The sequence below is a fragment of the Dietzia sp. KRD202 genome (genome assembly GCF_017168155.1).
In the GTDB taxonomy this organism is placed as follows: Bacteria; Actinomycetota; Actinomycetes; order Mycobacteriales; family Mycobacteriaceae; genus Dietzia; species Dietzia kunjamensis.
Genome location: NZ_JABFAN010000016.1, coordinates 368,862 through 418,624 on the forward strand (window position 1 = coordinate 368,862; position 49,763 = coordinate 418,624).

The 49,763-nt window shown below is 71.3% G+C and carries 41 protein-coding genes and 4 pseudogenes; 29 read left to right on the forward strand and 16 right to left on the reverse strand.

Features of this window, described 5'->3' with window-relative positions; all coding sequences use genetic code 11:
- The 13 genes and pseudogenes from J1M64_RS12365 to J1M64_RS12425 form a co-directional block, all read left to right on the forward strand.
- A pseudogene (locus J1M64_RS12365) lies at positions 1 to 245 on the forward strand (putative lipid II flippase FtsW); the annotation flags it as partial.
- Positions 242 to 1,384: an undecaprenyldiphospho-muramoylpentapeptide beta-N-acetylglucosaminyltransferase gene (murG, locus tag J1M64_RS12370; protein ID WP_206474307.1), complete on the forward strand. Its 1,143-nt coding sequence runs from the start codon at positions 242 to 244 to the stop codon at positions 1,382 to 1,384. The pseudogene J1M64_RS12365 and the gene murG, both read left to right, overlap by 4 nt.
- A gap of 111 nt (positions 1,385 to 1,495) precedes the next feature.
- Positions 1,496 to 2,947 carry a UDP-N-acetylmuramate--L-alanine ligase gene (gene murC / locus J1M64_RS12375; protein WP_206474308.1) on the forward strand — a complete coding sequence of 484 codons (1,452 nt, stop codon included), beginning with the start codon at positions 1,496 to 1,498 and terminating at the stop codon, positions 2,945 to 2,947.
- 13 nt (positions 2,948 to 2,960) lie between these two features.
- The gene (locus tag J1M64_RS12380; RefSeq protein WP_307872430.1) at positions 2,961 to 3,875 is read left to right on the forward strand and encodes an FtsQ-type POTRA domain-containing protein; all 915 of its coding nucleotides are present in this window, start codon (positions 2,961 to 2,963) and stop codon (positions 3,873 to 3,875) included.
- 206 nt (positions 3,876 to 4,081) lie between these two features.
- The gene (gene ftsZ / locus J1M64_RS12385) at positions 4,082 to 5,290 is read left to right on the forward strand and encodes a cell division protein FtsZ (RefSeq protein ID WP_067713786.1); all 1,209 of its coding nucleotides are present in this window, start codon (positions 4,082 to 4,084) and stop codon (positions 5,288 to 5,290) included.
- An 11-nt stretch (positions 5,291 to 5,301) separates the two neighbouring features.
- Positions 5,302 to 6,024 (forward strand): peptidoglycan editing factor PgeF, encoded by a 723-nt coding sequence (gene pgeF / locus J1M64_RS12390; protein ID WP_206474309.1) that lies wholly within the window; start codon positions 5,302 to 5,304, stop codon positions 6,022 to 6,024.
- A 47-nt stretch (positions 6,025 to 6,071) separates the two neighbouring features.
- Positions 6,072 to 6,800, forward strand: a complete 729-nt coding sequence (locus tag J1M64_RS12395) for a YggS family pyridoxal phosphate-dependent enzyme (RefSeq protein ID WP_206474310.1) — start codon at positions 6,072 to 6,074, stop codon at positions 6,798 to 6,800.
- A gap of 77 nt (positions 6,801 to 6,877) precedes the next feature.
- Positions 6,878 to 7,573: a cell division protein SepF gene (locus tag J1M64_RS12400; protein WP_067713794.1), complete on the forward strand. Its 696-nt coding sequence runs from the start codon at positions 6,878 to 6,880 to the stop codon at positions 7,571 to 7,573.
- A 75-nt stretch (positions 7,574 to 7,648) separates the two neighbouring features.
- The gene (locus J1M64_RS12405; protein WP_082923774.1) at positions 7,649 to 7,948 is read left to right on the forward strand and encodes a YggT family protein; all 300 of its coding nucleotides are present in this window, start codon (positions 7,649 to 7,651) and stop codon (positions 7,946 to 7,948) included.
- 132 nt (positions 7,949 to 8,080) lie between these two features.
- The gene (locus J1M64_RS12410; protein WP_206474311.1) at positions 8,081 to 9,112 is read left to right on the forward strand and encodes a DivIVA domain-containing protein; all 1,032 of its coding nucleotides are present in this window, start codon (positions 8,081 to 8,083) and stop codon (positions 9,110 to 9,112) included.
- Positions 9,113 to 9,274: 162 nt separating this feature from the next.
- Positions 9,275 to 9,487: a hypothetical protein gene (locus J1M64_RS12415; RefSeq protein WP_120285822.1), complete on the forward strand. Its 213-nt coding sequence runs from the start codon at positions 9,275 to 9,277 to the stop codon at positions 9,485 to 9,487.
- Between the two features lie 284 nt (positions 9,488 to 9,771).
- On the forward strand, positions 9,772 to 12,981 hold the full coding sequence (ileS, locus tag J1M64_RS12420; protein WP_206474312.1) for an isoleucine--tRNA ligase: 3,210 nt from the start codon (positions 9,772 to 9,774) through the stop codon (positions 12,979 to 12,981).
- A 13-nt stretch (positions 12,982 to 12,994) separates the two neighbouring features.
- On the forward strand, positions 12,995 to 14,449 hold the full coding sequence (locus tag J1M64_RS12425; protein WP_120285823.1) for a DNA polymerase IV: 1,455 nt from the start codon (positions 12,995 to 12,997) through the stop codon (positions 14,447 to 14,449).
- A gap of 283 nt (positions 14,450 to 14,732) precedes the next feature.
- On the opposite strand, the pseudogene J1M64_RS12430 reads toward J1M64_RS12425, so the two are convergent.
- Positions 14,733 to 15,338 (reverse strand): annotated as a pseudogene (locus J1M64_RS12430) (asparaginase domain-containing protein); the annotation flags it as partial.
- A gap of 54 nt (positions 15,339 to 15,392) precedes the next feature.
- Between J1M64_RS12430 and J1M64_RS12435 the strand changes: the two are divergent.
- Entirely contained in the window at positions 15,393 to 15,893 is a 501-nt protein-coding gene (locus J1M64_RS12435) for a hypothetical protein (protein ID WP_069389284.1), read from the forward strand.
- A 51-nt stretch (positions 15,894 to 15,944) separates the two neighbouring features.
- Here the strand turns inward: J1M64_RS12435 and J1M64_RS12440 are convergent, their stop codons facing one another.
- Entirely contained in the window at positions 15,945 to 16,955 is a 1,011-nt protein-coding gene (locus J1M64_RS12440) for a hypothetical protein (protein ID WP_307872431.1), read from the reverse strand.
- 70 nt (positions 16,956 to 17,025) lie between these two features.
- On the opposite strand from J1M64_RS12440, the gene lspA reads away from it, so the two are divergent.
- The 6 genes from lspA to ilvA all read left to right on the forward strand — a co-directional run bounded on the left by lspA (position 17,026) and on the right by ilvA (position 25,346).
- Positions 17,026 to 17,712, forward strand: a complete 687-nt coding sequence (gene lspA / locus J1M64_RS12445; RefSeq protein ID WP_206474314.1) for a signal peptidase II — start codon at positions 17,026 to 17,028, stop codon at positions 17,710 to 17,712.
- Positions 17,705 to 18,631 (forward strand): RluA family pseudouridine synthase, encoded by a 927-nt coding sequence (locus J1M64_RS12450; RefSeq protein ID WP_096905633.1) that lies wholly within the window; start codon positions 17,705 to 17,707, stop codon positions 18,629 to 18,631. Before lspA ends, J1M64_RS12450 begins: the two co-directional genes overlap by 8 nt.
- On the forward strand, positions 18,628 to 19,416 hold the full coding sequence (locus tag J1M64_RS12455; protein WP_241261452.1) for a hypothetical protein: 789 nt from the start codon (positions 18,628 to 18,630) through the stop codon (positions 19,414 to 19,416). Before J1M64_RS12450 ends, J1M64_RS12455 begins: the two co-directional genes overlap by 4 nt.
- A 145-nt stretch (positions 19,417 to 19,561) precedes the next feature.
- Complete coding sequence (gene rarD, locus J1M64_RS12460) at positions 19,562 to 20,467, forward strand: EamA family transporter RarD (RefSeq protein WP_120285928.1); 906 nt, start codon at positions 19,562 to 19,564, stop codon at positions 20,465 to 20,467.
- Between the two features lie 12 nt (positions 20,468 to 20,479).
- Entirely contained in the window at positions 20,480 to 24,028 is a 3,549-nt protein-coding gene (gene dnaE, locus J1M64_RS12465) for a DNA polymerase III subunit alpha (RefSeq protein WP_119192934.1), read from the forward strand.
- A 43-nt stretch (positions 24,029 to 24,071) separates the two neighbouring features.
- On the forward strand, positions 24,072 to 25,346 hold the full coding sequence (gene ilvA, locus J1M64_RS12470; RefSeq protein ID WP_082923776.1) for a threonine ammonia-lyase IlvA: 1,275 nt from the start codon (positions 24,072 to 24,074) through the stop codon (positions 25,344 to 25,346).
- Positions 25,347 to 25,386: 40 nt separating this feature from the next.
- On the opposite strand, the gene treZ is transcribed toward ilvA, so the two are convergent.
- On the reverse strand, positions 25,387 to 27,132 hold the full coding sequence (gene treZ / locus J1M64_RS12475) for a malto-oligosyltrehalose trehalohydrolase (RefSeq protein WP_241261501.1): 1,746 nt from the start codon (positions 27,130 to 27,132) through the stop codon (positions 25,387 to 25,389).
- A 179-nt stretch (positions 27,133 to 27,311) separates the two neighbouring features.
- On the opposite strand from treZ, the gene J1M64_RS12480 reads away from it, so the two are divergent.
- Entirely contained in the window at positions 27,312 to 27,989 is a 678-nt protein-coding gene (locus tag J1M64_RS12480) for a YigZ family protein (protein ID WP_206474316.1), read from the forward strand.
- Positions 27,990 to 27,993: 4 nt separating this feature from the next.
- Positions 27,994 to 28,233: a hypothetical protein gene (locus tag J1M64_RS12485; protein ID WP_067713823.1), complete on the forward strand. Its 240-nt coding sequence runs from the start codon at positions 27,994 to 27,996 to the stop codon at positions 28,231 to 28,233.
- Between the two features lie 114 nt (positions 28,234 to 28,347).
- On the opposite strand, the gene J1M64_RS12490 is transcribed toward J1M64_RS12485, so the two are convergent.
- On the reverse strand, positions 28,348 to 29,073 hold the full coding sequence (locus J1M64_RS12490; RefSeq protein ID WP_206474317.1) for a nitroreductase: 726 nt from the start codon (positions 29,071 to 29,073) through the stop codon (positions 28,348 to 28,350).
- Positions 29,074 to 29,393: 320 nt separating this feature from the next.
- On the opposite strand from J1M64_RS12490, the gene J1M64_RS12495 reads away from it, so the two are divergent.
- Together J1M64_RS12495 and J1M64_RS12500 are read left to right on the forward strand one after the other, a co-directional pair.
- Positions 29,394 to 30,356 (forward strand): type IV toxin-antitoxin system AbiEi family antitoxin domain-containing protein, encoded by a 963-nt coding sequence (locus tag J1M64_RS12495; protein WP_082923781.1) that lies wholly within the window; start codon positions 29,394 to 29,396, stop codon positions 30,354 to 30,356.
- A 227-nt stretch (positions 30,357 to 30,583) separates the two neighbouring features.
- Positions 30,584 to 30,949, forward strand: coding sequence for an RNA-binding S4 domain-containing protein (locus tag J1M64_RS12500; RefSeq protein ID WP_067713829.1), 366 nt, complete (start codon positions 30,584 to 30,586; stop codon positions 30,947 to 30,949).
- A 67-nt stretch (positions 30,950 to 31,016) separates the two neighbouring features.
- On the opposite strand, the pseudogene treY reads toward J1M64_RS12500, so the two are convergent.
- The 3 genes and pseudogenes from treY to J1M64_RS12515 form a co-directional block, all read right to left on the reverse strand.
- Positions 31,017 to 33,497, reverse strand: a pseudogene (gene treY / locus J1M64_RS12505) (malto-oligosyltrehalose synthase).
- A gap of 2 nt (positions 33,498 to 33,499) precedes the next feature.
- Positions 33,500 to 35,644 carry a glycogen debranching protein GlgX gene (glgX, locus tag J1M64_RS12510; RefSeq protein WP_206474318.1) on the reverse strand — a complete coding sequence of 715 codons (2,145 nt, stop codon included), beginning with the start codon at positions 35,642 to 35,644 and terminating at the stop codon, positions 33,500 to 33,502.
- A 116-nt stretch (positions 35,645 to 35,760) separates the two neighbouring features.
- Positions 35,761 to 37,920 (reverse strand): acyltransferase family protein, encoded by a 2,160-nt coding sequence (locus J1M64_RS12515; RefSeq protein WP_206474319.1) that lies wholly within the window; start codon positions 37,918 to 37,920, stop codon positions 35,761 to 35,763.
- Positions 37,921 to 38,062: 142 nt separating this feature from the next.
- Here J1M64_RS12515 and J1M64_RS12520 point away from each other — a divergent pair, with 142 nt between their 5' ends.
- Positions 38,063 to 38,698, forward strand: a complete 636-nt coding sequence (locus J1M64_RS12520) for a hypothetical protein (RefSeq protein ID WP_206474320.1) — start codon at positions 38,063 to 38,065, stop codon at positions 38,696 to 38,698.
- Here the strand turns inward: J1M64_RS12520 and J1M64_RS12525 are convergent.
- Complete coding sequence (locus tag J1M64_RS12525; protein ID WP_069389992.1) at positions 38,667 to 39,371, reverse strand: NUDIX domain-containing protein; 705 nt, start codon at positions 39,369 to 39,371, stop codon at positions 38,667 to 38,669. The two genes, J1M64_RS12520 and J1M64_RS12525, sit on opposite strands and share 32 nt — an antisense overlap.
- A gap of 72 nt (positions 39,372 to 39,443) precedes the next feature.
- Between J1M64_RS12525 and nadA the strand changes: the two genes are divergently transcribed.
- From nadA to J1M64_RS12540, 3 genes are all read left to right on the forward strand, one after another.
- The gene (gene nadA, locus J1M64_RS12530; protein ID WP_163376500.1) at positions 39,444 to 40,529 is read left to right on the forward strand and encodes a quinolinate synthase NadA; all 1,086 of its coding nucleotides are present in this window, start codon (positions 39,444 to 39,446) and stop codon (positions 40,527 to 40,529) included.
- A complete protein-coding gene (nadC, locus tag J1M64_RS12535) occupies positions 40,526 to 41,431 on the forward strand; it encodes a carboxylating nicotinate-nucleotide diphosphorylase (protein WP_374220849.1) in 906 nt (301 codons plus the stop codon). Before nadA ends, nadC begins: the two co-directional genes overlap by 4 nt.
- A gap of 64 nt (positions 41,432 to 41,495) precedes the next feature.
- On the forward strand, positions 41,496 to 42,020 hold the full coding sequence (locus J1M64_RS12540) for a hypothetical protein (protein WP_163376499.1): 525 nt from the start codon (positions 41,496 to 41,498) through the stop codon (positions 42,018 to 42,020).
- Positions 42,021 to 42,056: 36 nt separating this feature from the next.
- On the opposite strand, the gene J1M64_RS12545 is transcribed toward J1M64_RS12540, so the two are convergent.
- Genes J1M64_RS12545 through J1M64_RS12570 form a run of 6 tightly spaced genes read right to left on the reverse strand, consistent with a single transcriptional unit; the run spans position 42,057 to position 47,087 of the window.
- Complete coding sequence (locus tag J1M64_RS12545; RefSeq protein ID WP_206474321.1) at positions 42,057 to 42,581, reverse strand: hypothetical protein; 525 nt, start codon at positions 42,579 to 42,581, stop codon at positions 42,057 to 42,059.
- Between the two features lie 39 nt (positions 42,582 to 42,620).
- Complete coding sequence (locus tag J1M64_RS12550) at positions 42,621 to 43,637, reverse strand: cation diffusion facilitator family transporter (RefSeq protein ID WP_307872432.1); 1,017 nt, start codon at positions 43,635 to 43,637, stop codon at positions 42,621 to 42,623.
- Complete coding sequence (locus J1M64_RS12555; protein ID WP_244294385.1) at positions 43,634 to 44,173, reverse strand: transporter substrate-binding domain-containing protein; 540 nt, start codon at positions 44,171 to 44,173, stop codon at positions 43,634 to 43,636. Before J1M64_RS12555 ends, J1M64_RS12550 begins: the two co-directional genes overlap by 4 nt.
- Positions 44,174 to 44,197: 24 nt before the next feature.
- Positions 44,198 to 45,088, reverse strand: a complete 891-nt coding sequence (locus J1M64_RS12560; protein WP_154830791.1) for an NAD(P)H-hydrate dehydratase — start codon at positions 45,086 to 45,088, stop codon at positions 44,198 to 44,200.
- On the reverse strand, positions 45,085 to 45,909 hold the full coding sequence (locus tag J1M64_RS12565) for a histidine phosphatase family protein (RefSeq protein WP_206474322.1): 825 nt from the start codon (positions 45,907 to 45,909) through the stop codon (positions 45,085 to 45,087). The genes J1M64_RS12560 and J1M64_RS12565 overlap by 4 nt, the downstream gene beginning before the upstream one ends.
- Positions 45,906 to 47,087 (reverse strand): zinc-dependent alcohol dehydrogenase, encoded by a 1,182-nt coding sequence (locus J1M64_RS12570; RefSeq protein WP_206474323.1) that lies wholly within the window; start codon positions 47,085 to 47,087, stop codon positions 45,906 to 45,908. The genes J1M64_RS12565 and J1M64_RS12570 overlap by 4 nt, the downstream gene beginning before the upstream one ends.
- A 196-nt stretch (positions 47,088 to 47,283) precedes the next feature.
- Here J1M64_RS12570 and J1M64_RS19945 point away from each other — a divergent pair, with 196 nt between their 5' ends.
- Positions 47,284 to 48,243, forward strand: a complete 960-nt coding sequence (locus tag J1M64_RS19945) for a hypothetical protein (protein ID WP_254050468.1) — start codon at positions 47,284 to 47,286, stop codon at positions 48,241 to 48,243.
- A gap of 29 nt (positions 48,244 to 48,272) precedes the next feature.
- Here the strand turns inward: J1M64_RS19945 and J1M64_RS12580 are convergent, their stop codons facing one another.
- Both J1M64_RS12580 and J1M64_RS12585 read right to left on the reverse strand, forming a co-directional pair.
- Positions 48,273 to 49,418 carry an alkaline phosphatase family protein gene (locus tag J1M64_RS12580; protein ID WP_206474324.1) on the reverse strand — a complete coding sequence of 382 codons (1,146 nt, stop codon included), beginning with the start codon at positions 49,416 to 49,418 and terminating at the stop codon, positions 48,273 to 48,275.
- Positions 49,419 to 49,503: 85 nt separating this feature from the next.
- Positions 49,504 to 49,763: pseudogene (locus tag J1M64_RS12585) on the reverse strand (hypothetical protein); the annotation flags it as partial.

The window sequence follows — 49,763 nt, forward strand, 5'->3', positions numbered from 1 at the left end:
GTCTCGTACGCCGGCCGCCCCGGGGGACCCCGAGGCCGCCGGCGTACGAGACGATGCCCATCCCCGCCGAGGCCGCGCGGGACCGTCGTCGCGGCGCCACCGCGATGACCGGCCGCACCGCCCGGCCCGTGCGCGGACGGGAGGCCGAGCGTCGCCAGCCGCGTCGCCCGGCCCCTGACGCCGGCTCCCGACAGAGCCCCGGCGCGGGTCGCCCGAGCCCGATCCACCGGGGACGGGAGCGATGAGCGCCCCACGCTCCGGCGGGCCCTCGGTTCTGGTGGTCGGCGGCGGCACCGCCGGTCACATCGAGCCGGCGCTCGCCGTCGGCGAGGCCGTCACCGCCCTCGATCCCACCGCGCGGGTCACCGCGGTGGGCACGCCGCGCGGGCTCGAGACCGAGCTGGTCCCGCGCCGGGGCGTCCCACTCGAACTCGTGGACCCCGTCCCGCTGCCGCGCAGCATCGGCGGCGACCTGTTCCGACTGCCCACCCGACTGTTCCGGGCGGTACGGGGCGCGCGGGCCGTCCTGCGTCGCACCGAGGCGGACGTCGTCGTCGGGTTCGGCGGCTACGCGTGCGTGCCGGTCTACCTCGCGGCGGCGGCCCCCCTGGGCCGGACGGGCGCCGGCGGGCGACGTCGGATCCCGATCATCGTCCACGAGGCCAACTCCCGCGCCGGCATCGCCAACAAGCTCGGCGCCCGGTTCGCCGTCGCCACGCTGGCCGCCGTCACCGGCTCGGGCCTCGACGCCCGCGTCGTGGGCAATCCCGTCCGGCGTTCGGTGGCCACGCTCGACCGCGCGGCACTCCGCGCGGAGGCACGCGCCGCCTTCGGTCTCGACCCCGACGCCCCCACCCTGCTCGTGGTCGGCGGCTCGCAGGGCGCGCGCTCGCTCAACACCGCGATGGCGGGCGTCGCCGAGGAGTTCTCCCGCGCCGGCGTCGGCGTCCTCCACGCCGTGGGCCCCAAGAACGTCGCGGACGCCCCCCGGGTGCCCGCCGACGCCACCCCGTACGTGACCGTGCCCTACCTCGACCGGATGGACCTGGCCTACGCGGCCGCGGACCTCATACTGTGTCGGTCCGGAGCCATCACCGTCGCCGAGGTCTCCGCCGTCGGACTGCCCGCGGTGTTCGTCCCGCTCCCGCACGGCAACGGTGAGCAGGCCCTCAACGCCCGCGACCTGGTCGCCGGCGGGGCCGCACTCCTCGTGGAGGACGGGGCACTCACCACCGACTACCTGCGGACCGAGGTCCTGCCGCTGCTGCTGGACCGCGGCCGCCTGGACTCGATGTCCGACGCCGCAGTCAGCGGCGGCTCCCGAGACGCGGCGGAGGTCGTGGCGCGGATCGCGCTCGACGCCGCCGGAAAGGCCCCTCGTTGACCGACCAGACCCCGCAGACCGACCAGACCCCGCCGACCGACCAGACCCCCGCCGGCCCCGCCGACCACGGCGTCCGTCGATGACGTCCCCGCCACCCTCACCCGCGTCCACATGATCGGGATCGGCGGCGCCGGCATGTCCGGGGTGGCCCGGATCCTGCTCGATCACGGCGTCGCGGTCTCGGGCAGCGATGCCCGCGACTCGGCCGACCTGCGGGCCCTGGCCGACCGGGGCGCGATCGTGCGGGTGGGGCACAGTGCCGAGGCGCTCGGAGCCCACGGCGCACCGCCGGAGATCGTCGTGATCTCCAAGGCCGCGATCCCCGCCGACAACCCCGAGCTCGCGGCCGCGAGGGCCGCGGGGATCCCCGTCGTCACGCGGTCACAGGTGCTGGGACACCTGGCACGGTCGGGCCGCTCGATCATGGTCTGTGGCACGCACGGCAAGACCTCGACGACGTCGATGCTCATCGCCGGCATGCTCGCCGCCGGCTCGGACCCGTCCTTCGCGGTGGGCGGCACCGTCCTGCAGTTCGGGACCAACGCCCGCGGCGGCAGCGACCCGGTGTTCGTCGCCGAGGCCGACGAGTCCGACGGCTCGCTCGTGCACTACGACCCCGACGTGGTCATCCTCACCAACGCCGAGCCCGACCACCTCGACCACTTCGGCACCGCCGAGGCCTACTACGAGGTGTTCGACACCTTCCTCGCCCGTATCCCCGCCACCGGCGCGCTGGTGGTGTGCCTGGACGACGAGGGCGCCGCCGAGCGCGCCCGGCGGGCCGCGGCGGCGGGCGTCCGCGTGCTGGGATACCGGACCTCCGACGGGCCGGTCTCCGATCTGCCGGTGTCGGGTGAACTCTCGGCGATCGTCGTCGACTCCGCCGGCACCCGCGCCGACCTCATGCTCGACGGCGTCCCCCACGGCGAACTGCACGTCGGGACCCCCGGCGAACACATGGCGCTCAACGCCCTCGCCGCCCTGCTCGCGGCGCGCGAGGTGACCGCCGCCGACGGGATCGCCGCCAGCGGCATCGGCGCCTTCGGGTTCGAGACCGACGGGTTCCTCGCCGGCCTGTCCGGGTTCGGGGGAGTGGGACGACGATTCGAACCCAAGGGGGAGGCCGTCGTCGGAGGCGGGCGCGCGCGTGTCTACGACGACTATGCGCACCACCCGACCGAGGTCGCGGCGGTCCTCGGCGCGGCGAGGGAGATCGTCGAGACGGACGGCGGTCGACTGGTCGCCGTCTTCCAGCCGCACCTGTATTCGCGGACCCGCATCTTCGCCGAGGAGTTCGGCCGGGCGCTCTCGCTCGCCGACCGGGTCGTGGTGCTCGACGTCTACGGCGCCCGCGAGCAGCCCGAACCCGGCATCGACGGCGGTTCCGTCGCGCGGCACGTGACGGTCCCCGTGCAGCACGTGCCCGACCTGGACTCCGCGCTCGCGGCCGTGCTCGGGCTGCTCGAGGCCGATGACGTGGTGTTCACCCTCGGCGCGGGGGACATCACCACGCTCGGTCCGCGGATCGTCGCCGGCCGGGGTCCGTCGGGCCAGGGTTCGTGAGGAGGGCCGCGCGGTGACCGACGTACCCGGGGACCGTCCGATCGACGAGCCCGTCGACGAGCCGGACGGCACGCCGGATGACGGGCCGGACCACCCGACCGCCGACGGGGGAGCGGGGGACCGGGCGTCCGAGGGCGGCCCGGAGGCCACGTCCACGGATGACCCGGACCGCCGGCTCGCCGCGGCCACCGTCCGCAGCTCCGACGAGCGGGTCCGGCACTCCGACCCGGCCGTCCGCGCGCGGCTGCGGCGGCGCCGCCGACGCACCAACCGCATCTACGCCGGACTCGGGGTGGCACTGGTGGTGCTGCTCCTCGGCTACATCGCCCTGTACTTCCTGCCGGTGTTCTCGGTCCGCGAGGTCAGCGTCGAGGGCACCCGGACGATCCCGTCCGAGGTGGTGACCGAGCGCGCCGCCGTGGTCCCCGGGACCCCGCTCCTCCAGGTGGACACGCACGCCGTCGCGCGGCGGGTGGCCGGACTCCCGCGGGTCGACCAGGTGACCGTCAAGCGCGACTATCCCTCGGGGCTGCGGATCGAGTTGATCGAGCGCACCGCCCTGGTGGTCGTGGAGGTCGACGGGACCCAGCACCTCGTGGACGCCCAGGGCATCGACTTCGGCCCCGGTGAGCCCCCGCCCGGCACGCCCCTGCTCACTGTCGGGGACGCGGCCGGCGCTGACCTGCCGTCGATCGTCCGCGATCTGGCGACCGTGTTCGCCGAGGTGCGCGGCACGGCGGGTCAGGAGATCGCCTCGGTCGAGGTGGAGACCCCCGCGTCCATCGTCCTCACACTCGCCGACGGGCGGATCGCGGAATGGGGCGCGGCGGGGCGGGATCACGAGAAGGCCGTCGCCCTGCAGATGGTGCTCGAGCAACCGGGCCAGATCTGGAACGTGTCGAACCCCGCCCTGCCGGCCTCGCGGTAGCCCGGTCGGGAGCCGGTGGACACGACACGCCCGCGAGCCTCGTGGACGCGCGGGGCTGCTGGACCTACCGTGTGTGCAGACGGCGGAAAAGGCCTCTGACCAGCAAGTTTAACCCTCAACTAGAGGGTGAGACTTTAGGCTCGCGGAACTTTCGTCGAGACAGCATGCAACCGAGCACGACACCCCCATAGGAAGGCCGGGCCTCGATGAGCTCACCGCACAACTACCTCGCAGTCATCAAGGTCGTCGGGATCGGCGGCGGCGGCGTCAACGCGGTCAACCGGATGATCGACGAGGGGCTCAAGGGCGTCGAGTTCATCGCCGTGAACACCGACGCACAGGCCCTCCTCATGTCGGACGCCGACGTCAAGCTGGACGTCGGCCGCGAGCTCACCCGCGGGCTGGGCGCCGGCGCGGACCCCGAGGTCGGTCGCAAGGCCGCCGAGGACCACAAGGACGAGATCGAGGAGGTCCTCAAGGGGGCCGACATGGTCTTCGTCACCGCCGGCGAGGGTGGCGGGACCGGCACCGGCGGCGCGCCCGTCGTGGCCGCGATCGCCCGCAAGCTCGGCGCCCTGACGGTCGGTGTGGTCACCCGCCCGTTCTCGTTCGAGGGCAAGCGTCGCGGAGGCCAGGCCGACACCGGCATCGACCAGCTCCGCGAGGCCTGCGACACGCTCATCGTGATCCCCAACGACCGCCTGCTCCAGCTCGGCGACGCGGGTGTGTCGATGATGGAGGCCTTCAAGACCGCGGACGAGGTCCTGCTCAACGGCGTCCAGGGCATCACCGACCTCATCACCACGCCCGGCGTGATCAACGTCGACTTCGCCGACGTCAAGGGCGTCATGTCCGGGGCGGGCAGCGCCCTCATGGGCATCGGCTCCTCCCGCGGGGAGGGACGCGCGTTCAAGGCCGCCGAGGCCGCCATCAACTCCCCGCTGCTCGAGACCACGATGGAGGGCGCCAAGGGCGTCCTCATGTCCATCGCCGGCGGCAGCGACCTGGGGCTGTTCGAGATCAACGAGGCCGCCACGCTCGTGCAGGAGGAGGCGCACCCGGACGCAAACATCATCTTCGGCACCGTCGTGGACGACTCGCTCGGCGACGAGGTCCGTGTGACCGTCATCGCCGCCGGGTTCGACGGCGGGTCCCGTCCGGTCACCGCGGGCGCGGGACAGTCGCGTCGCGGACGCCACCACCTCGACGACGACGAGTCGGTCCCCGGCGCCTCCGGCGACACCGGCGGTGCCTCCGAACTCGGCTCGACCCCCCTCGACAGCCGCCGCCGCGAGGAGTCGGCCTACCCGGGTCCCGCCGCCTCGGCCGGCAACCCGGCTCCGGCGGGAGGGTCCTCCTCCCGCCGCCGCGACGAGGACGACGATATCGACGTGCCGCCGTTCATGCGGCACTGACGGTCCGATCCATGGCACCCGACGGCACGGGGCGCGTACGCCGGGTGGTCACCGACCGCCGCGGCGGCGCGTCGACCGGAGATTTCGACTCGTTCAACCTCGGTGACCACGTCGGGGACGCCCCGGCCGCGGTGGCCGCCAACCGGGCGCGGCTCGCCCGTCGACTCGGCCTGCCCGCGACCGACGTCGTGTGGATGGACCAGGTCCACGGCACCCGCATCGCCCGCGTCACCCGTCCGACGGGCGGCCCGGTCCCGGCCACCGACGGACTGGTGACCGACCGGCCGGGCCTGGCGCTGGCGGTACTCACCGCCGACTGCGTCCCGGTCCTGGCCGCGGACTCCGAGGCCGGGGTGATCGGGGCCGTGCACGCGGGCCGGGTCGGCGCCGTCGGCGGGATCGTCCCGTCGCTCATCGGGGCCATGACCACCCTGGGCGCCCGGCCCGAGCGCATCACCGTGCTCCTCGGACCCGCCGCGGCGGGGGAGCACTACGAGCTGCCCCCCGAGATGGTGGACGAGGTCGAGGCCGCCCTGCCCGGCAGCCGCGCCCGGACCGTCGCGGGGACCCCCGGGGTGGACCTCCGTCGGGGCCTCACGCGCCAACTCGCCGGGCTCGGCGTCACCCGCGTCGACTCCGACCCGCGCTGCACGATCGCCGAGGAGTCACTGTTCTCCTATCGTCGACAGGGGCGGACCGGGCGCCAGGCCAGCGTGATCTGGCGGCAGCGGTAGAGACCCGGGGCCGGCGCACCCGCCGGCCGGGAGGAGGAAGAGCGGACATGACCGATCCCAGGGCGGAGGAACTCGCCACCAGACTGGCCGAGACCCGGCGACGTCTGGACGCGGCCCGGGCGGCCGCGGGGCGGACCGATGAGGTCGACCTCGTCGTCGTCACCAAATTCCACCCCGTCACCGACGTCGTCCGGCTCGCCCGCCTCGGGGTGCGCGATGTCGGGGAGAACCGCGTCCAGGAGGCCGCGGCGAAGGTCTCCGATCTGGCCGCCGCCGACGCCGAGCTGGCCGCGGCGGTGCGCTGGAACATGGTGGGTCACATCCAGTCCAACAAGGCCGCTGCGGTGGCCGGGTGGGCCGACCGCGTCCACTCCGTAGACTCGGCCAAGGTCGCCGACGGCCTCGAGAAGGGCCGCGCCCGCGCCGCCGGGGAGCGCGACGACGTCACCCCGCTGCCCGTCCTGCTCCAGCTGAGCCTGGACGGTGACACCTCGCGCGGCGGAATCGCTCGGGAGGACCTGTCCGGCCTCGCCGACCACGTGGCCCGTCTCGGCCACCTGCGCCTGGCCGGGCTCATGGTCGTCCCCCCGCTCGAGGGCGAGGCGAGCGCCCACTTCGCCGACGCCGCCGAGGTCGCGGCCGCGCTGCGCCGCGAGCACCCCGACGCGGTGGAGTTCTCCGCCGGGATGTCCGGGGACATCGAGGAGGCGGTCGCCGCGGGTTCGACCTGCGTGCGTGTCGGAACGGCCATCCTCGGCCCCCGACCAGTAGTTTGAGAGCCAGCCTCGCGGGGACACCCGCCCGCGAAGAACACACGCCCGCGACGACCCCGTTACCAGGAAGGTCCCGGAAGATGAGCGCAATCGCCCGGTTCAAGGAGTACTTCGGAATGGCGCCCGTCGCGGCGTACGACGACGAGTACCTCGACGACTACGACCGGCCCGTCCACCACGACGTGCGTGCCCCCCGCGGCATCCACGAGACGGACGACCTCGGCCCGGTCGCCCGCGACCGTCGGGACGACTACGGCTACGCCGCCGACCGGTACCTGGAGGAGCCCGCCCCCCGAGCCCGGATCGCCGACCTCGACCCGGTCGACGAGCGCCCGGTCGCCCCGCGTCGCGGTGACATCGACGAGCCGGCTCCCCGCCCGCGCCGCTACCACGCCGCCGAGGCCGGGGCCCGCGCCACCCTGCGCGGCGTTCCCGCCACCCGCGGCGCCGTCGCGCTCGCGCCCGAGGAGGACTTCGTGGAGGACGGACTGGTGACAGTGCCCGAGACCGTTGTGGAGCGCCCCCGCGGCTTCGGCGACGGCAAGAGCCTCGGCGAGCACTTCCGCGCCGGCCGCGCCGTCGTGCTGGACCTCTCGACGATGGCCTCCGGGGATGCGCGCCGCATGGTGGACTTCGCCGCCGGACTCGTCTTCGGCCTCGACGGCCGCATGGAGAAGGTCGCCGACCGCGAGCGGACCTTCCTCCTGCAGCCCGCCGGCATGGACCTCACCGAGGCCGAGGTCCGCGACGCCGTCAACGGCGCCTTCCGGCGCTGACGCAGCCGACCCCGTTGACCACGGCCGACAGGACGCCGGTGACGGCGCGACGTCGCGGGCCAGTAGGGTTACACCGTGCGTGAAATCCTGCTGGTCCTCTACATCATCACCCAGATCTTCTGGTACATGCTCCTCGCCAGGATCGTGGTCGAGATGATCGCCTCGTTCTCCCGTGGGTGGAGCCCCCGTGGCGTCCTCGCCGTGGTACTGGAGTGGCTGTTCACCGTCACGGACCCGCCGGTCAAGGCGCTGCGGAAGGTAATCAAGCCCGTGCGCTTGGGACAGATCTCGCTGGACCTGTCGGTGCTGGTGCTCTTCGTCATCATCATCGTCATCCAGGTGATCCTGCGTGGCCTCATGATGAGCGTGGCGTGAGGCCCCGTTGCGGCCGCTGGTGACGCGCGGGCCGATTGTGACTAGATTGGCCACCGTTAAGGTAGTAATGAAGTCGCGGGTCCGGTGCGACAACGCCGGGCCGGCACCCGAGACGACCACGAGGGGTATCCCATGCCGTTGACTCCAGCCGATGTGCACAACGTCGCGTTTTCCAAGCCGCCGATCGGCAAGCGGGGCTACAACGAGGACGAGGTCGACCAGTTCCTCGACCTGGTCGAGACGGAGCTCGCGGAACTCGTCTCGGACAACGAGGACCTCCGCCAGCGGGTGGAGGAGCTCACCAAGGATCTCGAGAAGGCGCGCAAGGCCGCCGACGAGTCCGGCAAGTCCTCCGGCGCCGCCACCGGCGGCTCGGGTGCGGCACAGCAGCCGGCCGCCCCGGCGCCCGCGCCGACCCCCGCGCCCGCACCTGCTGCGGCCGCCGCGCCGACCACCCCGACTCCCGCCGCCGCGACCCCGTCGCTGGGCAAGAGCGAGGACGACGGCGCCGCCAACAACGAGACCCACCTGCGCGCCGCCCGCGTCCTGGCCATGGCCCAGGAGATGGCCGACCGGCTCACCGGCGAGGCCAAGAAGGAGTCCGACGGACTCATGGCCAAGGCCCGCAGCGAGTCCGACCGGCTGGTGGGCGACGCCAAGTCCCAGTCCGATCGCCTGGTCGGCGACGCCAAGTCCCAGTCCGAGAAGATGGTCGGCGACGCCCGCAAGGAAGCCGACAAGATCCTCACCGAGGCCAAGAGCAAGTCGGACGGCATCGTGAAGGACGCCCAGGCCCGGTCCGAGCAGCAGGTCAAGGAGGCGCAGGCCAAGGCCGACGCCCTGCAGGCCGACGCCGAGCGCAAGCACACCGAGATCATGGCCACCATCAACCAGCAGCGTGGCGTGCTCGAGAGCCGGATCGACCAGCTGCGGACGTTCGAGAAGGACTACCGCAGCCGCCTCACCAGCTACCTGGAGAACCAGCTCTCGGAGCTCGGCAAGACCGGATCGGCCGCCCCGGCCGCCCCGGCGGCCACTGCGGCCTCGTCCACCCCGGGCGGCCCGGCGGCCTCGTCCGCGGCTGGCGAGGGTACCGGCAGTGCCGGCGCTCCCGGCTCGTCCGACCAGTCGGCAAAGAAGGACGGCGGTCACCGCGCCGAGTGATCCACTCCGCGTGACCGCTGCGGTCCCCGCCCCTGCCCAAGGGTGCGGGGACCGACGTATATTCGGGGTGGGGACGGGGCCACCGACGGTGCGACCCTCTTTCCCCATCGCCCAGCTCCCAGAATTCGCCCAACACCAGGATTCGCCCACCAGGAGGCACGGATGCTCGTCGCCGCGCTCGGACTGACGGTCCTCGGTTTTGCCTTCCTCGTGGCGGCCGTCGCGACGGGCCAGATCGGGTGGGCGTGGGCATGCATCGTCGTGGGAGCCCTGGGTCTGGTCCTGCTGCTGGTGGACCTTGTCCGGGGGCGCGCCGAGCGCGACCGCGAGCCGCGGATGACCTCGGAAGGGGCGGACGCCCGCACCGACGGGTAATATCGGATGCTGTCCGGCCGTGAGCCGGACGCGCGGAGATCCGGCCATCACCGGGGAGTGCTCGGAAGAACGGTGGGACCCCGCACGGCGGGGACCGCTCAGTAGAACCGAACGGGGGAGCCCGTCACAGCCCGACCCACGAGTGGGCGTCGCACGTCGTCGCCAAACGGGGTGGTACCGCGGACGGAACGCGCCAGACGCGATCCGGTTCGTCCCCGAGCGCAGGCCTGACGGCCCCACGGATGCGAACTCGTGCGGGCCCCGTACGCGAGGAGTCCGCCTACATGAGCACCGAACCCGTAGCGATCGAACCCGCCGACGGCGAGCCCGCTGCCACCGGCAGCGCGTACCCCGTGCTCGACCTCGCCGGGGGCGCCACGTCCCAGACGCCGTCGTTCCCCGCCCTCGAGGAGACGGTCCTGCAGCGGTGGGACGAGCGCGACACGTTCCGCGAGTCCATCCGTAACCGTGCGGACGCGCAGGAGTACGTCTTCTACGACGGGCCCCCGTTCGCCAACGGCCTGCCCCACTACGGTCACCTGCTCACCGGGTACGTCAAGGACGTCGTCCCGCGCTACCGCACCATGCGTGGGTACAGGGTCGAGCGCCGGTTCGGCTGGGACTGCCACGGCCTGCCCGCCGAGCTCGAGGCCGAGAAGCAGCTCGGCATCACCGAGAAGTCCCAGATCCTCGACATGGGCCTGGCCGAGTTCAACAACGCCTGCGAGATGTCGGTGCTGCAGTACACCGACGAGTGGGAGAAGTACGTCCACCGCCAGGCCCGCTGGGTGGACTTCGACAACGACTACAAGACCCTCGACATCGACTTCACCGAGTCCGTGCTGTGGGCCTTCAAGCGGCTCTACGACAAGGGGCTGATCTACAAGGGTTTCCGCGTGCTGCCGTACTCCTGGTACGAGCAGACGCCACTGTCCAACCAGGAGACCCGCCTGGACGACGCCTACAAGATGCGTCAGGACCCGGCCGTCACCGTCGGGCTGCCACTGGAGGCCCCTCAGGACAGCCCGTTCCACGGCGCCGAGGCACTGGTGTGGACCACCACGCCGTGGACCCTGCCCTCCAACCTCGCCGCCGCCGTCCACCCCGAGATCGACTACTCGGTGGTCCGGGTCGACTCCGGTGAGTTCGCCGGGCGGAGCTTCGTCATCGCCGAGGCCCGTCGCGGCGTCTACGCCGCCGAGTTCGGTGAGGACGCGGAGGTCGTGACGACCGTCAAGGGCTCCGAGTTGGTGGGCCTGCGGTACACCCCGCCGTTCGACTTCTTCGCCGGTCACGCGGGTGCGCACGTCGTGCTCTCGGCCGACTATGTCACCACCGAGTCCGGTACCGGCGTCGTCCACCTCGCGCCCGCCTTCGGTGAGGAGGACAAGGACGCCTGCGACGCCGCCGGGATCGAGCTCGTCATCCCGGTGGGCCCGGACGGCAAGTTCACCGCCGAGGTGCCGCCGTACGCCGGCCAGCTCGTCTTCGACGCCAACGCGCCCATCTCCCGCGATCTGCGGGCCGATGGCCGGTTGATCCGCCACGAGACCATCGAGCACTCCTACCCACACTCCTGGCGCTCCGGCCAGCCGCTCATCTACATGGCGCTGCCCGCGTGGTTCGTCAAGGTCACCGCGTTCCGGGACCGCATGGTGGAGCTCAACCGCGAGCACATCACCTGGATGCCGGAGCACGTGCGCGACGGCCAGTTCGGCAAGTGGCTTGAGGGCGCCCGCGACTGGAACATCAACCGCAACCGGTACTGGGGCGCCCCGATCCCGGTGTGGGAGTCCGACGACCCCGCCTACCCGCGGGTCGACGTCTACGGGTCCCTCGACGAGTTGGAGGCCGACTTCGGCGTCCGGCCCACCGACCTGCACCGCCCGTACATCGACGAGCTGACCCGGCCCAACCCGGACGACCCGACCGGCAAGTCCACCATGCGCCGCATCCCGGACGTGTTCGACTGCTGGTTCGAGTCCGGGTCGATGCCGTTCGCCCAGGTCCACTACCCCTTCGAGAACAAGGAGTGGTTCGAGACCCACAACCCGGGTGACTTCATCGTCGAGTACAACGGGCAGACCCGCGGCTGGTTCTACACCCTGCACGTGCTGGCCACCGCGCTGTTCGACCGTCCCGCGTTCACCCATGTCGCCGCCCACGGGATCGTCCTGGGCAACGACGGTCTCAAGATGAGCAAGTCCAAGGGCAACTACCCGGACGTCAACGAGGTGTTCTCCCGCGACGGCTCGGACGCCATGCGCTGGTTCCTCATGAGCTCGCCGATCCTGCGGGGCGGCAACCTCGTGGTGACCGAGCAGGGCATCCGCGAGGGCGTCCGCCAGGCCATGCTGCCGCTGTGGAACTCCTACAGCTTCTTCCAGTTGTACGCCTCCCGCCGGGCCACCTGGCGTACGGACTCGGAGCACGTGCTGGACCGCTACATCCTGTCCCGCCTGGCGTCCACGCGCGACGCCATGACCGAGGCGCTGGACGCCACCGACATCGCCGCGGCCTGCGACGAGCTGCGCCTGTTCGCCGACGCCCTGACCAACTGGTACGTCCGCCGGTCGCGCTCCCGGTTCTGGGCCGGCGAGGACAGCGGCCAGGATTCCCGCGACGCCTTCGACACCCTCTACACGGTGCTCGAGACCACCATGCGCCTCGCCGCGCCGCTGCTGCCGCTGATGAGCGAGGTCGTGTGGACCGGGCTCACCGGTGAGGAGTCGGTGCACCTGGTGGACTGGCCGGCCGCCGACGAGCTGCCGCACGATGCCGACCTGGTCGAGGCGATGGAGGCCGTGCGCGACGTGTGCTCCACCGTGTCCTCGATCCGCAAGGCCAAGCACCTGCGGGTGCGCCTGCCGCTCAGCTCGCTCACGGTGGCCATGCCCGACGCAGAGCGGCTCCAGCCGTTCACCGGTCTCATCGCCGACGAGGTCAACGTCCGCGAGGTGCGCCTCACCAGCGACGTGGCCACCCACGGGCGGATGGAACTGGCGGTCAACGCGCGCGCTGCCGGCCCGAGGCTGGGCAAGCAGGTCCAGGCCTGCATCAAGGCCGCCAAGTCCGGTGACTGGACCGAGACCGACGGCGTCGTGGTCGCCGGCGGCGTCGAGCTGCAGGAGGGCGAGTACGAGCACCGGCTCGTGGCCGCCGATCCCGAGTCCACGGCGGCGCTGCCCGGCGGTGCCGGCCTGGTGGTGCTGGACCTGACGGTCACCGAGGAGCTCGAGGCCGAGGGCTGGGCAAAGGACCGGATCCGCGAGATCCAGGAGGCCCGCCGCGGTGCCGGTTTAGACATCTCCGACCGCATCCGGGTGCGCATGGAGGTGCCGGCCGCCCGCCGTGAGTGGGCGGACCGTCACGCGCAGCTCATCGCCGGCGAGGTGCTGGCCACCGACTTCGCCGTGGTCGACGCACTGGACCCGGCAGACGGGGACCCGGTCGACCTCGCCGAGGGCGTCCGGATGACGTTGGCTCGGGTCTGACCGGCGGCTCGTCATGGGTGGCGGGCAGGACCGCTGGGTCCTGCACGTGGACATGGACGCGTTCTTCGCGTCCTGCGAGCAGCTGACCCGGCCGACCCTGCGGGGTCGGCCGGTGCTCGTGGGCGGTCAGGGCGGCCGCGGTGTGGTGGCGGGGTGTTCCTACGAGGCGCGAGCCAAGGGTGCCCGCTCGGCCATGCCCTCACACCAGGCGCGTCGATTGGTGGGGCCGGGCGCGGTGTTCGTCTCGCCGCGGATGCCGGTCTACCGGGTTCTGAGCCGCCGGGTGTTCGAGGTGTTCGCCGAGCACGCGCCGGTCGTGGAGCAGATCTCCGTGGACGAGGCCTTCCTCGAGCCGCCGGAGCTGCGGGGCGCCGACGCCGACCGCACCCGACAGTGGGCGCAGGAGTTGCGTGCCGCCATCCGTGCGGCGACCGGGCTCCCGGCGTCGGTGGGGGCGGGGGCGGGCAAGCAGTACGCCAAGATCGCCTCGGAGCTGGCCAAGCCGGACGGTGTGGTGGTGGTGCCGCGCCGCGACCACGCCGAGGTGATGTTCCCGTTGCCGGTACGGAGCCTGTGGGGTGTGGGCCCGGTGGCGGGGGAGCGGCTGGCGCAGTTCGGGGTGGCGACCATCGGTGACCTCGCGGCGATGGACGACGACGACGTGGCCCACGCGCTCGGCAAGACGGTCGGCCCGGCGATCGCCCGGATCGCGCGGGGGTACGACGACCGGCCGGTGCACGAGCGGGCCGAGGCCAAGCAGATCAGCGCCGAGAGCACGTTCGCCGCCGATCTCACGACGTCGGGTCAGGTCGCGGCCGCGGTGCGGCGGGCGGCCGAGGCGGCGCATCGCAGGCTGCTCTCCGACGGCCGTGCGGCGCGGACGGTGACGGTCAAGGTCAAGCGCTCGGACTTCACCTCGATCACCCGCTCGTACACGTTGCCGGTGGGCACCACGTCGCTGGAGACGATCATCGGGGTGGCGCGCTCGCTCGCCCCGGACCCGGTCGACTTCGGGGCGATCCGCCTGCTGGGCGTGGGGGTGTCCGGCCTCACCGATCACTACCAGGACGCGCTGTTCGAGCAGGAGTTCGTCCCCGTGGACCGGTCGGGACACGACGACGACGAGGACCTGCCCGACATCGTGGGGGTGGGCACCACCGTCACCACCGACGAGTCCGAACCGGGCGACGACGGGACCGGACCCGCGGACGAGGGGACGGCCGACGGACGGGCGGCGGGGGAACTCCCGGCGATCGGGGCGTGGCGGCAGGCCGGGCACCGGCGTTTCGAGACGGGTGCGGATGTGCGACACCCGGAATTCGGGCACGGCTGGGTCCAGGGATCGGGCCACGGCCGGGTGTCGGTCCGGTTCGAGACGGCGGCGACGGGCCCCGGTCGGATGCGCACATTCGCCGAGGACGATCCGGACCTCGAGCCCGCGGACCCGCTGGACTCCCTGGGGTGGTGACCCGGCGGCCCCGCGCCGCCCCGTCGATGCGCGGCCCTGCTGCAGCCGCTCCTTGGGATGGCGCCTCGCCCCCGCCGACGCCCGGCCCTGCTGCAGCCGCTCCTCGGGATGGCGCCTCGCCCCCGCCGCGGGGCACGCGAGACGCCATGGGCGCGTGCCCCGCGGCGGGGGGGGTGGGGCGTTCGAGCTCCGGGGGCAGGTCCTCGACCGGGTGCTCGGGCGAGTTGCGGGCGAAGGCGACGGGATCGGTCGTGTGCCACTTGCGCACGCCGCGGGCCTGCAGTATGGCCCGGCCCAGGACCACCAGCACCCCCAGGTCGCGGGAGACGGGGTCGGCGGCCAGCAGGACCGCGTCCAGGAGATTGGCGGGCCCGTCGGCCTCGGGGTGGTCGGCGGGACGCTGGGCCCCGGTGAGCGCGACGGGCCGCGGGTCGTCGTGGTGCAGATCGAGGGCGATGGCGGTCTCCTCGAGGGTGTCGGTCCCGTGGGTCACCACGACCCCCGACACCGCCGGATCGGACAGCACGTCACCCACCGCGTCGACCAGCAGGTCCCACTCGGCCGGGCCGAACGTGGAGGAGTCGGCGTCGAGCACGGCGCGCGCGCTCACGGTGATCTGGTCCGGCAGCACCGCCCGCAGGCCGTCGAGCATGGCCTGCGTCGCGGGGTCGGAGTCCCCGGCCACGACCGCTCCCTCCGGCGTGGTCGAGGCGGTGATCGTGCCTCCCGTGGTGCAGATCACGATGTGGGGGGTATCGGTGCTGGTCTCGGCGCTGGTCACCCGCTCCACAGTGGTGTGCGGGCGGCCCGGCGTCAACCATCCCGGCCGCTGACGATGGAACAATGGCTCATCGATGTTCGTTGGGCCGGTGACCCGGCCCGGAGCCATGCCCGGCTCGGTACCGCATGCCCGGTGCCGCACATCTCGACGAAAGGACCCCGCGTGAGTCTTCGACGGACCATCGCCGCAGTCTCCCTGTCCGCCTTCGCACTGGGCGGCCTCGCCGCCTGCGGAAGTGACGACGACGGCCCCGGGCCCCGGGGCACAGCAGCCCCCGCGCCCACCACCAGCGCCCAGGAGACCACTATCCCCACCGCCGAGGAGCTGACCCAGCTGCTCGACCGGGCCTCCGACCCCGCGGTGCCGGTGGAGGAGAAGGTCGACCTGGTGGAGGGGGGCGCGGAGGCGCCCGAGATCTTCGACCAGATCGCCGCCCTCAAGGCCGAGCAGGGCGCCGACGTGACGATCACCGGCGCGGCGGAGGGGGACATCCCCGGCACGCTCATCGCCAACGCGGTGATCTCCCAGCCGGGCCAGGAGGACATCAACGTCCAGGCCCAGTTCATCAACCAGGGTGGTCAGTGGCAGCTTCAGAAGGCGTTCGCCTGCGCGCTCATCACCAACGCCGGGCTGGAGCCGCCGGCCACGTGCGCCGCGGCCTGACCGCACCTCAGCGCGCCGTCGGCCCGGACTGACAGCGAGGCCTGACCAGCGTCAGTCCACGCTGCGGAACCGCAGCACCGAGTCCTCGTCGTAGGTCGTGCGTCGTCCCGAGTCGGGATCGACGTAGACGGCCCGCGTCGAGGACTCGGTCGTTCCGCCCACCGGCACCGGGGCTCGTAGGTTCACCATGAGCTCGCCCGAGCCGGTGACCTCGTAGGACTCCACGTCGAGGGTGACGCCCGGCCCGCCGTCGGGTGCCGGGGCGGCCAGGGTGCCCGCCGGGTCGGGAGCGGTGGTGCTCGACCGGACGGTGGCGACGTCGCCGTCGACGTCGACGAGTTCGTAGGTGGTGCCCCTCGTCGGGGCCACGGCGTCGTCGACCCGGCGGGTGACGGTCCAGCGGGCGCCGACGCCGATCTCTTCGGTGGGGAACGCCACTGTCGCGTCCGACACCGCGTTGGCGGTGATCTCCACTCCGGCGCGGGCGGCGTCGGTGGCCCCAGAGGGGGCCGCCAGCGACAGTTCCCGGACGATGCCGTCGGCACTGCGGGTCCAGGTGACGGTGAACCCGGGGGCGGTGGAGAACTGGGCGTTGCGGAGTTCGTCCACGGACGTGAACTCCCGCGCGGTCACGGTCGCCCGCTGCGCGCCGTCGACGTCGGGCTCCGATCGTCCCTCCACGGTGAGGGTCTGCGCCGGGGTGTCGTCGGTGCGCGGCTCGGCTCCCGGGACCTCGGTCCGCGAGTTGGCGGAGCGGGTGATCGCCACGACCGACGGTTCGCGCGAGGGGGCATAGGCCAGGACTCGCCGCTCGCCCTCGCCGGCGTCGATGAGGTCGACGACCGGGGCGGGACCGGGGTCGACGGTCACCTCGGGTTCGAGGGCATCCGTCCCCTCTGCGGCGGACGAGCCCGGGCCGCCGTCGGCGGGTTTCGCGGCATCGTCCCCGGCGCACGCGGAGGTGCCGGCCACGAGCGTCACGGCCAGCGCCGCCGCGAGGAGACGGTGACCGCGACGAGCGGTTCGGGAGGGGCTGGGGGAGACGGTCGATCGCGGGTCCACGGCCCCGAGCCTAGAGGGTCGCCCACCCGGCGCCGTCGGGCCCGCGGCCGGATCAGGGATACTGGAGCCCATGACGGAGACCAACGGGACGCCGCCCGACGCGTCGGGGCCCACGCCCGGCAGCGCGGCGCCACAGGGTGACTCACCCGCGAGCACTGCGCCCCACGACCCCGCGCCTCACAACCGTGCGCCCCACTACTTCCGGGGCGGGCCGGTGGTCATGCTGGTGATCGCCGCGCTGATCGTCGCCGTAGACCAGATCGCCAAGGTCCTGGCCGTGGCGAACCTGGAGGACTCGAGGCCCATCGAGCTCATCGGCGACACGGTTCGTCTGGTCCTGCTGCGCAACCCGGGCGCCGCGTTCTCCATGGGCACCGAGTTCACGGTGGTGTTGAGCATCGTCGCCACGGTCGTGGTGGCCGGCCTGCTGTGGTTCTCCCGCAGGGTCCACTCCCGGTGGTGGGCGTGGGGCCTCGGACTGATCCTGGGCGGCGCCGCCGGAAACCTGGTGGACCGCTACTTCCGCGCGCCCGGCATCCTGCAGGGCCACGTCGTGGACTACATGGCCGTCGGCTGGTGGCCCGTGTTCAACGTGGCCGACGCCAGCCTGGTCACCGGCGTGATCGTCGTGGCCGTGGCCGTGTTCCGCAACGTCGACTTCGACGGCTCGTGGGTGTCCGAGGCGCTCGCCGGCGACAAGAAGGCCCCTGCCGACCCCGCCGCCCCCGCCCACGAGAAGGACCCCGCCGATGGGTGAGGTCCGCACCTTCCCCGTCCCCGACGGGCTCGACGGCATGCGCGTCGACGCCGGTGTCTCCCGCCTCCTGGGCATCTCGCGGACCGCGGTCGCCGATCTGGCCGGCGAGGGCAAGGTCCTGCTCGACGGGCACACCGTGGGCAAGTCCGACAAGCTCACCGGGATGTCCTGGATCGAGGTCGAGATGCCCGAACCGCGGGCCGAGCCCGCCGTGGTCGCCGAGCCGGTCGAGGGGATGGCGGTCCTGTACTCGGACGCGGACATCGTCGTCGTCGACAAACCGGTCGGTGTCGCCGCGCACGCGTCCGTCGGCTGGACCGGCCCCACGGTGATCGGCGGCCTGGCCGCCGCCGGGTACCGCATCTCCACCTCCGGCCCGCCGGAGCGCAAGGGGATCGTCCACCGCCTGGACGTCGGCACGTCCGGACTGATGGTGGTGGCGGCGTCCGAACGCGCGTACACGCTGCTCAAGCGGGCGTTCCGCGACCGGACCGTCGACAAGACCTACCACGCGCTGGTGCAGGGCCACCCCGATCCGCTGTCGGGGACCATCGACGCGCCGATCGGCCGGCACACCTCGTCGGACTGGCGCTTCGCCGTCACCTCCGACGGCAAGCACTCGATCACCCACTACGACACCCTCGAGGCGCACCAGGCCGCGACGCTGGTGGAGGTCAAGCTCGAGACCGGCCGCACCCACCAGATCCGCGTGCACTTCTCCGCGCTGCATCACCCGTGCGCGGGCGACCTCACCTACGGCGCCGACCCGGTCCTGGCCAGGCGGCTCGGCCTCGAGCGGCAGTGGCTGCACGCGGTGGGGCTGGGCTTCGAGCACCCGGGCGCCGGCTCGCGCGTCGACTTCACCAGCACCTACCCCGACGACCTCCAGCACGCGATCGACGTCCTGCGCTCGGCATGACCCTCGCCGCGCGGGTGCTGAAGATCGCCGGCGTGGGGGTCGTGATCGTGGTGGCGTTGGTCGCGATCCTCACCGCGCTGCGCACCGACCCGCCCCGCAGCCCCGGCGTGATGACCGACGCCCTGGGACCCGAGGACGGCGAACGCGTCGAGGACTACCTCGCCCGCGCGGCCGACTCGCTGGTCACCGCGGGCGGCGGGGGGGATGCCGCACGGGGTTCCGGCGGAGATGACGACGACGACGAGGCCCTCGCCTCCGACCCCGACGCCCGTCGCTGGGCCCTCGTGACCGCAGGCTGGGCGTGGACGGTCCCCGAGGCGGTCGGCGTGGTCCGGGAACTGCCGCGCGTCTCGGGTCTGTACGTGCAGGTGCCGGTCGACGGGGTCGCGATGCCCGTCACCGGGGTGACCCTGGCCGAGCCGGTGACGGGGGAGTCGGGGCGCGAGCCCGTCTTCCACCGCGGCCTCGAGCAGGTGGCCCGGCGGCTCGACGCCGGACCTCCGTCCGGGCCCGGGGTGCCGCAGCCGCCCGACGCCGGGAGGGCAGCCGCCACCGCCGCCCTCACCGTCTCGCGGATCCGTGCCGGTGAGCCGGCGATCATCGGGCTGCTCGCCCGCGGCACCACCGAGCAGTTGCGCGCGGTGGCCGACCAACCGTGGGTCCGCGCGGTCGAGGCCCTGCCGCCGGACGCGGTATGGGAACGCTTCGCCGTCCGCCCGCTGCAGCCGCAGCAGGTCGACGCGGCGTACCCGCTGCCCGACGGCGGCCCCGTCCCGGCCGCCTGACCGGTCCCCGCCCGTCTGACTGGCCCCCACCCCCGAAAGGGCTCGATGTGCGGGGCCGATCCGGGGCCTGGCTAGGGTTGCGCCGGTGAGCAGCGAGGGGCCGAGCCGGCGGGTGAGCAACAGCGAGAAGTCGGTGGCCGGCGGGATGGTCGCCGGCATCGCCGCGTACACCCTCTGGGGGTTCTTCCCCGCGTTCTTCCCGCTGCTCGAGCCCGCCGGTGCCGTCGAGATCGTCGGCCACCGGATCGTGTGGTCGCTCGTCGTCATGGCCGTCGTGCTCACCGTGCTGCGGCGCTGGCGCGACCTGTGGGCCATCGACCGCGTCTCGTGGGCCCGGGTCGGCGGGGCTGCCGTCTTCATCACCGCCAATTGGGGCGTGTACGTGTATGCGGTCAACTCCGAGCGCGTCACCGAGGCCGCCCTCGGGTACACGATCAACCCGCTGGTCAGTGTCCTGCTGGGCGTCCTGTTGTTCCGCGAACGACTCAATCGCCCACAGTGGCTCGCGGTGGCCCTCGCCGTCGTCGCCGTCGGGGTCCTCACCGCCGGATACGGCCACTTCCCGTACCTCTCGGTGATCCTCGCGATGAGCTTCGGCATGTACGGCGTGCTCAAGAAGAAGCTGCGCGTTGACCCGGTGATCGGGATGACGGGCGAGGTGCTGGTGATCGCCCCGTTCGCGCTGGCCCTGCTGCTGTGGCTGGGTGCGACCGGCGCGGGCACGTTCACCACCGACGGCGCCGGGCATTCGGTGTTGCTGGCCACCGCCGGGCTCGTCACCGTGGTGCCGCTGCTGCTGTTCGCCGTGGCCGCGCAGCGCATCCCGCTGGCGACCGTGGGCATGCTGCAGTACATCGTCCCGGTGCTGCAGATGGCCTGGGGACTGCTCGTCGTGGGCGAGCGGCTCGACGCCGTGCAGTGGGTCGGGTTCGCGCTCATCTGGGTCGCGGTGATCGCATTCACGCTGGCCGGCAGGCAGCCACGCTCGGCCCGCGCTGGGGTTTCGGGGACTGTCGGGGATCCGACCTACACTGGCCCGGACGAGTCGTAGGAGGAATGCTGCGTGGGCGGATCCCAGTTCGTGCATCTGCACAATCACACCGAGTTCTCGATGCTCGACGGGATGGCGCAGATCGACCCGCTGTTCGCGGAGGCCTCCCGGCTCGGCATGCCGGCGGTCGGGATGACCGACCACGGCAATATGTACGGCTCGTCGGACTTCTACAAGCAGGCCGTCAAGACCGGCATCAAGCCGATCATCGGGATCGAGGCGTACGTCGCCCCCGAGTCGCGGTTCAACAAGAAGCGCGTGCTGTGGGGCGAGAAGAACCAGAAGAGCGACGACGTCGCGGGCTCCGGCGCGTACACCCACATGACGATGGTCGCCGAGAACGCCACCGGCCTGCGCAACCTCTTCCGCCTGTCCTCGCTGGCGTCCTACGAGGGGCAGCTGGGCAAGTGGGCGCGCATGGACGCCGAGATCCTCGCCGAGCACTCCGAGGGGATCATCGCGACCTCCGGCTGCCCTTCCGGTGAGATCCAGACGCGGCTGCGCCTGGGCCACCGGAAGGAGGCCTACGAGGCCGCGGAGAAGTGGCAGTCGATCTTCGGCAAGGACAACTTCTTCCTTGAGTTGATGGACCACGGGATCGACATCGAGCGCAGGGTCCGCGAGGACCTCCTCACGCTCGGCAAGGACCTGGGGATGCCGCCGTTGGTGACCAACGACTGCCACTACGTCACCCGCGAGCAGGCCCATTACCACGAGGCCATGCTCTGCGTGCAGACCGGAAAGACCCTCGCCGACGAGAACCGCTTCAAGTTCGACGGTGACGGCTACTTCCTCAAGTCCGCCGACGAGATGCGCGCCCAGTGGGACACCGAAGTCCCCGGCGGCTGCGACAACACCCTGTGGATCGCCGAGCGCGTCCAGCCGTACGACGACATCTGGGCCCCCAAGGACCGGATGCCCAAGTTCCCCGTCCCCGACGGCGAGACCGAGGACACCTGGCTGGCCAGGGAGGTCCAGAAGGGCCTGGAGTGGCGGTTCCCGGACGGCGTCCCGCAGGAGTACCTCGACCGCGCCGCGTTCGAGCTCGAGGTCATCAAGGGCAAGGGCTACCCCGGCTACTTCCTCGTGGTCGGTGACCTCATCGAGCACGCCCGCTCCATCGGCATCAAGGTCGGACCCGGCCGAGGCTCGGCCGCCGGCGCCCTGGTCGCGTACGCGCTGAAGATCACCAACATCGACCCGATCGAGCACGGGCTGCTGTTCGAGAGGTTCCTCAACCCCGAGCGTCCGTCGGCGCCGGATATCGATATCGACTTCGACGACCGCCGTCGCGGCGAGATGATCCGCTACGCCTCCGACAAGTGGGGCGCCGACAAGATCGCCCAGGTCATCACGTTCGGCACCATCAAGACCAAGGCCGCCATCAAGGACGCCGCGCGCGTGAACTTCGGCCAGCCCGGGTACGCGATCGCCGACCGGATCACGAAGGCGCTGCCGCCGCCGATCATGGCCAAGGACATCCCGCTGTCCGGGATCACCGACTCCAAGCACGAGCGCTTCGGCGAAGCCGCCGAGGTCCGTCAGCTCATCGAGACGGACCCCGACGTCAAGCGGATCTACGACACGGCCCGCGGGCTCGAGGGCATGGTCCGCCAGGCCGGCGTGCACGCCTGCGCGGTCATCATGTCCTCCGAGCCGCTGCTCGACGTGATCCCCATGTGGAAGCGCGCCCAGGACGGCGCCATCATCACCGGCTGGGACTACCCGTCGTGTGAAGACATCGGCCTGCTCAAGATGGACTTCCTGGGCCTGCGCAACCTCACGGTGATCGGCGACTGCCTGGAGAACATCAAGCTCAACCGGGGCGAGGAGATCGACCTCGACGTCCTGAGCACGGACGACCCCGCGACCTACGAGCTGCTCGCCCGCGGTGACACGCTGGGCGTGTTCCAGCTCGACTCCGGCGGCATGCGCGAGCTGCTCAAGCGGATGAAGCCCACCGGCTTCAACGACATCGTGGCCGCCCTCGCCCTGTACCGCCCCGGGCCGATGGGCATGGGGACGCACTGGAACTACGCCGACCGAAAGAACGGCAAGCAGGAACTGGTGCCCATCCACCCCGAGCTCGAGGAACCGCTCCGGGAGATCCTCGGCGAGACCCACGGCCTGATCGTGTACCAGGAGCAGATCATGGCCATCTCCCGCGAACTCGCGGGATACACGGCCGGTGAGGCCGACGGCTTCCGTAAGGCCATGGGCAAGAAGAAGGCCGAGGTGCTGGCCGCCGAGTACGAGAAGTTCTCCGGCGGCATGTTCGAGCGCGGCTTCTCCAAGGACGCCGTCGACGCACTGTGGGGCACCATCGAGCCCTTCGCCTCGTACGCGTTCAACAAGTCGCACGCGGCCGGCTACGGCCTCGTCTCCTTCTGGACCGGCTACCTCAAGGCCAACTACCCGGCCGAGTACATGGCCGCGCTGCTCACCTCCGTCGGCGACGACAAGGACAAGGCCGCCCTGTACCTGTCCAACTGCCGCCAGATGGGCATCAAGGTCCTGCCGCCGTCGGTCAACGAGTCGCGGACCAACTTCCTGTCGGTGGGCACCGACATCCGCTTCGGACTGGGCGCGGTGCGCAACGTCGGCGCCCAGGTGGTGGACTCTATCGTCGCCGCCCGCGAGGCGAAGGGCGAGTTCGGCGACTTCTCGGACTACCTGGCCAAGATCGACCAGACCGCCTGCACCAAGAAGGTCACCGAGTCGCTCGTCAAGGCCGGCGCCTTCGACTCGCTCGGCCACCCGCGCAAGGGACTGTTCCTGGTCCACGCCGACGCGGTGGAATCGGTGATGTCCACCAAGAAGGCCGAGGCGGTGGGTCAGTTCGACCTGTTCGGCGGGGGAGATGACGCCGAGGCCGACTCGGGCTTTGGCGACGTCTTCGCCGTCCGGGTCCCCGACGAGGAATGGGACATCAAGCAGAAGCTCGCCCTGGAACGCGAGATGCTGGGCCTGTACGTGTCCGGGCACCCGCTCGACGGGCTCGAGGCCGCCCTGGAGGCCAAGACCGACACCACCATCGCCACGATCCACGAGGGCGAACTCGCGCACGGCACCGCCGTGACGATCGGCGGGATCATCTCCGGCGTCGACCGGCGGGTCAACAAGAACGGCGAGCCGTGGGCGATCGTCACCATCGAGGACTTCAACGGCAGTGTCGAGGTGCTGTTCTTCCCCAAGACGTACCGTCTCGCGGCGATGGACATCGCCGAGGACGCGGTGGTGCTGGTCAAGGCACGCATCAACATCCGTGAGGACCGCGTCTCGGTGTTCGGCGACACCCTCGAGGTGCCCGACCTGGTCGTCGGTGGCAACGGGGCTCCGCTGGCGCTCACCCTGCCGACGCGGATGTGCACCATCGAGACCGTCACTGCGCTCAAGCAGGTCCTGGGGCGGCACCCCGGACCGTCGGACGTGCACCTGCGGTTGGTCAACGGAAGTTCGTCGACCGTCCTGAGGCTCGACGACCACCTGCGGGTCGAGACCTCGTCCTCGCTGATGGGCGATCTCAAGGCGCTGCTCGGCCCCGGCTGCCTCACGGGCTGACCGGGTTGACGGTGATCGTGGGCGCGGTGGGACACTGGTGGCTGTGACCGTCACCGATTCCGCCACGACCCAGGTCGTCACCCCCGACGACATCGACGCCGCCGCCCGCCGGATCGGTGACGTGGTCCGGTGCACCGACCTCCAGGTCAGTGAGCGGCTGAGCGAGCAGACCGGCGCGCACATCCTGCTCAAGCGGGAGGACCAGCAGGACGTCCGCTCGTACAAGATCCGCGGCGCCTACAACCTCATGGCGCAGCTGAACAGCGACGAGCGCAGTGCCGGCGTCGTGACGGCCAGCGCCGGCAACCACGCCCAGGGCGTCGCCTTCGCCTGCCGGGTGCTGGGCATCAACGGCCGGATCTACGTGCCGACCAACACGCCCAAGCAGAAGCGCGACCGGATCCTCGCCCACGGGCGGAACTCGGTCGAGCTCGTGGTGACGGGGACGAACTTCGACGCCGCCCAGACCGCCGCCCGAGCCGACGCCGCGCGCACCGGGGCGACCATGGTCCCGCCGTTCGACCACCCCGACACCATGGCGGGACAGGGCACGATCGCCGCCGAGATCCTCGCCCAGCTCGACGAGACGCCCGATGCCGTGGTGGTCCCCGTCGGCGGTGGCGGGCTGGTCGGTGGGCTGGCGACCTACCTCGCCGAGTACGCGCCGGACTGCAAGATCATCGCCGTCGAGCCCACCGGGGCCCCGTCCCTGACCCGGGCGCTCGAGGCGGGGGAGCCGGTCACCCTCGACACCGTCGACACCTTCGTGGACGGCGCCTCCGTCGCACGGCTGGGGGAGTTCCCGTTCGGGGTCATCTCCTCGATGACCGAGCGGATCCAGGTCCTCACCGTCGACGAGGGCGCGGTCTGCACCGAGATGCTGGAGCTGTACCAGAACGAGGGGATCATCGCGGAGCCCGCCGGGGCACTGGCGGTGACCGCGCTGGAGCAGCTCGAGATCGACGAGGGTGCCACCGTCGTCTGCCTGGTCTCCGGTGGCAACAACGACGTCTCGCGGTACAGCGAGATCATCGAACGCTCCCTGGTCCACAAGGGACTCAAGCACTACTTCCTGGTGAAGTTCCCGCAGGAGCCCGGCCAGCTGCGCCGCTTCCTCGACGAGGTGCTGGGGCCCGAGGACGACATCACGCAGTTCGAGTACCTCAAGCGAAACAACCGCGAGTACGGCGCCGCGCTCGTGGGCATCGAGCTGGGCTCGGCCACCGGCCTGCACTCGCTGCTCGAGCGCATGGACGCCTCCCGCATCGACTGTGAGCGCCTCGAGCCGGGCACCGCGGCGTACGAGTACCTGACCTGACCTGATTTCACGCGCGGGCGGCGTCCACCGTGACGTCGTCTCAGCGCGTCCGCAGCACCGCGAAGCCGAACGCCTGGCAGAACACCGAGTCGTCGTCGGCGACCGCGCCCGAGGCGAACACCGCCTCGCCGGTCAGCGGGACCCGCGACGGCTCGGTGCCCAGGTTCACCACCAGCGCCAGCGACCCGCGGTGGACCACGAGCCATCGGTTGTCGTCGGCCTCCACCCCGCAGTCGACCCTGACCGAGCCCAGCCACGGGTCGCTGAGCTCGGGCTCGGCCTTCCGCAGAGCGATGAGCGCACGGTAGGTCCGCAGGATCTCGGCGTGCTCATCGACCGACTGCTCCGTGCGGTCGAGCACCGAGCGACGGAACGTCTCCGGATCCTGCGGGTCCGCCACGGTTTCCGGATCCCAGCCCATCGCCGCGAACTCGCGGGTCCGGCCCTGGCGGACCGCCTCGGCCAGCTCCGGCTCGGGATGCGAGGTGAAGAAGCAGAACGGCGTCCGCGCGCCCCACTCCTCACCCTGGAACAGCATCGGGGTGAAGGGCGAACAGAGGACGATGGCGGCCTTGGCCAGCTGCTGCTGCGGAGTGAGGTTCATCGACGGCCGATCGCCGGCCGCGCGATTGCCCACCTGGTCGTGCGTCAGCGTGTAGGCCACGAAGCGCGACCCCGGCACCCGGCTCACATCCAGCGGCCGCCCGTGCACACGCCCACGGAACGCCGAGTAGGTCCCGGCGTGCAGGAATGCCCCGGTGAGCACCTGCCGCAGCGACTCGAGCGACCCGAAGTCGGCGTAGTAGCCCTGGCGCTCCCCGGACACGGCGGCGTGGACGGCGTGGTGCACGTCGTCGTCCCACTGCCCGTCCAGCCCGATGCCGCCGCCCTCACGCGCGGTGACCGTCCGCGGATCGTTCTGATCCGACTCCGCCACCAGCGACAACGGCCGTCCGAGATGGGTCGCCAGCGACTCCACCTCCACCGCCAACTGTTCCAGCAGATGCACCGCCGAGGCGTCGTGCAGCGCGTGCACCGCATCCAGCCGCAGCGCGTCCACGTGGAACTCGTCGAACCAGCGCAGCGCGTTGTCGATGATGTACCGCCGCACCTCGCCCGAGTGCTCACCGTCCAGATTGAGCCCGGACCCCCACGGCCCGTCCGCGGCCGACAGGTACGGCCCGAACTCCGGCAGGTAGTTCCCGGACGGGCCCAGGTGGTTGTAGACCACGTCCAGACACACGGCCAACCCGCGAGCGTGGCAGGCGTCGACGAACTGCTGGAACGCGTCCGGCCCTCCGTACGGCTCGTGCACCGCGAACCACGCCACCCCGTCGTAGCCCCAGCCGTACTCGCCGTTGAACGCGTTGAGCGGCATCACCTCGACCATGTCCACGCCCAGCTCGACCAGCTCGTCGAGGTGCTCGATCGCGCTGGTCAGCGTCCCGCCGGCCGAGAACGTGCCCACGTGCATCTCGTAGATCACCGATCCGGCCAGCTGCCGTCCCGTCCACGCCTGGTCCGTCCAGCGGGACTCCTCGAGGCGGTGTACCCGAGACAGCCCGTGGACCCCGTTCGGCTGACGCGGCGACCGCGGGTCGGGCCGCGGCGGGCTGACCTCGTCGTCGTCGCCGGTCACCACGAACCCGTAGTCCCTGCCCTGCTCCCGGGGGGTGCCGGACGTCCACCAGCCGCCCGGGGCGCGTCGCATCGGAACAGGGTCGGAGTCGGGGGAGTCCAGCACCAGCCCCACCGCGCGGGCCTCGGGCGCCCAGACGGAGAACATCTCGTCGCGCGGGGTGGCGGCGGGGACGGTCGTGGCGGGCGCGCTCGTGTCGGTCGGGGTCGCTTGGCTCGGTGAGGTCACACCGCCCAGCGTAGGGAAAACGTGCCGCCGCGGGGAGAGGCGAGCGACCACCGTCGGCCGACCTGTGCCCATCCACGACCGACGGCGATACTGGGGACATGACCGACTCCCCGCCCCGCGTGCTCCGGCTCACCGCCGGACCGGACGTGAGGGGGGAGTACGAGGAGAAACGCTCCAGGTTCGTGGCCGTGCTGAGACGGTGCGACGACGAGGAGGACGCCCGCGCCCTGATCGCCGAACTCCGGGCCGCGCACCCGTCGGCTCGCCACCACTGCAGTGCCTTCATCGTGGACGTTCCCGGGGCCAGCCGAATCGAGCGGTCAAACGACGACGGCGAGCCCTCCGGCACCGCCGGGACACCCATGCTGGACGTGCTGCGGGGAAGTGGCCTGACCGGGGTGTGCGCGGTCGTGGTCCGGTGGTTCGGCGGCACCAAGTTGGGCACCGGCGGGCTGGCGCGGGCCTACTCGGCGGTGGTGTCCGGGGCGGTCGACTCCGCGTGGCGGGGCGGTCGCGTGGCGGAGGTGACCCGTACCCCGGCGTGGACGGCCGAGGTCGACCACTCGGTGGCCGGCGGGCTCGAGGGGGCGCTGCGCTCCGCCGGGGCCTGGGTGATGAATGTCGACTACGGCCGGCGCGTGCGGTTGACCGTCGCGGGGGAGTTAACCGTGGTCGGGCCGATCTTGGCCGCCCGCACCTCCGGCGGGGTCGAGTGGGAGTCCGCAGGGGTGGCCACCACCGAGAACGCGGCCGTTCGCCGGGATGTGGAATCCTGACTACATGAGCATGCAGCCCTACCAGCCGAACTCGATCGAGCAGCAGAAGCAGCAGGTCCGCAAGGATGCGCGCACCACCGCTATCGCTCTGGGCGTGACGGCCGTGTCGCTGCCGATCGCGCTGTTCGCGAGCTCGTTCTTCACCGTGGTGGCGATCCTCGCCGCCATCGTGGCGATCTACAACGGCAACAAGGTCCGCAAGGCCATCTCCGGCAAGCCCGACCAGAAGCGCGAGCTGTACTGACGCCAACCGTGCTGATCCGGCTGCGGCCCGGGTGGGCGCAGTCGCGGCGACGGCTCAATCGAGCCCGCCGCAGCCGAGCCCGGCTCAACCGAACCCGCCTCAGCCGAGCCCGGATCAGCCGTGGCGGCGCACCACGTCGGACAGGTCGGCGCGCTCGGCCCGGAACGTGTTGGCGGGGTGGTCCGCGTCGGCGTAGCCGAATGCGATCCCACAGACGATGAGGCGGTCCTCGGGGATCTGCAGGTGCTCGCGAACCGCATCCGAGTACAGAGCGATCGCTGCCTGGGCACATGTGGCGACGCCCAGCGACGTGGCAGCTGCCAGGAACGTCGACACGTAACCACCGCAGTCCACCGCCCCGTACGTGCCCAGGCCCGCGTCCGAGGTGATCACCGCGACGTGCGGGGCGCCGAAGAAGCGGTAGTTCTCCAGCATCTGACGCAGCCGGGCGTCCTTGTCAGACCGCTCGATGCCGAGCGCCGAGTAGAGCCCGAAGCCGCTCGCCCGGCGGCGGTCGCCATACACACCGTCATACCGCTCCGGGGCGGGAAAATCCGAGCGCATGTCGTTGGAGAGCACATGGTCGGTGAGGTGCTTGCCGAACGCGGCCGTCGCCTGCCCCGTCACCAGCTCGACCTGCCATGCCTGCGAGTTGCACCACGATGCGGTGCGCTGGGCCATGCGGAAGATCCGGTCGATCGTCTCCTCCGGGACCGGCTCGGAGGTGAATCCCCGGCAGCTGTAGCGGTCGTCGAGGAGCTGCTCCAGCGTGGCGGCGGCGTCTACGGTCGCTGACGCGGACACTGCGTCCTTGGTGGACGACTCGGCTGTGTTGGTCATGGGTCCTCCGGGGGCACTGTCGACAGGTGTGAGCCCAAGTCTCGCACGCGGCCCGGTTCGGCAGGGGCGGCCGGGCCAGCAGGAGCGCCCGGGCCTGCGGCGCGCATCCGAACCTTCCATCATCCCGCCGGCCCCAATCCGCCGATCCTTAACCCGCCGATCCTTAACCCGCCGATCGGTCGGCGATCCACCAGGCGGGATCGCTCGGTGGATCGTAGTTAGATCTGCGGTTGTCGCGAAAGGCCGGCAATGCGTGACCGTGATATCCACAGGGGCCTTCCCCCTCCACAGGTGGTGCGCTCCGGGTGCTCATTGGCGGCATGTCGATCACGGCGCCCGGCCATTATCGGGTCGTGACTGACATCAGCGAACTGCGATCCCTCCTCCTGACGGCCTCTCGGTTGCGAGCCGACGGTATGACCTCTCAGCGGATGAGCCGGGCGGTCTCCTCAGGCGATCTGGTCCGTCTCAGACCGGGCTACTACGTGGACGGCGTAGCCCGCCGACTTCCGAAAGGGGAGAGGCACCTGCTGAACGTGTTGGCCGCGGATGCGGCGCTCGACTCGCCGGTGTTCTCGCACGCATCCGCGGCTCTCATATACGGCTTGCCCTCGTGGGGACTGCCTCTGGGAAAGGTTGCGGTCTCGGCAGACCATCAGTGCTGGCGAACCCACACGACCCGGGCGATGAAGCATCATCTCGGCGCTCTCCGCGAGGACGAGGTGACCCGGGTTGATGGCCTGCGAGTCACTGCTCCCGCGCGCACGGTGATGGATCTCGCGCGGACCGTTGGTCGGGATGCGAGTGTGGCCGTCGCGGATGCTGCACTCCACGGTGAACTGATCGACCCGGCCGCTCTGGACCGCGCGCTCGAGGAATCGGCCGGGCGCTCGGGGATCAGGAGAGCCCGGGTGTCTATGGCGTTGACCGATGGCCGGAGCGAGAGCGTGGCCGAGACGCTCAGCCGCCTGACGCTGGCCGACTTCGGACTCCCGGCGCCGGAGACCCAGGCGGACATCATCGGCAGGCACGGCAACCGCATCGCCCGCGTGGACTTCCTGTGGCGCGAGTTCGGGGTGATAGGGGAGTGCGACGGGTTCGGCAAGTACTTCGACGGCGCGGACAGTGCAGAGGTGAGGCGCCGACTCGGCCGTGAGAAGGACCGGGATGCCGAGCTTCTTGCTCTCGGCTATCGGATCCTGCACTGGCGGTGGGCGGATCTCGAGCAGCCGCGCCTGTTGGCAGAGAAAGTCCGTCGGGTCCTTTATCCCGTCGCGGCCTGAGCCCCGGGGTCCGGCACCCGCCTGGAAAACCTGCACCCGCCACGATGGTTCGCGGGCGTGGTCGGTGATGCACCGATCGGATGACGATCCGCCGACGGAGATCCCTCGGTGGATCGCACCCGGATCGGTGGATCGCACACAGGTCGGTTGATCGCACGCGGATCGGTGGATCGCACACAGGTCGGTGGATTTCAGGCACCCCCGGCGGCCAGGGTTATCCTCGCGCCATGAGTGTTCGGGTGGACGCGTGGACGTGGTCGGTGCGGTTGTTCCCATCGCGGACCAAGGCGGCGGCCGCCTGCCGTGGCGGGCACGTCAAGGTCAACGGCGAGGCGGTGCAGCCGTCGAAGCCGGTCGTACCCGGCGACCGCGTGCAGGTCACCGGCGCCCTCGGGCGGGTCCGCATCCTCGAGGTGGTGCGGACGGTCAACAAGCGGGTCGGCGCCCCGGTGGCCGCGACCTGCTACATCGACCATTCGCCCCCGCCTCCGCCCAAGGAGGTCCTGGTCTCCCAGCCGCGGCGGGACCGCGGCGCCGGACGGCCCACCAAGCGGGAGCGGAGGGAGACCGACCGACTGCTGGGCCGCGACTGAGGGCCTCGCGACTGAGGGCCCGGCGACTGGGCGACCCGGCGACTGGGCGACCCGGCGAGCTCGCGAGTCAGCCGTCCTCGCGGATGATCACCACGACCGCCGTCTCGCTGAGCAGCTCGCCGAGATCGACGCGGCCCGAGATCGGCGACCCGTCCGGGCGGACCGACCACGACCCCTCCGGCAAGAGCACCTCGGTCCCGGTGAACTCCGCGGCGGGTAGCACCGCGGTGCGCCGCCGCGCGATCATCCCGACTGCTGGCCGATCATCGACGGCCCGCGTGAACGCCACCACGTCGGAGGCGGCGGGCCCCTGCACTGGTAGCGGCACGTACGCCCCGCCGGCCAGGGTCTCCGGATGCGCCCGCCGCAACCGCAGCAGCTCGCGGACCAGCACGAACTTCGGGTGTCCCGCGCGGGCGACGCCGCCGGAGCGCAGCGGCCCGTAATCAACGAACCGGCGGTTGTCGGGGTCGACGAGGGAGTCCTCCCACACCTCGGTCCCCTGGTAGACGTCGGGGATGCCGGGGCCGAGCAGCTGCGCGGCCTTGGCGATCAGCGAGTTGTCCCGGCCCGCCGGCGCGATGCGCTCGACGAACGGCCCGAGCACCCCGCCGCCGGAGTCGATCAGAGCATCGATCCACCGGTGCACGCCGGACTCGAACTCGGCATCTGGATCAGTCCACGTGGTGTGGACGGCGGCCTCACGCATCGCCTTGTCGGCGTAGTCGTGCAGGCGCGACCGCATTTCGTCGGTCGGTCCGCCCCGCTCGGGCCACACACCCACGATCACCTGGAGCAGAAAGTATCCGGCGTCCTCGGCGGGCGGCGGGAACCGGTCGAACACGCGCGAGACGAGGTCGGCCCACTCGTCGGGGAGTTGCGAGAGCACCGAGATCCGCGCGCGGACGTCCTCGCCGCGCTTGGTGTCGTGGGTGCTCAGGGCCGTCATCGCCAGCGGGGTGTCGCGGGCCCGTTCGGCCATCGTCAGGTGGAACGCCTCGACGGGCAGGGCCATCCGCCCGGGGGAGCCGCCGACCTCGTTGAGTGAGACGAGCCGCCCGAGCCGGTAGAACAACCGGTCCTCCTCGGCCTTGGCGGTGGCGGCGCCGGTGACCTGCGCGAGCCGGGTGGACGTCTCGCCGCCGCGGGCCAGCGCCCCGGCCAGGAGCCCCAGCGCGGGTGCCAGCCCGGGCCGCTGCCGACGCAGCTCCCCGAGGATCGTGGGCAGGGTGCCACGCAGGACGGGGTAGTCGGCGCGGTAGAACGGCGTGCGCGCGACCACCGAGATCAGCGCTTCCCGGAGGAGGGCGTCCTCGTCGTCGTCGCTTCCATACCCGTCGACCCCGGACCCGTCGACCCCGGATCCGTCCGGCCCCACAGCGGCCTCGCGGCGCACCGCGCGCGCCAACCGCGCCAGCTCGGGCGCAAGATCCTCCTCCACGATCTGCCGCTTGAGTTCGGCGGACTGGGCGTGGACCTGGTCCTCGTCGCCGGGGCCGCCGCTGTACCGTCGGGCCAGTTCCGACAGCGGGCCCTCACCGCGGGGGTCGACGAGCAGCTGGTCGATCAGCCGCAGTGCGTCGTACCCGGTGGTGCCGTCGACGCCCATGGTGGGGTCGAGCACCTCGGGCGGGGTCGAATCGGTACCGGGCGCGAGGATCTTCTCCACCAGCAGCACACGGTCGTCACCGGCGACTTCCCGCAGCCGACGCGCGTACCCGACGGGGTCGGCGAGTCCGTCCGGGTGATCGACGCGGATGGCGTCGACGAGGTCCTCCTCGCACCATCGGCGCACCTCGGCGTGGGTGGCGTCGAAGACCGCGGGGTCCTCCTGTCGCAGCCCGGCCAGCCCGGTCACGGTGAAGAACCGCCGGTAGCCCAGCAGCGGCTCTCGCCAGTGCACGAGGCGGTAGTGCTGACGGTCGTGGACCTCCTGCGCGGTGCCGTCGGCGGTGCCCGGGGTGATGGGGAACCGATGGTCCTAGAAGCCGAGTTCGGCCTCGCCGGAGTCGGTGTCGGTGGGTGCGACGACGACGAGGTCGGCCACGTCGTCCGGTGACCCCAGGACGGGGATCGCGATCTTGCCGTCTGCCCCGTTCGCGTCCTCGGTGTCGAAGTCGAAGAACGGGAAATGCGGCGAGTCGGGGCCCCGCTTCAGCGCGTCCCACCACCACGGGTTGGCCGCCGGCTCGTCCACGCCGAGGTGGTTGGGGACGATGTCCACCACGAGACCCAGCCCGTGGGCCCGGCACGCCGCACGCAGTGAGCGCAGTGCGTCGATCCCGCCGAGTTCGGCCGAGACCGTGGTCGGGTCCACGACGTCGTACCCGTGGGTGGATCCGGGTGTGGCGGTCAGGACGGGCGAGAGGTACACCGCGCCGACGCCGAGGTCGGCCAGGTAGGGCACGAGCTCCTCGGCGTCGGCCAGGGTGAAGCCTCGGCCGTCGGGGTCCGAGGCGGGGGTGCGCAGCTGGAGGCGGTAGGTGCTCGCCAGCGCGGCGCCCCGGCTCGGCCCGGCCCCGGTCCCTGTCTCGTCCTCGGCGGCCATGCTCAGCTGACCTTGCGCAGCACGATCGTGCAGCGGTCGGCCACGGTGATGGTGCCGTCCGAGCTCAACTCGTCCGCGCGCTCCTCGAGATGGTCGGCGGTGTCCAGGACGACCTCCCACTTCTCGGCGTAGTCGGCGCCGAGCAGGGAGAACTCGATGGGCTCGTGGTGGGCGTTGAACAGCATGAGGAACGAATCGTCCACGATCCGCTGACCGCGCACGTCCGGCTCGTGGATCCCCTCGCCGTTGAGGTACACGGCCATGGACTTGCCGAACCCGGAGTCCCAGTCCTTGCTGGTCATCTCCGAGCCCTCCGGGGTGAACCACCCGATGTCCTGCGGTTCCTCCTCGCCACGCAGCGGGGAGCCGAAGAACCGGCGGCGACGGAACACGGGGTGGTCCTTGCGCAGCTGGACCAGGTTCCGGGTGAAATCCAGGAGGTCCTGCTTCTCCTCGTCCAGGTCCCAGTCCATCCAGGAGATCTCGTTGTCCTGGCAGTAGACGTTGTTGTTGCCGCCCTGGGTGCGGGCGATCTCGTCGCCGTGGGCGATCATCGGCGTGCCCTGCGACAGGATCAACGTGGTGAGGAGGTTGCGCCGCTGGCGGTGGCGCAGCTGGATGATCTCGGGGTCGTCGGTGGGGCCCTCGACCCCGCAGTTCCAGGAGCGGTTGTGGCTCTCGCCGTCGTTGCCGTCCTCACCGTTGGCGTCGTTGTGCTTCTCGTTGTAGCTCACCAGGTCGTTGAGCGTGAACCCGTCGTGGGCGGTGACGAAGTTGATCGACGCGTTGGGGCGGCGACCGGTGTGCTCGTACAGGTCCGAGGACCCGGTCAGTCGCGAGGCGAACTCGCCCAGGGTCGCGGGCTCGCCGCGCCAGAAGTCGCGCACCGTGTCGCGGAACTGGCCGTTCCACTCGGTCCACAGCGGTGGGAAGTTGCCCACCTGGTAGCCGCCCTCGCCGACGTCCCAGGGTTCGGCGATGAGCTTGACCTGGCTGACGATGGGGTCCTGCTGGACGAGGTCGAAGAACGAGGACAGCCGGTCGACGTCGTGCAGGCCGCGGGCCAGGGCGGAGGCGAGGTCGAAGCGGAACCCGTCGACGTGCATGTCGAGGATCCAGTAGCGCAGCGAGTCCATGATGAGCTGCAGGGAGTGCGGGTGCCGGACGTTGAGCGTGTTCCCGGTGCCCGTGTAGTCCATGTAGTGCTGCTCGTCGCCCTCGACCAGCCGGTAGTAGGCCTGGTTGTCGATACCGCGGAAGCCGATGGTGGGGCCCATGTGGTTGCCCTCGGCGGTGTGGTTGTAGACCACGTCGAGGATCACCTCGATATCGGCTTCGTGGAACGCCTTGACCATGGCCTTGAACTCGCTGACCGCGTCGCCGGGCCGGTCGGAGAACGCGTACTCGTTGTGGGGCGCCAGGAACCCGAAGCTGTTGTAGCCCCAGTAGTTGCGCAGGCCCATGTCGATGAGTCGTTGGTCCTGCATGAACTGGTGCACCGGCATGAGTTCGATGGCGGTGACGCCCAGGTCGGTGAGGTAGTCGATGATCGCCGGGTGGGCCATCCCCGCGTAGGTGCCGCGCATCTCGGCGGGGATGTCCGGGTGCGTCGCGGTCATGCCCTTGACGTGCGCCTCGTAGATCACCGTGTTGTGGTACTCGTGCCCGGGGGCGCGGTCGTTGCCCCAGTCGAAGTACGGGTTGATCACGACGGTGGTCATGGTGTGCCCGAGGGAGTCGTCGGTGTTGCGCTCGTCCGGGTTGTCGAGGTCGTAACTGTGCAAACTCGGGTCCCCGTCGAAGGAGCCGTCGAAGGCCTTGCCGTACGGGTCCATGAGCAGCTTGGACGCGTCACACCGCAGCCCGTCGGAGGGTTCGTACGGACCGTGGACGCGGAACCCGTACCGCTGACCGGGCGTCACGCCGAACAGGTAGCAGTGCCAGATGTGGTAGTCGACCTCGACGAGCTCGATACGCTGTTCGCCGCCGTCGTCGTCGATCAGACAGAGCTCCACGCGCTCGGCGACCTCTGAGAACAGGGAGAAGTTCGTGCCGGTGCCGTCGTAGGTGGCCCCCAGCGGGTAGGGGGTACCGGGCCAGGCTCGGATGAGCTCCGGGGCGGACTGCGTCTCGTCGTCTTGGGTCACCCGACCCAGGGTAGTGCCTGAGGGCCGTCCGGACGTGGCCGTGCAGGCGGAGGCGGGTCGTGGGCTCCGTCGGCCACCCGCAAGCAGGTCACCGCCGGCCGTTCACCGCCAGCTGTTCACCACCAGCCGGTCGCGGGCCCCAGCTGACGCGCCAGCTCCCCGGAGGCGGACCGGACCCACGAACCCGAGAGGTGGTGGGAGTCGTGGTAGACGATCACGTTGCCGACCACGGCGGGGCAGTCCTCGGGGTCGCACAGGCCGTCGGTGAGGTCGAGCAGCCGAACCGAGTCGAGGCCCGCGGCGGCGATCGCGGCGGGGTTGATGGGGGAGATGGAGCGCTCCCGCGGCATGCCGCACTCTTCCGGGGTGCCGCCGGCACCGAGGCAGTCGCTGGCGCGGATGGGTCCGCGTCCCTGGTTGAGCCACGGGGTGTCGCGGATGGCGATGACGCCGATGCCCTGCTCGCCGAGCGCGCGCCACAGGTCGACGTATTGGCGGGGCGTGACGTCGGGGCCCACGACCCCGACCGGGCGGGTGGCCGTGGTGAACACGAAGTCGGGATCCAGTCCGACGAGGGCGGCGAGTGCCTCCGGGGTCCACTCCGCGCAGCTCTCGTACAGCGGTTCATCGCCGTCGGAGACCGAGGCGTCGAGCGTGAGGGGGCAGCCCATCTTGAGGACGGTGACCACCCGGAAGCCGTAATGCCGGCCGACCTCGTCGAGGCCGCTGATCCAGTGTTCGGCGTGCGACCCGCCCGTGAGCGCGATGGTGCGGGGGGAGGTGACGTCGCCGTACACGCACATCTCGACCTCCGTCGACTCGAAGGTCGAGATGCAGCCGTCCATGGTGCTGGCGGGGAGGTCATTGCCGACCTGGAGCAGGGAGGGTACGTAGGGGGCGTCGTCGGGTGCGGGGACGCCCTCGAAGAACGCCCGCGCTCCGGGGTGGTCCGGGTCGGTGAGGGAGTCGACGTACGGGACGGACGAACGGGAGCCGGAGGTGGCGCTCCACCAGCCGACGGTCCCCAGGCTGGCAACGACGGCGACGACGACGACGACGCTCGCCCCCACGAATCGCTTCTGCTCACGGGCCGAACGGGCCGGGCCGCCCCGCTGCCGGTCGCGTGCCGCCGCCGCCGGGGTGGTGCGTCCCCGCGCCCGGCTGGCCATGCGGAGCGGGCGCTCGACGTACTTCTCGGTGAGGAGCGCCAGCACGAGCGAGACGACGATGATGGTCAGGCCGGAGACCAGCGTGATCTCGGCTTCGCGGTCGTGGGACAGCCACAGGATGAGCAGCGGCCAGTGCCACAGGTACAGCGAGTAGGAGATGTCGCCGAGCCGCCGGAACACCCGTCCGGACAGGAGCCAGGTGACGGGGTCCTTGGCCGGGGTGGCGCGCTGCCCGACCGGGAGGTTGCCGCCGAGGATGATGAGCAGGGCGCCGCCGATGGGGTACCAGGCGAGCGGGCCGGGGAAGTGGGCGGCGCCGTCGAAGAAGAAGCCGGTGCTCACCACCAGGAAGAGTCCGGCGACGGTGGTGAGCAGCCGCAGGGGCCACGGCAGGACGATTCCGGCCAGCAGGATGGCCACCAGGCCGCCGATGAGCAGTTCCCACATGCGGGCGCCGGTGTCGTAGTAGTTCCACGCCTGATTGTCGGCCTGTCCGAGGACGGCCCACCACACCGAGGCGGCGGTGCCCGCGGCGACGATGCCCACGAGAAGCCATTTCGGAGTGCCCCTGCGGACGATCAGGCGCCAGAGGGCGGTCCCGCCCAGGATCACCGCCAGGGCGACCACATAGAACTGGCCCTGCACGGACATGGACCACAGGTGCTGCAGCGGGGAGATGGTCGCGTCGGCGGCGACGTAGTCGGACGCGGTCAGCGCCAGTTCCCAGTTCTGGTAGTACAGCAGCGAGGCGACGGTCTGCTCGAAGATCGTCGACCATTGGGTGGGCGGCTTGACGAGCACCGTGCCCAGCACGGTGGCGGCGATCGTCACCACCAGCGCCGGGTACAGCCTGCGGACAAGCCGCTTCAGGTGGGGAAGCGGGGAGAGCGGCGTGCCGGGGTCGCCGGCGCCGCGCAGGAGCGAGCCGAGGAAGAAGAAGCCGGACAGGGTGAGGAAGACGTCCACGCCGCCGGAGACGCGGCCCATCCAGATGTGGAAGACCACCACCAGCGCGATCGCGAGGCCACGCAACCCGTCGATGTCGTGTCGGTAGGCCATCTTCCCGCGGCGCCGCCCAGCGGGCGCGGGAGGAGAGATGGTGGCCACTGGCGGGTACTTCCTGACGTGTCGTCCGGTGGGTCGGTGGGGGCCCGGCCCGGCGTCCGGGCACCGTGCCGTACACCGGCGGAGCCGGGTCCGATTACACCACAACGGGTCGGCACCACCGGCGTTGGTACAGTCCGTGCGCATGACCAGCCCGTCGTCGACATCGTCGTCCCCGCCGTCGTCGACCACGGCCCCGCACCGCGGCGGTGCGGCCCGATTCGCGGCGTCGACCCTGCTCGGCGTGGTGGGCCCGTTCGTGGTCGCGCTGCTGCTGTGGATCGTCGCGGCGCCCCGGGCGGAGCTGTTGTCGGTCGGTGACGGCCGGGGTCTCCGGCTACCGGACTCGGGGGTGGACGGTGGCAGCCAGCTGCTCGTGTTCATCGTCCTGTCGGGGTTCGCGACCGTGTGTGCGGTCATGGTCCTGTGGCGGCGTCACCCGCACCTGCGGCGGCCGGATGGCGTCCCGGCGCTCGTGCTGCTGCCGGGTGTGGCCTGCGCGATCGCGGCTGCGGCCGCGACGCCTCTGGCAGACGTGGTCGCGGCGCCCCCGGATGACGTCCCCTACGGCGAGGTGGTCCGGCAGGCTCCGGCGGTCGGGAGTCTGTTCTTCGACCGCATGGTCTTCGGCACGTCCGGCCCGTCATGGGACTGGTTCCCGCCGGGTCTCGACTGGGTGGTGTTCGGGGTGATGATCGCGGCGTTCACGGTGGCGGTGCTGGCGTACCTCGCAGACCCCGAGGCCCCCGTCAGCCCACCCCCGCCGGCGGCCGCAGCGTAGCGAACTGGTCGGTGATCCGGAGGCGCCGTTCTGCGAACGTGTACAGCGCCGCCGGCCGGCCGCCCGTGGGCCCGGGGGGAGCGCTGCGTCCGCACCGCACGAGCTCACCGCGGCGGGTCAGGACGCGCTGGAGGTTGGTCGGGTCCACCGGGTGGCCGAGGGCGGCGCCGTAGAGCTGCGCGAGGTGCGACAGCGTGAACTCCACGGGCGCCAGGGCGAACCCCAGGGTGGAATACGAGAGCTTGGCGGCGAGGCGGGCGCGGGCGCGGGCGACGATCTCGGCGTGGTCGTAGACGGTGTCGGGGAGATGGTCGACCCGGAACCAGGCGGTGTCGTCGGGGATGGCGGGATCCGCATCGCTGGGCAGGACACCGAGGAATCCGGAGGCGAACACGCGCCGGCCGGGTATGCGGGCGGGGTCCGAGAATTCCGCGACCGATTCCAGGTGGCTGAGCGAGCGCACGTCGACCTTCTCGGCGAGCTGCCGGGTGGCGGAGGCGGGCAGGTCCTCGTCGTCGCGGACCTCACCGCCGGGTAGCGCCCACCGGCCGGCGGCCGGCCCGAGCGAGTGCTGCCACAGCATCACGTGGAGCGCCGGTGCAGTGGAGCCGGGGGTCGGCCGGACCTGGGTCACCACGACGAGCACCTCGTGACCGGTGTTACACTGCATCATGTTTTCGATTGTAAGTCGAAAACGGGGCCGGTGGCGTATCGGCCCGGAGAAACGACCCGGGAGGGGGCAGCGATGAGCACTGCCACAGGACACGGCACGACGGTCGCGCCGCGGCCGGACACCACCGTCGGGCGGCTCGACTCGCCCCTGGCCGCGAGGATCCGCCATGACGGCTCGGTGTACACGGGCGTCGAGCCCGACGCGGAGTGGGCCGCCGAGATCCGCCGCCTCGCCGCCGAGCGCGACGCGGTGATCCTCGCCCACAACTACGAGGTCCCCGCCATCCAGGACATCGCCCACCACGTGGGGGACTCCCTGGCCCTGTCGCGCATCGCCGCGGAGGCCGAGCAGTCGACCATCATCTTCTGCGGCGTCCACTTCATGGCGGAGACCGCCAAGATCCTCTCCCCGGACAAGACCGTCCTCATCCCCGACGAGGCCGCGGGCTGCTCACTGGCCGATTCCATCACCGCCGAGCAGTTGGCCGAGTGGAAGTCCGAGCACCCGGACGCCGTGGTGGTCTCCTACGTCAACACCACCGCCGCGGTGAAGGCCCTCACCGACATCTGCTGCACGAGCTCCAATGCGGTCGAGGTCGTCGAGTCGATCGACCCGGGCCGCGAGGTGCTGTTCCTTCCCGACCAGTTCCTCGGTGCGCACGTCCGGCGCAAGACGGGCCGCGAGAACGTCCTCGTGTGGGCGGGCGAGTGCCACGTCCACGCGGCGATCAACGGTGACCAGCTCACCGCCAAGTCGGAGGCCCACCCGGGTGCCGAGCTGTTCGTCCACCCCGAGTGCGGCTGCGCGACGAGCGCCCTGCACCTGGCCACCGAGGGTGCGGTCCCCGCCGATCAGGTCAAGATCCTGTCCACCGGAGGGATGGTCGACGCCGCCCGCGCCTCGGGGGCCAGCGAGGTCCTCGTGGCGACCGAGATCGGGATGATCCACCAGCTGCGCAAGGCCGCGCCCGAGATCGACTTCCTGCCGGTCAACGACCAGGCCAGCTGCCCCTACATGAAGATGATCACCCCGGCCGCGCTCCTGCGCGCCCTCGTCGAGGGTGCCGACGAGGTGCACGTCGATCCCGCCACGGCCGAGGCCGCGCGCGGGTCCGTCGAGCGGATGATCGCCATCGGCAACCCGGGGTCGGGGGAGTGAGCGGGGCTGCACCCGGGGTCGACGACGACGAGCACTTCGATCCCGACACCCGTGCGGACGCCCTGATCGCGGTCCGTCGTGCCCTCGAGGAGGACCTGCGATACGGCCCGGATGCCACGTCGCTGGCGACGGTGCCCGCGGACGCCCGTGCCACGGCCCGCCTCGCGACCCGCTCCGACGGCGTGGTGGCCGGGCTGCCGCTGATCGAGATGGTCCTGGCCGAGGTGCTCGGCCGGGCCGAGCCGGGGCGGGCGGATTTCTCGGTGACGCGCCACGCCCGCGACGGAGACCGCGTCTCGGCCGGCGACGTGGTGGCCGAGATCAGCGCCCCGACACTCGGTCTGCTCACCGCCGAGCGGACCCTGCTCAACCTCGTCTGTCACCTGTCGGGGGTGGCGACCGCGACCCGGGCGTGGGCCGACGAGCTCGCCGGCACGGACTGCGCCGTCCGCGACACCCGCAAGACCATGCCCGGCATGCGACTGCTGCAGAAGTACGCGGTGCGCTGCGGCGGCGGGGTCAACCACCGACTGGGCCTCGGCGACGCGGTGCTGGTCAAGGACAACCACGTGGTGGCCGCCGGCGGGGTGCTCCCGGCGTTGGCCGCGGTCCGCGAGCGCTTCCCCGACCTGCCCTGCGAGGTCGAGGTGGACTCCCTGGAGCAGCTCGACCAGATGTTGGACGCGGGCGTGGACCTGGTCCTGCTGGACAACTTCCCCGTCTGGCAGACCCAGATCGCGGTCCAGCGCCGCGACAAGGTCTCACCGGCCACCCGGCTGGAGTCCAGCGGCGGGCTGACTTTCGATGCGGCCGCCGACTACGCCCGCTGCGGGGTGGAGTTCCTGGCCGTGGGGGGCCTGACCCACTCCGTCGCGGTGCTCGATCTGGGGCTGGACATGTGAGGTACGCCCCACCGCCGCCTTCGGGCTCGGGCGACGGGCCGCGGTCCGCGTAAAGTCGAGGACCATGACGGGGTTCTGGGACTCAGGCGAGAAAAGCACGGCATCGGAACGACGATTGCAGCGGATGGAGGAAGCCCGCCGCCGCGTGGAGGCCGGGGAGAACTCCTCGCCGCCGCCTCCGCCCGCACCCGCCAGGAGCACCCGGCCGACTCGGTCCGCCCGCGCCGCCAAGGCCCCGACCGTCGATCCGCTCGCGGTGACCGGCGCGCAGTTCGCGGTGTGGCGCAGCGTCCAGCACTTCTGCAGCACCGACTCGACGCCCGACGCCCGCGGCGCGAACCTCGACCTCTTGGTCGCCTGGTCCGACTCGATCCAGCCGTTCCGGCTCCGGCAGCGCATCGTCGCCCGCCTGGACAACGAGGGCGCCTGGCTGCCCGTCTGCTACGCCAAGGACGGCGCCCGCGAGCCCATCACGCAGGCCCAGGCGGAGCGCTACCGGGAGGCCCGGATCGGTGAGACCACCCTGTCCGGCGGGGCCCAGAAGCCGCTCAAGGACACCGACCACCCGGACGAGACGCTCACCCTGTAGTCGTCCCTGTCGCGCCCCGACCCCGCCGGCCGGGGGTCAGCGGTCCCCGAGCGCGAACCGCCGCCCCTCGGGCTGCGGGCCCGTCGCGAGGACGATCTCCTCGGCTCCCGCCTTCGCGGCCGCCGCGTCGGTGGTCTCCTTGGCGGCGGTGACCTCGTCGTCGTCGTTGTTGTCATTGCCGTCGTCGTGGTTACCACAGGCAGGGTCCCCCTCGCCGGTGGCGCGGACCATCTCGCCGTCGCCGGGCAGGGGATCGACGGCCACGATCGCCCCCTCGTCCAGCAGGTCGATGATGGCCGTGCGCGCGGCGCGGGCGTAACGCAGGTTCCGCAGGGCCGGGGTGTCGGAGTCGGGCGCGGACGGGTCCACGTCGACCAGCCGCAGCGGCTCGCCCGACGGCGCCTCGTACGCCTCGCAGACGGATTCGACGAGCTCGTCGAGCGCCAGACTGTCCCGCTCGCCGAGCTTGTCCACGATGATCATGCGGGCGCGCTCCAGCGCCGGCGCCTCGGGCTCGGTCGCGGTGTCGATGGCGGTTCGGATGGTCTCGAGTGAGGTCATACCCCGAGCCTGCCAGCCCGGGCGACGACGTGCAGCCGGTCAGCAGGGCCGGTGGGCGTCGTGTACCTCCGATACCACCGTCACCACCACGTCCTCGATCTTCCAGCTCAGCTCCGCCAGCCTCCGGCGCACGTCCGCGAGCCGCTCGACGGTGATCTCCCGGCCGCGGGCCGGGACGAGGAACGCCTCGACGTGGAAGACGTGCCCCTCGTCGCGTACCCGCGCGCCGTGGTCATCCGCCCAGTCGACGCCCGCCAGCAGTTCGTCGATCCGGTACACGAGCGGGTGCGGGTCCGTGCCGTCGAACCGGGTGGGTCGCGCATCGGCGAGTCCCTCGATCGCCCCGCGCAGGTTTGACCACCCGTCCCGGACGATCGACGCACTCACCACGAGCGCCGCCACCGCGTCCGCCCACCACAGGCCGAGCGAGATGCCCAGCACACCGACGATGGTGGCCAGTCCGGTCTTCCAGTCCGCCCGGTTCATGTCGGCGTCGGCGTAGAGCACCTTGTCGTGCAGCGCCTCGGCGGGACCGGTCTTCATGCGACCGAGGATGAGCGGCCCGATGACGGACAACGCCATCACCGCGATCATCAGCCACCCGGACCAGATCACCTGCCCGCCGATCACCACGACCCCCATCGGCGGGCGTTCACGGGTCAGCAGAGCCGTTCCGGAGTCGACGACGAGGAACGCCCCCATCGCGAGCAACGCCACCCCCGCGACGAGGTGCCCGATCCCGACGGAGCGGTGCCTGCCGTAGGGGAAGCGGGCGGTCGGCGGCATGCGGGAGACCCGGATCGCCACGAGGAAAGCGATCGGCGGGAGCAGCGACAGCGAGTCCTCGATCCACGCGGCCTTCATCGCCTGCGACTGACCCGACACCGCGTACACCGCAGCGACGGTCACGGTCATCACCGCGAGGGTGGCCCACTCCAGGCGGATCGCCCGGCGCAGCGCTTCCCGCTGCTCGACGGGCAGGTCGTCGCGACCGAGCCCCGAGGCCACGCCCGCCACCTCGCGTTCGCCCCGGCCCCTGTCCCTCTCGTCACTCACGATGCACCCCCGGCCTCGGCGAGGTAGGTCTCCAACGCCACCAGCAGCGCGTTCTCCCCGAGCGGAGTGGCCATCACCATCTTCTCGGTATCCCCGTCCGGGGTGATCTCCTCGGTGTACGGCCTCGTCAGTGCGACCTCCTTCTCCCACGGCGAGTCGGAGGTCAGCCCACCCACGACCACATCGAGGTCACCGTGGGCCATCGCCATTGCCAGTTCGCTCTCCGCGCCCGGCGTCCACTCGACGTCCGCAGCGTGGGCTCCGGCGAAGCCGGTGACGAGGTCGACCTCCCGACCGGCGACGCGGCCGTCGTCGTACACCTCGGTCCACGGTGGGTTCTCCGACACGCCCACCCGGAGCACGCCGTCGGTGATGCGCGCGAGGCTGCCGTCGGTGTCCTTGGGTATGGGTCCGCCGCATGCGGCCGCGAGGGTGGTGACGGCGGAGGTGAGAACAACGGCGACGACGCTGCGGGCGGTCGTCGACACCGGGCTGCGGGACGGACGACGCACGACGAGATGGCTTCGGACCTGCACGATTCCCCCTCCGCGTGGAGCAGTTCAGGATGAGAGTTCCACCAGGACGCCGGGGATCTCGGCCAGCAGTTCGCGGGCGAGGAAGCCGGTCGCACCGATCCGGGCGGACAATCGTTCCCCTGCCCGCCCGTGGCTGTGGGTCGCCCACGCGGCGGCCTGGGCGGGTTCGGCGCCCCGGGCGAGCAGCCCGCCGATGAGCCCGGCCTTGACGTCACCCGACCCCGAGATCCCGAGCCCGAACGAACCGGTCTCGTCCCGCCAGAGTCGGCCGTCCGGGGCGGCGATCCACGAGGTCGCGGTGCCGGTCACCACCACGGCCCCCGCGCGCTCGGCCAGCGCCACGGCGTGTCCCGGGGTGTCGGCCTCCACGTCCTCCTCCGGCACGTCGAGGGTCCGGGCGAGTTCCTTGGGGTTGGGGCTGAGGACCGCGCGACCGTCGAGGTGGGCGAGTCCGCCGGGGTTCTCGGTGACGTAGGCCATCCCCAGTGCGTCCAGCACGAGGGTGGTGTCCAGCCGGGGCACGACGTCCGAGAGCAAGTCCACCGCTGCGACCTTCTCGCAGATCCCGGGGCCGAGCACCACGGCGTCACACCCCTCGGCGAGCTCGACGATCGTGTCCGCCCCCGCGGCGGTGAGTTCACCGGCGTCGTCCTCGGGCAGACCGATCGACTTCGACTCGGGAATGTGGATCGCCAGCGACGACGACACCGACCCGGCGGTGGCGATCTGTAGTTTGCCGGCCCCGCACCGCAGCGTCGCCTCGGCGGCCAGCAGCACAGCGCCCGGGGTGGACCTGCTGCCACCGACGACCAGCACCCGCCCGCGGCCCTCCTTTCCACCACCGGGGGAGGGGAGCGCCCAGTCCCGCAGCGCATGGTGCGAGAGGACCGACTCGCTGCTCACCTCGCCGCTCATCTCGCCGCCTCCTCGTTCCCTGAAGGCGACTCCCGCGTGGTGGGCGCATGGCCGCGCTCCACGGCCGTCGTGTCGGCATAGCTATGCAGCTCGAGCCCAGCGCTGCCGGGGTGGTGCCCCACCAATTCGTGCCGCCCCGGGCGGTGCTGCCTCGGTGCGAGCTGCCGCTGGCGATAGATCGTCACCGAGCAGTTGGGCAGCGGGTCCTCGCGGTCGACCCGGAGGACCTCCTCTTCGGCCAACTGCTCCAAGGCAACCCGGAAACACATGATCACGGCCTGGTGGCTGAAGACGCAGACCCGCTCGCCCGCGTACTGCTGCCGGAGGTCCGTCAGCAGGTACCGCACGCGCAGCAACACGTCGGTCCAGCTCTCACCACCCGGCGGGCGGTAGTAGAACTTGCCGATCCGGTCCCGTCGCTCGGCCTCCTCCGGGTACCGCTGCCGGATGCCCCGGCCGGTGAACCCGTCGAGGATCCCCAGGTCGCGCTCCCGAAGTCGCTCGTCGGTGAGCAGCCCGGGGCCACCCGCCCGGCCGCCCGGTGAGATGTCGCCGGCCGCCTCGAGCGCAGCCGTGGCGGTGTCCGCCGCACGGCGATAGGGCGAGGTCAGCCACACCGTCGGCCGGGCGTCCTCGGGCAATCCGCCGAGCCAGGCGCCCACGGCCCGAGCCTGTCCCACTCCCGACTCCGACAGCGGGGTGTCGGCATCACGGTGGTCCAGGTCGAGACGGTGGGCACCGGCGGCACGGGCGTTGTCATTGGCGACGTTGCCCACGCTCTGACCGTGGCGGACCAGGAGGAGTCCGGCGAGTTCCGTCACGGCTCGAGGACCACCTTCACGGCGCCGTCCTCCTTCTTCTGGAACATCTCGTACGCGCGGGGCGCATCGGCCAGCGGGAGCCGGTGGGTGGCGAAGTCGTCGACGCCCAGCGGATCGTCGTCGGTGAGCAGCGGCATGATCTCCGGAACCCAGCGCTTGACGTTGGCCTGGCCCATCTTCAGGGTGATCTGCTTGTCGAACAACGTCAGCATCGGAATGGGATCGGCGGTGCCTCCGTACACGCCCGAGAGCGAGATGGCCCCACCGCGGCGCACGATGTCGATCGCCCCGTAGAACGCCCCGAGGCGGTCCACCCCGGCGTGCTCCATCATCTTCTTGCCGAAGAACTTCGGCATCAGACCGACGGCGGCGTGCGCAGCGCTGGCGATCGGCGAGCCATGCGCCTCCATCCCCACCGCGTCGATCACGGAATCGGGCCCGCGGCCATCGGTCATGTCGCGGATCGCATCGCCGATCTCGCCGGGAACGTCGGTCGGATCGAGAACCTCCACCCCCCGGTGGGCCTGACGGGCCCGGCGCTCGGCCACCGGGTCCACGCCGATCACACGGTGACCACGGTGGGCGGCGATCCGCGCGGCCATGTCCCCGATCGGCCCGAGGCCCAGTACGACGACCGTGCCGCCGTCGGGGATCTCGGCGTACTCGACGGCCTGCCACGCGGTGGGAAGGACGTCGGACAGGTAGAGGTAGCGGTCATCGGAGTGCTCGTGCGGCACCTTGATGTGGGTGTTCTGGGCCTGCGGCACGCGCAGGTACTCGGCCTGGCCGCCGGAGACGCTGCCGTACAACTCCGAATAGCCGAACAGTGCGGCGCCCATACCCTGGTCTCGGACCTGCGTGGTCTCACACTGGGTGTTCAGGCCCTTGTCGCACATGTAGCAGTGGCCGCAGGAGATCTGGAAGGGCATCACCACGCGGTCCCCGGGCTTGAGCCCGGTCACCTCGGCGCCGACCTCCTCGACGATTCCCATGGGCTCGTGACCGAGGATGTCGCCCTCGTTCATGAAAGGACCCAGCACCTCGTACAGGTGTAGATCCGATCCGCAGATGTTGGTGCTCGTGATCTTGACGATCGCGTCGGTGGGCTGCTGGATCTTCGGATCAGGAACGTCCTCGACGCGGACGTCGCGCTTGCCGTGCCAGGTGACTGCCTTCATGTGCGGGGCTCCTCTCTGGTCGTGCCATGCGCGTTCACGCATGCCTCCGACGGTAATAACGGAGGGCAGCGTCCGCATCCGGTAACCGGGGGCCGCGGGTCGCAGGACGCTCAGGACAGCGCAGTGTGGTCGGGACATCATCGCGTTCGGGAGACCGTCGGCGAACCGGGGCTCTCGCTTCGCGATACCGGATAAAGTGATCGTCATTCAGATCGGATCGGTCGGTTACCCGACCCCGTCGCTGGTGGTGACCATGAGTAGTCCGCCCAACGGACCCGGCTGGGGTAACGAGGGGTGGGGGCACGCCTCGTACGGAGAGCCTCCGCAGGATGCGCGTCGCTCTCCGGTGGTCTGGGCGCTCGGCGCGCTCATCGTCGTGTTGCTGATCGCCCTCGCAGGCACTGTCGGGTACCTGCTCGCGTCCGACGACGACCAGCCGGGCGCGGCTTTCGCACCCACGACGACCCCCTCCGAAGCGTGGACGACGAGGCAGGGCGCCCCCTCGGCCTCGACAGGGAACGGCACGCGCGCAGGAGTGGCGGGGGTGGGGCCGTGCGACCCGGACGAGATCGCGGCAGAAGCGGGTATCACCCGCCGGGATGTGAACATCGATCGGTGCCTGGGCGACTGGGCTCTCGCTCATGTGGACGTTCCGGCCGGCGAACCAGCCGGGGACACGCAGTACATCCTCGGTCGCGCCGACGGAACCTGGAGTCGCTACACCGGCATTCCTTCGGGGATCTGCTCGGATGATGCGGAGGGTGACGGGATGCCCGCCGAACTGGCCGCGTTCCTGAACGAGTGCCCGCGATCTGAGGGCGCGGCGGGGGATCTGGGCCTGGCCACACCGATGTCGAGGCCGGCCTGCGATGGCCGGGGAATCGTGGTCCTGTATTCGGCTGTCACGCCGGGGGCCTACTCGGAGGAGATCTCTTCCGCGCTGTCGAGGCACCCGGGGGCGTCCTACCTCCGTACCGACATGGCGTGCCCGTCCCTGCGTTCTCGCGATGAGAACGGCAATGTCATCTACGCGGTCTACCGGCCGTCGGGGTACACGCGTGGGGAATTGTGCAGCGATGTGCGAGCGGTGGGTCCGCCCGCGTACGGCCGGTGGCTGGACACCACGAGCGACCCGACCGAGCTCGTCACCTGCTGACCCGGAGGTCGGCCGGGTCGGAGACGGGGTCAACGAATGAGCAGCGGAATGTGTTGTTCATCAGTGGTGTTGGCCCCGTGGTGGCCGAGCAGGGATGACTCCATCTTCTCGAGCTGTGTACGCGCGAGAATCACCCCTCCGGCGGCGATGCCGATGACGTCGCCCAGACGATCGGCGTGGTCTCGGTCGGGTCCGAAGAGGTGCTCGTCGAGTGCCTGCTCACGACTGATCACCCGGGCTCGCCCGGCCAACTCTGATCGCCACGTGTCCAGGACATCGTCGGCCGATCCCGGTCGCGCGTAGACGTGGCGCACTCGGGGCTCGCCGGCAACGGTCTCGACGTCGGCGAGCAGCGTCGGCGCCGCGTCTATGTCGACAACGGTTTCAGCAGTGACCATCCCGTGGTCTGCAGTCAGTACGAGCCTGCAGTCGCGGGGTAGGTCAGTGGCCAGGTCTGCGACGCTCCTGTCCACTTCGCGCAGGACCTGCAGCCACTCGGGAGATCCCGGCCCGTGAATGTGGCCGATGAGGTCGAGGTTGCCGAAGTATGCGTAGACGAACCGTCGAGCGCGAGACGGCTCGATGAAGGTGTCGAGTACGCCCTGGCGGACTTCGTCAAGAGAGTTCGCAGCGCGATAGTCGCCTTCCGCCCGGAACGCTGCACGGGTCAGGCCTGACTCGCGAAAGTCCTCCCGCATGACGTAGGTGACGTCGACCCCGTCCGCGGCGAGCAGTTCGAGCAGGCTCGGTTGCTGTTGGACCTGCCGGGGCGGGAAGCGATCCATCGCCGAGGGGCCGCTCGACGATTCGACCGTCCACCGCAGGGGGTTGAACGACCTCGGTGGTCCGCCGGACTCGTCGGAGATCCGAAAGCTGTATCCCACGATGCCGTGCTTGGAACACGGAGCGCCCACCGCGAGGCTGGTCAGGCTCGTCGCCGTTGTCGAGGGAAAGCCTGCAGAGATCATGCGGCTGGTCATCGCTGCGAGCGTGGGGGCATCTTCCGCGTGGCGGCGGATGAGTTCGGCGCCCAGCCCGTCGATGAGTACGAGTACCGCGTCCCGAGCCGGCAGTATATGCAGCGGGTTAGGTAGATCTAGACCCAGGGCGGCGGCTACTGACGGCATGACGTCGGCCAGCGAATTGTCCGACGGGCTGGCGGGAATCGCGCTCATTCACTCACCATCCCCCAAGATCCTCCTGAGGTGGGGGAGATCGGCGACCGCACAAGGCTCGAATCGCTTGGCACGGCGGATCGGTTCAGAACGGCGGCGGGTCGATGAGTTCGTCGAGGCGTTCGTGGAGTAGGGCGCGGATGCCTTTTTCGATGTCGCTGTGGTGGGGTTTGTTGCGGGCCCACCAGCGGCTGGCGCTCTCGGGGGTGGCCTTCTCGGGGGTGGCCTTCTCGGGCGCGGCTTTCTCGGGCGTGGTGTCGGTGGCCGCGGCGGTGGTGGAGCTGGCCGCGCCGGTGCTGGAGCTGGAGGCGCCCGTGCCGGGCGCGGGTGGGGTGGGGTCAAAGG

What these genes read in the sequence shown, in the direction of transcription:
- murG (WP_206474307.1), top strand. Translation starts at nt 242, where the DNA reads ATGAGCGCCCCACGCTCCGGCGGGCCCTCGGTTCTGGTGGTCGGCGGC.
- murC (WP_206474308.1), top strand. Translation starts at nt 1,496, where the DNA reads ATGATCGGGATCGGCGGCGCCGGCATGTCCGGGGTGGCCCGGATCCTG.
- ftsZ (WP_067713786.1), top strand. Translation starts at nt 4,082, where the DNA reads ATGAGCTCACCGCACAACTACCTCGCAGTCATCAAGGTCGTCGGGATC.
- pgeF (WP_206474309.1), top strand. Translation starts at nt 5,302, where the DNA reads ATGGCACCCGACGGCACGGGGCGCGTACGCCGGGTGGTCACCGACCGC.
- J1M64_RS12395 (WP_206474310.1), top strand. Translation starts at nt 6,072, where the DNA reads ATGACCGATCCCAGGGCGGAGGAACTCGCCACCAGACTGGCCGAGACC.
- J1M64_RS12400 (WP_067713794.1), top strand. Translation starts at nt 6,878, where the DNA reads ATGAGCGCAATCGCCCGGTTCAAGGAGTACTTCGGAATGGCGCCCGTC.
- J1M64_RS12410 (WP_206474311.1), top strand. Translation starts at nt 8,081, where the DNA reads ATGCCGTTGACTCCAGCCGATGTGCACAACGTCGCGTTTTCCAAGCCG.
- J1M64_RS12415 (WP_120285822.1), top strand. Translation starts at nt 9,275, where the DNA reads ATGCTCGTCGCCGCGCTCGGACTGACGGTCCTCGGTTTTGCCTTCCTC.
- ileS (WP_206474312.1), top strand. Translation starts at nt 9,772, where the DNA reads ATGAGCACCGAACCCGTAGCGATCGAACCCGCCGACGGCGAGCCCGCT.
- J1M64_RS12425 (WP_120285823.1), top strand. Translation starts at nt 12,995, where the DNA reads ATGGGTGGCGGGCAGGACCGCTGGGTCCTGCACGTGGACATGGACGCG.
- lspA (WP_206474314.1), top strand. Translation starts at nt 17,026, where the DNA reads ATGACGGAGACCAACGGGACGCCGCCCGACGCGTCGGGGCCCACGCCC.
- J1M64_RS12450 (WP_096905633.1), top strand. Translation starts at nt 17,705, where the DNA reads ATGGGTGAGGTCCGCACCTTCCCCGTCCCCGACGGGCTCGACGGCATG.
- J1M64_RS12455 (WP_241261452.1), top strand. Translation starts at nt 18,628, where the DNA reads ATGACCCTCGCCGCGCGGGTGCTGAAGATCGCCGGCGTGGGGGTCGTG.
- rarD (WP_120285928.1), top strand. Translation starts at nt 19,562, where the DNA reads ATGGTCGCCGGCATCGCCGCGTACACCCTCTGGGGGTTCTTCCCCGCG.
- treZ (WP_241261501.1), bottom strand. Translation starts at nt 27,132, where the DNA reads ATGTTCTCCGTCTGGGCGCCCGAGGCCCGCGCGGTGGGGCTGGTGCTG.
- J1M64_RS12480 (WP_206474316.1), top strand. Translation starts at nt 27,312, where the DNA reads ATGACCGACTCCCCGCCCCGCGTGCTCCGGCTCACCGCCGGACCGGAC.
- J1M64_RS12485 (WP_067713823.1), top strand. Translation starts at nt 27,994, where the DNA reads ATGAGCATGCAGCCCTACCAGCCGAACTCGATCGAGCAGCAGAAGCAG.
- J1M64_RS12490 (WP_206474317.1), bottom strand. Translation starts at nt 29,073, where the DNA reads ATGACCAACACAGCCGAGTCGTCCACCAAGGACGCAGTGTCCGCGTCA.
- J1M64_RS12495 (WP_082923781.1), top strand. Translation starts at nt 29,394, where the DNA reads ATGTCGATCACGGCGCCCGGCCATTATCGGGTCGTGACTGACATCAGC.
- J1M64_RS12500 (WP_067713829.1), top strand. Translation starts at nt 30,584, where the DNA reads ATGAGTGTTCGGGTGGACGCGTGGACGTGGTCGGTGCGGTTGTTCCCA.
- J1M64_RS12520 (WP_206474320.1), top strand. Translation starts at nt 38,063, where the DNA reads ATGACCAGCCCGTCGTCGACATCGTCGTCCCCGCCGTCGTCGACCACG.
- J1M64_RS12525 (WP_069389992.1), bottom strand. Translation starts at nt 39,371, where the DNA reads ATGATGCAGTGTAACACCGGTCACGAGGTGCTCGTCGTGGTGACCCAG.
- nadA (WP_163376500.1), top strand. Translation starts at nt 39,444, where the DNA reads ATGAGCACTGCCACAGGACACGGCACGACGGTCGCGCCGCGGCCGGAC.
- J1M64_RS12540 (WP_163376499.1), top strand. Translation starts at nt 41,496, where the DNA reads ATGACGGGGTTCTGGGACTCAGGCGAGAAAAGCACGGCATCGGAACGA.
- J1M64_RS12545 (WP_206474321.1), bottom strand. Translation starts at nt 42,581, where the DNA reads ATGACCTCACTCGAGACCATCCGAACCGCCATCGACACCGCGACCGAG.
- J1M64_RS12560 (WP_154830791.1), bottom strand. Translation starts at nt 45,088, where the DNA reads ATGAGCGGCGAGGTGAGCAGCGAGTCGGTCCTCTCGCACCATGCGCTG.
- J1M64_RS12570 (WP_206474323.1), bottom strand. Translation starts at nt 47,087, where the DNA reads ATGAAGGCAGTCACCTGGCACGGCAAGCGCGACGTCCGCGTCGAGGAC.
- J1M64_RS12580 (WP_206474324.1), bottom strand. Translation starts at nt 49,418, where the DNA reads ATGAGCGCGATTCCCGCCAGCCCGTCGGACAATTCGCTGGCCGACGTC.